This window comes from Novosphingobium anseongense, from assembly GCF_037482895.1.
Taxonomy (GTDB): domain Bacteria; phylum Pseudomonadota; class Alphaproteobacteria; order Sphingomonadales; family Sphingomonadaceae; genus Novosphingobium; species Novosphingobium anseongense.
The window spans coordinates 56,046-113,716 of record NZ_JBBHJZ010000006.1; the positions used below are offsets into that span (position 1 = coordinate 56,046).

The following is a 57,671-nucleotide window of genomic DNA, read 5'->3' on the forward strand; positions in this document are numbered from 1 at the left end:
CCGGACGATATCGGCGAGAGCCTCACCCACTTTGGTCCAGCCCGCTTCGGTCGCCGTCAGCATCGCGGCGCCGCCGCGCCGGCCAGCCGCGATCATCTGGCACAAGGGCTGAGCCACGGCCGCCGAATTCGGATCGCCGCCGCACGATCCGGCAATCAGGCCGCCGATGTAACCGATGTCGTTGCCGCCGATGGTGATCGTCACCAGCGCCGTGTCCGCCGTCAGGGCCTCGACCTGTGGCGGGAGTTCGTTCCAGGCCCCCAGGATATGCGCGGTGGTCGCGCCGCCGCAGGTCACGTCGACCAAGGCGAGGTTTCGCTTGGCGGCTAGCTGATGCGCGTAGTTCTGCGTCGAGCGCTGACAGCGGGCTGGCGCGGCGGGGTCGTATGGCGCGACGCCCGATCCCGAAGCGAAAGAGCTGCCCATCGCCACATAGCGCGCGCCTTGCCCGAAAGTCGCCTTGTCGCGCGCTGCCGCGGGCGACGCGGCCAGTGCCGTCAGGCCCAGGGCCATGATCGTGCCTCTCGCCAGGCTTTTCATCCCATCTCTCCTCGCTGGCGTTTTGCGACCGAAACGCGGCGCGACACTTTCGAACCGCGAATTGCGATTGCACCCGGACAGCTTCGTCCATTCCTGCACGAAAACAGGGTACCCTCGCAATTCGCTTCAAGGGGTCAGATGTACATGCCGCCGTTCACCGCCAGGACCTGGCCGGTGATATAGGCCGCCTCTTCCGATGCCAGGAAAGCGCAGGCCGAGGCGATTTCGTCGGGCGTTCCGGCGCGGGGGATCGGGATCATCGGCAGGATCGCCTCGATCGGGAACATGCCCGCCTCGATCGCGCGGGTCATCTGCGGGGTTTCGCAGACCGACGGCGCGATCGTGTTCACCGTCGTGCCCAGGGGCGCGAGCTCGCGCGCGAGCCCTTTCGTGAAGCTGATCACGCCGCCTTTCGAGGCCGAGTAATGGGCCATGTTGAAGCCGCCCGACTGGCCGGCATGCGACGAGATCGAAACGATCCGCCCCCACTTCGCCGCGATCAGGTCGGACACGCCGGCCTGGATGGTGTGAAACACACCGGTCAGGTTGATGTCGATGACCTGCTGCCACTGCGCAGTCGTCATGTCGACGAAAGGCACCATCGGGGCGATACCCGCGTTCGGGACGATGATCGCGATCGGCCCGAGTTCGCGGCGGATGTCCGCATAGGCCGCGTCGACCTGCGCGCGGTCGGCCACGTCAGCCTTGCGCGTGAAGACCGTCGCGCCGGCGCTGCGCAGCGCCGCGGCTTCCTGTTCGAGGAGGTCTTCCTGAACGTCGAGCATGGCCGTGGGGTGACCGTCGCGGGCAAAGCGCTGGGCGATGCCGAGGCCGATTCCGCCGGCGGCGCCGGTCACGACGACTACGCGATCCTTACTCATCTCATGTCTCCGTACGCCAAGTCTTGTTCGAAGGTCTGGTGGACCGACTGCGGCCCTGCCCGCACCCTGCTTGCTCGCAGGACGCTTATGCGACGGGGAGTCGCGTAATTTCCCGCCGCGCTCACGTCAACATTTATGGGACATTTAGTCTCGTAAATCCCGCTATGGGCTGGAGCTGCCCCTCGCGCACCAGCCGGGCAATCCTCCCTCTATCGAAAACGATCCTGGGCGATGGAAAGAAGGCAGTCGGATCTCGAGCGAAGACTTCCGCGCGGCGACCCGCAGGCCCTGCCCTTGATCTGCAAGCAACGCGCTGTGGCCGATCGCCTTCAACTTCGGGATCGGCTCGGGAGGTCAGCCTCGTTTCCGAGCCCACTCAGCCGAGGGGATCACTCCGGCGCGTTCGGCAGGCCGTCGCGGACAGGCTCGGTGCCGTCCCATGTCGAGGCGATCTGCTTGATCGCGTCGCGCGCTGTGTCCTTGAACGGATCGCAGTCGCTGACCTCGATGCACACTTCGGGGGCGTCGGGATGGATCATGAAGACCGAGCGCCCCGGTGGAGCCAAGGTCTCGAAAACCGAGCGCCAGCCCTTTTCGCGAGCGCCCGCCTCTACCGCTGCCGGATCCTCGGCCCAGACGGCAACATGCTGCACATGAAGGTCCGGCGTCCGGGCGAGGGAATCGCGGTAGAGCGAAGGCGCATCGTTGTGCTGCATGACGATTTCGAGCTGCAGATCGCCGCAATTGGCCATGGCGATCGAGACCACGAGATCTGTCTGCTCGCCCTTGTACCGCATGGGTATGGGCAGGTTGCGCAGCACATACCAGGGACCGACGCCCCAGGTGTCCACGAAATGCCGCATGGAGCGATCGATATCGCGCGACATGAAGCCGATCTGCCTGATCGGTCCGAAGACTGATGACATCAGAAAACTCCTCTTCGAGATCGATCAGCGATGGGCGAGGCCCAGGTTGCCGTCGCCGAGCGGCACCCGAAGCGAGTTGAGAAGGAACGCGGTGGTGAGGTACTGGCCAACCATCATCGGCAGCTCGATGAGTTGCTGTTCGTCCCAGGACTTCGCGATCACCGCCCAGGTCTCGTCCGTGACCCGGAAATCTGTCAGGAGCTCGTCCACCGCGCGCAGGATGGCGGCGTCGTGCGCGCTCCAGGCCGGATCCGTCCAGCCCTGGGTGATCCGCTCGATCTCCTCGACTGCCAGACCGCAACGCTTGCCAATCTCGACATGCTCGCCCCACTCGACGGCGGCGCCGGCGAGCCAGGAGATACGAAGCACCGCGATCTCTCGCTCTCTGGCGGGGATCCGGCCATTGAACAGGACGTTGCCCATTTCCATTTGCCGCTGGAAAATCGGCGGATGCTTGGCCATCAGGCGCAGGAATCCCGGCATTTCGTCGGTGGGAGGCGCCCCCGCCGACGCGCGCAGGGTGTTCACGAGCCTCCAGGAGGCGTCGTCGATCTCGGCATTCGTGAGCGCTGGGATCCGGGCGCCTTCCCCCAGGACCTCGGCGTGGCGTTCGGCGACGTCGTAGCCCGATCCCTTTGCCGGGCGTTCGGTCTGATCTGACATTCGTGATACCCCTTCTTTGTTTGGGTCTGCGCGCCCTAACGGTAAGCGCGGTCTGACCGCGTCGACGCGGCTGCGATGCATTCCGCAAGGCCGTTCCCGTAAGAGCGCTGGCGCAAAAGCGCGCCGGAGCGGCTAAGCCTTCAATGGCGACATTTCGGTCAGCGGCGTGGAGAGTGCGCCGTCGAGCCGGATCGTCTGACCGTTGAGAAACGGCGTGCGCACGATGGCTTCGACGAGCGTGGCATATTCTTCGGGATGGCCGAAGCGCTTGGGGAAGGCGACGTTCCTTACCAGTTCGGCCTTCAGCTCGGGCGGGGCGCTGGCCAGTCTCGGCGTCAGGATCGGGCCCGGCGCGATGGCGCAGGCCCTGACCCCGATCGGCGCAAGATCGCGCGCCATCGCTAAGGTCATCCCGGAAATCGCGGCCTTCGCCGCGGCATAGGCCACCTGCCTCGCCTGACCATCGAGCGCGGCTGTTGACGAGGTGTTGATGATCAAGCCCCGCTGGCCGTCCGCGTCCGGCTCGTTCGCGGCGAAGGCAGCCGCCGAGAGGCGCGAGACGTTGAAGGGGCCGTTAAGATGCATGTCGATCATCGTGCGGAAAATGCCCATGTCATGCGGCTCGCCATCCGGGCTGGCGGTCGGGGGTGTCGGTATCGCGACGGCGACGGCATTGACGTTGATCCGGAAGCTCCCGAGGCAGCGCGCCTCCTCGATGGCGGCAAGCAGCGCCGCATCGTCGTTATGATCTCCTTGGCAGGCCACGGCGCGCGGACCGAGCTCGTCCGCGAGGGCGCGCGCGCGTTCGCCATCATGCTCGAAGACGACGACTGCGGCTCCCAGTTCGACGAGGCGGCGGCAGGTCGCGCCGCCCAGCCCGCCGGCGCCGCCGCTGACGAGCGCCGAAGTGTTGCTCCAGTCCATTGTATTGCCTCCAATTGGCCGTGCTGCGAACACGACAACTTCAATGTGCGGTGCCTACGCGACAGAAACGACCGGCCGCGCCCTCGCCATCCATGATGAGGGACCCGTCAATTCGTCATCGACAACCCCATGGTCGGCGCGGTTCTCGGTCACGGTCGTTTCCGCCTAGAGGCCGGCGTAGACTGCCTTGGTCTTCATGTAGGCCTCGACGCCCTCGATCGCGTACTCCTGGCCCCAGCCCGACTGCTTGTAGCCGCCGAAGGGCATGGCCGGATCCCAGGCGAACTGCGCGTTGAGCCAGACCGTCCCGACCTCGAGACGCTTGGCGAGCCGGTGCGAGCGCGCGAGGTCGTTGGTCCAGACCGCCGCGGCGAGGCCATAGATCGAATCATTGGCCATCGCGACGACCTCGTCCTCGTCGTCAAAGGGCATGACGGCGACGACGGGGCCGAATATCTCTTCGCGGTAGAGGCGCATGTCGGGCCGCACGCCGGTGAGGACCGTCGGCTCGACGAAATAGCCGGGCCGGTCGAGGCGGCGCCCGCCGGTGACGATCTCGACGCCGTCGGCGCGGCCCTCGTCGATGAAGCCCATGACCCGGCCGAGCTGCTTTGCGCTGATCAGGGGGCCGATGTCGACGGGCCTACCGGCGGCCGCGTCGGCCGGCCCGCCGAGGCGCAGCGCCTGGGCAGCCTTGGTCATGCCCTCGACGACCTGATCGTAGACCTTGCGATGGGCGAAGACGCGGCTGCCGCAGACACAGCCCTGACCCGAGTTGATGAAGATGCCGAGCGCCGCGCCGGGGATCGCCTGCGACAGGTCGGCGTCGTCGAAGATCAGCACCGGGGACTTGCCGCCGAGCTCGAGCATCACCTTCTTGAGATTGCCGGCCGCCGCCCCGACGATCAGCTTGCCGACTTCGGTCGACCCCGTGAAGGCAATCTTGTCGACATCGTCATGCGCGGCCAGGGCCGCGCCGACGGTGTGGCCATGGCCGTTGACCAGGTTGACGACGCCTTCGGGCACGCCGGCCTCGACGAGCAGGTCCGCCAGGAGATCGGCCGAGAGCGGCGTCTCCTCGGCCGGTTTCAGCACGACGCTGGCTCCGGCCGTCAAAGCGGGAGCGAGCTTGATCACGGCGTTGAGCGCGGGGCCGTTCCACGGCACGATGCAACCCGCGACGCCCACCGGCTCCTTGATCGTATAGGCGTGATATCGTGCCGGCTGTCCGGTAATGCCGCCCGGCGAACTCAGATCCGCCGACTTGCCATAGATCTTGGTACACCACCCTGAGTAGTAGCGGACCTGCTCGGCCGCGGCGAACATCAGGTTGCGCGCATGGCCGTGCGACATGCCGACATTGCGCGCATCGATCGCCGCGAGATCGTCGGCCCGCGCCTCGATAAGGTCTGCGAAACGCCAGAGGATCTTCGCCCGCTCCGATGGCGGCTTTCCGGTCCAGAGGCCGGCACGGAAGCTCTCGCGCGCCTGGGAGACCGCCGCATCGACCGCCGCGGCGCCGCCGTCGCGGATTTCTCCGATCTGCTTCTCGGTCGATGGATCGTAGATCGCGATGATGGCCGGCTGATTGGCGCCGGTAACGCTGCTGTCGGTACCCATGACATAAATCTCCCGAAGCGACCGGCCATGCTGACCAATTCGTTAGCACGGTTGTTACGGGACGATCACGGCTCTGCCAAGGTCTGTTTGTCCGAAACGAAGCGACCTGGCGCCCCAAGCGATTTGGCCGAACGCTGACCGAAAATTGGTCAGACGGATTCTGGTTGACGCTCAGACCAATTGCATTTTACGTTACAGACTAGAACGCAAAAGAACAAATTCCGCTGCACTCGGACAATCTCTGCAGCGAAGCTTGAAGCCGCAAACGCCGCAGCGACGGCGCGGAGCGCAACATGGGAAGGGGGACATAATGATAGCACGACACCACAGGTCTATCTTGCTTGCCGGCGTGACTTTCTTCGCCTGCGCGGGCTCCGCGTTCGCGCAAGATGCGAGCGGGACGCGCGCCACCGGCGGCCTCTCGGACGAAGGCAACACGATCATCGTTACCGCGCGCCGCCGCGACGAGACGCTGCAGGACGTACCGCAGACGGTCAACGCCGTCTCCAGCGAGGTCATCCAGAAGCTGCGCATCAACAACGCCTCGGACATCGCCACGATCGTTCCAGGCCTGTCGATCGAAGGCTCGTCCTCGGGCAGCGGCGGCTTCGGCTCGAGCACGGGCATACGCGGCGTGCCGACCTTCCTCAACTCGAACGCCAGCCCGATCGTCCAGTTCTATCTGAACGACGCGACCACCGGCAACAGCCCCGAGGTCACCCAAGCGCTGTTCGACATCGGCCAGATTGAAGTGCTCAAGGGCCCGCAGGGCACGCTGCGCGGCCGGTCGGCGCCAAGCGGCGCAATCACGATCACGACCAAGCGCCCCGATCTCGATGAAGTCGGCGGTTTCCTCAACATGAGCGGCACCGACAAGAGCAACATCAACGTCCAGGGCGCAGTCGGCGTGCCGCTGATCCCGGGCGTGCTGGCCCTGCGCGTCGCCGGCGCGATCGACCACAACGACGGCAATGGCGTGACCAGCGCCAACGCCAGCCTCGAACCCTATGTGCGCAGCGAGGCCGTCCGCGGGACCCTGCTGTTCCAGCCCAGCTCCGATTTCACCGCGACCGTCATGTACCAGCGCCTGTGGCGCAAGACGCGGTCGTTCACGCAGCTCGTCGGTCCCGGCAACGGGATCAACGGCCCCGTGATCGCGGCGGGCGATCGCCGCGGCATCACCACCGGCGCGAACGAGGGCAGCGCCAAGACTGATTTCGTGGTCGGCCAGATCGACTGGCACTTCGCCGGCCAGAAGCTCACCTATGTCGGCTCCTACCGCAAGGGCGAAGCGAGCGGCCGCTCGCCCCAGGACGTCGCCAACGTGCTGCCGGGCATCGAATACTATCAGTTCACCGACACGCCCACCGAGGCTTTCTCGCACGAACTGCGGTTGAGCTCGGAAGAGCGCATCGCCGGCATCTTCGACTATACGGTCGGCGGGTTCTACAACAAGGAAACCGCGCAGCCGACCGTTTCAGGCGTGGCACAGTTCTTGACCGGCGCCTTCGGCCGGCCGGGCGCGCCCGTGGTCCAGCAGCCGCTCGATCGCTATACGCTGCGTACCTCGATCACGATCGATCCGGTTTCGATCGAGAAATCGGCTTTCGGTACGATCACCGCGCACATCACGGACAGCACCGAGTTCTCGGCCGGCGGCCGCTTCATCGAGTTCAAGCGCCGCGATCGCTACACGCTAGGATTGGTCGGAGGGTTCAACGCGCTGAACAATCCGACGGGCGGCTTCATCCCGTGCGCCGGCCTCGGCGCGATAAGCCCGCAGCTTGCCGGCACGGTGGCGAGCCCGGTCTACACCGGCGTATGCGACCTCCCAATCGCCTCGCAAACACTGCAGAACGTCGATAGGCGCAGCAAGTTCACGCCTTTCGTCTACAACGTGTCGCTGTCGCAGAAGATTACGCCGGACTTCATGGTCTACGGCACGATCGGCTCGGCCTTCCGTTCGGCCGGCCCGCAGATCGGCATCACCAGCCTGACCACCTGCTGCACCCAGCTCGGCGGGCCCAATCTCGGCACGATCGACGACCTGATCTTTCACGGCCAGGAGAAGTCGAAGACCTACGAGCTCGGCTTCAAGTCGACCTTCTTCGACCGACGCGTCCGCCTGAACGTCGCGATCTTCAAGCAGGACTTCGACAACTACTTCTTCCTGACGCAGTCGACCCGCTACCTCTCGGTGACGACCAGCCTCGCCGCCGCCAACGTATCGTCCTCGGAATTCACCGCCGATGCCGATGCCAAGGTCAAGGGCATCGACGTCGAGGCCGGCTTCCAGATCACCAAGAACTGGAGCCTCGACCTCGGCTTCAGCTGGTCGAAGGCGCGGCTCGACAACGCGCTTATCCCCTGCAACGACGGCAATTTCGACGGCGTGGTCGACAATATCGTCCCGACCACACAGGCCTTCATCAATGCTGGCGTGCTTGTGGCCCGCTGCCGTTCGAGCGAGTCGATCGCACGCACGCCGCAGTGGAACCTGACCGCGCAGTCGGAATACAGCGCGCCAATATCGGAGAAGACCGACGCCTTCATCCGCGGCAACTTCGTCTACTATCCCGACAATCCGAACTCGAGCCAGGGCTTTGTCATCGACAAGTACAGCCTGCTCAACCTGTTCGCCGGCGTGCGTTCGGCCGACGGTGCCTGGGAAGCTTCGATCTTCGCCAACAACGTGCTGAACACGCAGCAGGTCCTGTCGATCAACCCGGTCGCGCCGGTCTCGTCGGGCAACGTCGCTACAACCTTCGGCCGCCCGGCCTCGGGCTACCAGCAGATCGGCTACACGCCGCGGCGTGAATTCGGCCTGCTCGTCCGTTACGCCTTCGGCTCGCGCTGAGTTCGGCCATTCCCAGTCGTCGGTGCGGCCCCGGCCGCACCGACGCGTTCGTTTGAAGAAGTGGACGAACGATGAGCGGATGGAATGTCAGGGCCAGCGCCTCAGCCGTATTTCGCGAGTGCCGCTTCGGAATCTTCCATAGCTTCGGTCAGCAATGTTTTGGTGACGGATTTCGCCTGATCGGCGTCCTGCGCGACGACGGCGGAGAAAAGCTCGCGGTGGAGTTGCAGCGCGCTCCTGGGCCGCTTGCTCGCGGTCCACTTGAGGAACGTCGTCCAGCGGACGGAAGTGGTGATCGACTGGGTGAGAGCCATGAGGAACTCGTTGCCCGATGCCTGCAAGATGGCCGCGTGGAATTGCCCGTCGGCGATTTGCCCGCGGCTCGTATTGAAGCCGTGCTCGGCCATCTCCTCGAGGGCATGACCCATCTGCGAGAGTTGCTCGGTCGTGCGCCTCTCGGCGGCGAGCGCCGCCGCTTCCGGCTCGACGATCATGCGCAGCTCGAAGAGGGCTTTCACGGCCTGCACCGAGGGTTCGCCGGCGAACATCCAGGCGAGAACCTCCGGGTCGAGAAGCGCCCACGAGCGGCGCGGGCTGACCCGGGTCCCGCTGTTGGGGCGGCTCGAAACCAGCCCCTTGCCCACGAGTTTTCGGATGGCCTCGCGGTAGGGCGTGCGCGAGACCTTCAATCCGTCGATGGCCTCCTTTTCCGTCGGCAAGAGCGCGCCTTCGGGAATGGCCCCGGAGACGATCCTGATCCCGAGCGAGTTCGCGATCTGGTCGTGAAGCTTGAGACCGCCCCCCTTTTCCGAGGGTAAAGGGGCAGCCCTTGCGCGTTTCATTCCCTCACTCGCCTCCCTTGCCCGGCCGCGGCCATCGAGCGGCTGGCCCGCCCCACGGCGCCGTCAGATCGGGCCTTGCCCGAACTGCGACCAAATGAAACCAGAAATCGCCAGATCCACCCCCTCCGCCAACCGTGACGCGCCCCTCGCTTCGGCTCGAGCCGGCACGCGTGCCTGGGCTCAGCAGCACCTCGCAGGCGGCCCCGCGGCATGCCTGACCGGCAGTGCCCCCATGTCGCGAAACCGAGGGCATAGCGGCGCCATCGCGCAAAATGTATGATTTATTTGTCGGAGCATATTGACCGATAAATCGCGTAACCTATGGGAAACCTCAGCAGCTCTAGATAATCCCGCGAAGGGATAGTCATACAAGCTGTGCCCATTCTCAGAGACGGGAGCAGACGATGATCCGGGGTAAGTGCGCGCGCGGCGTCATGGCGGGCATCGCCCTGGTATGGCTTGCGAGTGCCGGCACGCTTGGCGCGAGGGAGCTCCCGGCTTTCAAGCGCAACGGCGAGACGACGCAGTTGCACCTCGACGGTCGGCCCGTCGTGCTGATCTCCGGCGAACTGCACAATTCGAGCGCCTCCAGTCCCGCCTACATGGCGCCCATCTGGGACAAGCTGGCGCGTAACGGCGTCAGGACCGTCATCGGCACCGCAAGCTGGGAACTCGTCGAACCCGAGGAGGGGCGCTTCAACTTCGCGGAAGTCGACGACCAGATCCGCCAGGCCAGGCAGCGCAACCAGCGCCTCGTGATGATCTGGTTCGGCGCCTACAAGAACGCGGAATCGACCTACGCCCCGTCCTGGGTGCGGCGCGATGAGCAGCGCTTTCCCCGTGCCGTCCGCGATCCGGCCTTCAAGGCGATGGGCATGGCGGCCTTTCTCAAGTTCAATCCGGCCCTGAGCGCCTTCGGGAAAAACCTCGCAAGCGCAGACGCCCGCGCCTTCGCGGCCTTGATGCGGCACATCAGGCAGGTGGACCGCGAGCAGACGGTCATCATGGTCCAGGTCGAGAACGAGGTCGGCCTGCTGGCGGACAGCCGTGACCGCTCCGCTCCGGCGACGGCCGCCTGGGAGGCCCCGGTTCCCGCAGAATTGACCGCCTATCTCGAGCGGCGGCGCGACGCGCTGAAACCGCATCTCCTGCAATTGTGGGGGCGCGGCGGTTTCCGCACGAGCGGGACTTGGCGCGAGGTCTTCGGCGACGACCGCGCCGCCCACGAGGTGTTCATGGCCTGGGGCTTCTCGCGCTACGTGGACGAGGTCGCGAAGGCCGGTGCGCGCGAATATCCGCTGCCGATGTTCGCCAATGCCTGGCTGGGACCGCAAGCCCGCGCACCCGAGCCCGGCGACTATCCCAGCGGCGGCCCGGTTGCCCGCATGATGGACGTGTGGAAGGCCGGCGCCCCTTCGCTCGCGCTGCTCGCGCCCGACATCTACATCGACGACTTCGCGGGAACGCTCGCCGACTTCCAGCGCGACGACAATCCCGTGTTCATTCCCGAGGCCAAGCCCGAGGCGGGAAACCTGTTCCTCGCGCTAGGTCAGTACCGCGCGGTCGGGTTTTCACCCTTCGGTATCGAGGACGTGCCCGAGGGCTCGGAACTCTTCCAGGCCTATCGTGCCCTCAACACGATGGTGCCCGAGATAGTCGCCGCCCAGGCAAGCGGGACCATTCGCGCGATCCGGCTGACCGCGGACGGCAGCCAGCGCGTCGACCTCGGCGGCTACACCATCGCATTCCAGGCAGCGCCGCCCACAGCCGGCGCATTCGGACCCGGCACAGGCAGCGCCGCCCAGGCGCCGTCGCCGGGCTATGCCTTGATCCTGCAGGTCGCCGCCGACGAATTCGTGATCGTCGGGCGCAACGTGGCGCCCCGCTTCGAACTTCCGGGACAACAGGTCGAACTCGATACCACGGTCGAGGGCAGCTTCGCCGAAGGTCGCTGGGTTCCGGGCCGCACACTCAACGGGGACGAGCGCTGGAGCCTGTTTCCTACCGATAGCCTGCGCACGGTCCGCTTCCGCCTTCTGAGAAGGCCGGCTCCCTAGGGCATCAAGCGGCCGCGGGTCAGATGACAGGCGAAACCGTAACTTGCACGGACATGACACGAAGAAGGCAATGGACATACAGCCCCGCCTCGCCTGGCCCCTACGAGCCGAACTCGCCGAAGGTCCCGTCTGGTGCCCCGAAGAAAGCGCCTTTCGCTTCGTCGACATCAAGCGCGGCACGCTTCATCGTTTCGAACCAGCGACCGGATCGAGAGAAACCATCGAGATCGGCGGCGCGCCGAGCTTCATACTGCCGGCGCGCGATGGCCAATTCGTCGTCGGCACAGGCCATGCGATCCGCAGCTTCGACGGACACAGGCTCGGGGAGCCACTGGCCGTGATCGAGATGCCGGCACACAATCGGACCAACGATGCCACCGTCGACGCCGCCGGACGCCTGTGGTTCGGCACCATGGACGACGATGAGCGCACATGTACCGGCGGGCTTCACAGCTTTGCGAATGACCAGATGGAAAATCACGGGTGGCGCGCCACCGTCACCAACGGCCCGGCGTTCAACCGCGCGGGCGATGCGCTCTATCACGTCGATTCCGGGCGCCGGATCGTATGGCGGATCGAGGTCCGCGACGGTAGACCGGCGCCGACCGGCGAGATCTTCCTGCGGCTCGACGAGAGCGAGGGCTATCCCGACGGTGTCACGGTCGACAGCGAGGACTGCCTCTGGGTCGCCCTGTGGGACGGCTGGGGCCTGCGGCGTTACGCTCCCGACGGTTCGCTGATGATGGAAGTCGGCTTTCCTTGCGCGCGCGTGACGAAAGTCGCGTTCGGCGGCCCCGAGCTCACCACGGCTTTCGTGACGACCGCCCGTGTGGGGCTCGGCCCGCAAGCGCTGGAAGATCAGCCCGAAGCCGGCGGGCTCTTCATTTTCGAGGCTCCCGCCCCCGGCCGCCTCATGCCGGCGGTGCACGCATGACGGCCTGGCAGATCCATGGCGACTGGGGCACGACGCGAATGCGCCTCTGGCTTGTCGAAGACGGCGTGGTCCGCGAGCGCTGCGAGGGTCCGGGCATAGGGCAACTGACGGTGTCACCCGCCGAGGCGCTGCGTCACGCAATCGCGCCCTGGCGCCGCGAGACGCCTCCCGCCAGGATCGTCCTTTGCGGGATGGCCGGCGCTCGCAGCGGCCTGCGCGAAGCTCCCTACGTGTCGTGTCCCGCCGATGAAGCCGCCTGGCGGCGATCTGCCCTTGCCGCCGATCTCGATGGCATTCCCGTCGTGATCGGCGCCGGGCTCGCGAGCGAGGACGAATTCGCGCGCCCGGACGTCATGCGCGGCGAGGAGGCACAGGTGTTCGGCGCGATAGCCCTCAACCCCGAGCTGGGAACTGGAACGCACTTCATGGTGCTGCCCGGCACTCACAGCAAATGGGTCATGGTCGAGCATGGACGCGTCGTCTGGTTTCGGACGTTCCTGACCGGGGAACTCTTCGACCTGCTGTCGCGCTCGAGCCTGCTTGCGGCGGGAGGAGAACCATCGGCCCGGGACTTCGAGCCAGGTTTCGAGGCAGGTCTCGCGCGCAGTAGCGCCGGGCCGGCTCTGATCGGTCAGCTCTTCGAGGCACGCGCCGCCCAGCTGCGCGAAGGAAGAAGTGGCGCCTGGGCGAGCGGTTTCTTGTCCGGTCTTCTGATCGGGAACGAGATAGCGGAAATGCGCGGATCTGCCCCCTTGCCGCGCAAGATGACGGTGGTCGGCGGAGCCGGTCTGGGCGAACGCTACGTTCGCGCTCTAGCCCGGTTCGACAGCCACGCGATTACTATGGCGGGCGACGCTTGCGCCCTTGCCGGATTGGAGCTCCTCGATGCTGACGATTGACGACATTCTCGAAACCGGCGCCCCTCCGGTGATAGCGATCCTGCGGGGTATCCGCCCCGAAGAGGCCGTATCGGTGACGGCGGCCCTCGTGGAAGCGGGCATACGCATGATCGAGGTGCCGTTGAATTCACCCGATCCGTTTGCCAGCATCGCCGCGATGCAGGCGCAGTTCGGCGATACCGCGCTAATCGGCGCGGGAACGGTCCTGGATGTCGCCTCGGTCAGGAAGCTCGCCGACACGGGCGCCAAGCTGCTCGTGACTCCCAACACGAACCGCGATGTGATCGCACGCGGCATCGGCCTCGGCCTCGAAGTGATGCCGGGCTGCCTGACCCCGACCGAGGCTTTTGCGGCGATCGGCTCCGGCGCAAGGCGCCTCAAGGTCTTTCCGGCGGGAGTTCTCTGCACGGCCTATCTCAAGGCACTGCTCGACGTCGTTCCAAGGCATTTCGGGCTATGGGCGGTCGGCGGGGTCGATGCCGGGAATGCTCGCGATTGGCTCGCGGCAGGCGCTGAGGGTGTAGGGGTCGGGGGCAGTCTCTACAGAGCCGGCGACACCGCCCAGATCGTGGCCGAGAAAGCCCAAGCCCTTCTCGCAGCGATCGCTCGGCCCAGCTAAAGCCCGGACCTCGCCCCTGCCGAGCCCAGAATCGGGCGGGGGCGAGGCCACTCGGGAGTGCAAGTCTGGTCGGCGTGAGCGGCAGGCCGACCAGGCGCTGCCCCCTTTCCGCCAAGGAAATCACCGATCGACCCGATCCGGGTCGACTGCCACCCTGGTGGCCGAGCCGGATCCTGCGCGCGGTCGCTCACGGATGCGAGAGCCATCCCGGCGCCAGCGGCCGGGCGGCTGGCACGGACGTGAAGCTCGGTCCTCGCCGGAGCTCAGGCGGCGATGCCGCCATCGACGGGTAGCACACAGCCCGTCATGAACATGGCGAGGTCCGAGGCGCAGAACAGGATCACGCGAGCGACGTCGTCCGCCGAGCCGACCCGGCCGAGGCGGCTGGTGTCGATACCGGGAATACCGATCGCCTTGAGCTGTTCGGGCGGCATGTCGGCCAGGAAGGCCGTCTTCTCGGTCAGGCAGACGCCGGGTGCGACGGCTATGACGCGAATGTCGTGCGCGCCGAGCTCGATCGCCATCTGCTTGGTCAGACCCACGACCCCGTGCTTCGCGCCGACATAGGCCGCCTGCCCGCGCGAGATCCCGAGCAGGCCGGCCAGCGAGGCGACATTGACTATCGTGCCGCCCTTGCCCGCTTCGACCATGCGGCGGGCGGCTTCGCGCGCGCCCACGAAGGTGCCCTTGAGAGTGATCGAGACGACCTTGTCGAACTCTTCCTCGGTGAGGTCGAACACCGGCACCGAGGACGGCAGGCCGGCGTTGTTCACCCAGATGTCGATGCCGCCGAAGACACGCACGGCCTCGTCGACCAGTGCGACGACCGAACCGCTGTCGCCGGCGTCCGAATAGACGGAGAGCACCCTAGCGCCCGTCGCTTCGGAGATCTCTGCTGCCGTGGCGGCCGCCTTCTCGGCGTCGATGTCGCCGATGAGCACGGATGCGCCGGCCTCGGCCAGCCGGAAGGCGGTCGCCCGTCCGAGGCCCCAGGCCGCGCCGGTCACCACGGCGCTACGGCCCTTGAGCGAGATGAGATCGGTCAGGGTCCGTGTGGAAACGTCGCGAACAGCCATGGTCAGGCTCCCTGTCGAGGCGCAGCGAAACTTTCGGACGGCGTCAGCTTGATGTGCATCCTCTCGAGACCGCGGATGATGAAGCTGGGCTCGTAGTTGAGGTCGGAAACGCCGTTCGGATGCTTCTCGAGGTCGAGTTCGATCTTCGAGGTCATCGCCAGGAACTTCTCCATGATCACGCGGACCTCGACGCGCGCGAGCGGCGCGCCGGCGCAGACGTGCTTGCCACGGCCGAAACCGACGTGCTCGGCCACCTTCTTGCGGCCGATGACCAGCTCGTTGGGATCGTCCCAGCGCCGCGGATCGCGATTGGCGGCCGACAGCGCAACGAGGATCTTGGTCCCGGCCGGGATCTCGACGTCGCCGATCCTGGCGTCCTTGCGCGCGAGGCGCGCCGTCTGCTTGGTCGAGCCCTCGATCCGCAGGACCTCCTCGAGGAAGGCGCCGATGAGCTTGGGTTCGGCGCGCAGGCGGCTCTGGAGTTCCTGATCCTCGACCAGGTACTTCATAGAATTGCCGAGCAGCTTGGCCGAGGTATCCTGGCCGGCGCCGAACATGAACATGCCGAGCTGGACGAGGTCGTAGATCTCGGGCGTCGTGCCATCGTTGTATTTGGCATGGGCGAATTCGGTCAGGATGTCGTCCTGGGGATTGGCGCGGCGATCGGCGAGATAGCCGTAGAAGTACTTGCCCATGATCGCGAAGGGATGCTCGGCGCCGCCCGACATCGGATCGGTCCCGTCTAGTGCGCCGGGAATGGGACCGCTGGCGATCGCATCCATGAACAGCTGGCGGTCTTCCTTTGGCACGCCCAGCAGATCGGCGACGACCTGGGTGACGAAAGGCGTCGCGATCTTGCCGATCAGCTCGACGCCGCCATCCGCCACGGCCTTGCCGACCATCTCGTTGCAATAGTCCTCGATGAAGGCCTCGCTGGCCTTGAGCCGGGACGGCACGAACAGGGTGTTGATGAAGGCACGCAGCTTGGTGTGCGGCTCGTCGTCGAGATTGACGACCTGATCGCCGCCGGCGAAGTCGGTGCGGTGCGCCTCGATCTGGGCGGTGATGTCCGAGCCATGCGGCGTAAACGGAAGCGGCGCCGATGCGCCCTGGAGGCCAATGATCGCGGAAAAGGCGTCGTGATCACGCAGAACCTCGAGCGCCTCCTGGAAGCCGGTCACGATGTAATAATCCTTGCCCGGCGGCCGATAGATCGGACCCTGCTCGCGGATCGCGTTGAAGAAGGCGTAGGGGTCCCGCAGGACCTCGTGGTCGGAAAAATAGTCCCGCTCGATCAACTGCGTCACGATTTGCTCTCCTCTCCGGTCGCCGAGCCGAATGTCCGGAAAGCCGCTCGAAACGCGAGGGTGGACAGTCGGTCGAATCTGCGACTATGCGATACATAGTCGCATAGTTAGGAGCCAAGGGTGGCGTCAAGCGCTAAACATGCACGTGCCGTGCGATCGGGCTCAGCCCTAGAGAATGCGCTACTACGGCTGCTGGAAACGAAGCATTTCGAGGAGATTTCGGCGCGAGACATCTGCGCCGAATCCGGCGTGCACTATGCGACGTTCTTTCGCCATCATGCCGGAAAGGAGACGCTTCTCGATGATATCGCCGCGAACGAAATCCGCGCGGCCGCGGATCTCGCCCCGCCCTATCCGAGGCATGCCGACGAAGCGGCCAGTCTTGCCGCGCTATGCCGACACGTCGAACGGCGGCGGGATCTTTGGCGCGTCCTCCTCAATGGAGGGGCGGGCTCCTACACGCGCCAGGCCTGGCTCAAGCGCGTCCGGACCTTGTCCGATGCAAAACGGCATGCAGCCAGGTCGCTTCCCGGGGGCCTGGCAGCGACATGCGCGGCCGGTTCCGTGATAGAGGCTCTGTCTTGGTGGCTCGGGCAGCCCTCGGGCACCTGTGGGACCCGGGATTTCGTGCCGATGCTGGAGAGGATTTGCGCGCCCGTCCTGAGGCCCTGACGCGCTTCGACCGACCGCAGCCGGCATCGCCACGATGCCGGCGCCGATACTATCTCACCGCCGCGGCGCGGGCGTATCGCGGGCGGCAAGGCCGATCCGGGCCAGGCCATGGCCAAGAGCATATTTCATGTCGTCGCCCCTGATCAGCATGTCGGTCTCGATCATCGCGACAAGAATCGCGTGACAGGTCGCCCGCTTCAGCCCCGTCTCGCGCACGATATCGGCGAAAGAAAGCCGCCGCGGCGGGCCGGATGCGAAGACGTCGACGATCTTCGCGACGCGATATACCCCCGGTGATGCGGGCATGACGGGTTCCAGGAACTGACGGATCGGCGCGACAGCCCATGACGACCGCACGCCCAGATAAGCGACGACCACTTAGGGATTGACGCGGCCCCTAGCCTTGCCGTCTCACTGTCCAGCATGGATGAACCAGCATCGTGACCGCGACGAAGGCAGGCCCCGCAGCAAAGCGAGGTACAACCCAATCGAATCTAAGCGATACCAAGTCGCATAGTCGCGGCCGCCCCGCACCGTCAAGGGCAAGCGATCCGCGTCACGTGCGCAGCGCCGCGGCTCTGCGCGACGCGCTCTTGCGGCTGCTCGAGCTCAAGCCCTTCGACGAGATCACGGTTCGTGAAATCTCCACCGAGGCGGGGATCAACAATGCGACTTTCTTTCGGCACTACGCGGACAAGAAATCGTTCTTCGACCGAATCGCGACCGAGGAAATCGATCGCCTCGTCGCCGTTTCCCTGCCGTTCGGTCACAGTCTCGACGGCTACATCGTGCTTTGCGAATACGTCGCCCGGAACAGGACGCTCTGGGCCGCTCTGCTGACGGGGGGCGCTGGCGCTGCAATGCGCGAGCGCTACATCCGCGTGTCCCGGGAGGTCGCCGCGAAGTACGAAGGCGTCAAGAGCTGGCTGCCGCACGACCTTTCGATCATTTGCAGCACCGCACTCATCGTCGAAACCCTGTCCTGGTGGCTTTCGGTTCCGGCGGACGATCATTCGCCGAAGGAAATCGCCAAAATCCTCGACGGCCTGGTCAACGGCTCGGTCACCCGGCCAGCTACCGCAACCCGCCCTAGGACACGGAAACCGCACCGCAACGACTGAACGTTGCCGCGGCGTGGCCGCCTCGATGTCGATCCGAGAAAGCGCCCGCGGGCGCACCACACACCCGAATCTTGCCGTTACGCAAATCTATGCGATCATGAATCGCTTTGTTGGGCCAACCCTGCCATAACCAACCGACGGACCGCACGCAGGCTGCGTGCCGAGGAAGCGCAGCGCCATTCGTGGCCGACACTAGCCTTCGGGTCTTGCCCCAGGTCCTTGACAGATGATGCCATCAGCCGAATCAATTGGTCTGACCAATATAAGCCTGGGAAGATGATGATGGATCGCAATGCACGCGGCTTGATTTCCGCCGGAATGGGCACCTTGATGCTCTTGGGCGCGGCGCAGATCGCCGACGCGCAGACGGCGCCAGCGTCGCAGCCTCGCCCTTGGATGACGAGGTCGTTGGTCGCCGAGCAGCGAGCGGCCCGCGATGCGGATAAGGGCGAGGCCGTCGCTCGCCGCCGCGCCAAGCTCCTCGTCGCGGCCCTCAGCCACGAGCAGAAGCTCCAGCAGCTCACCGGCAACCGCCCCGAGATCGTTCCCGAATTGCCCCACTGCTTCGGCGCGCGGCACGTGCGCGGCATCCCCGAGCTTGGCCTCCCCACCTTGAGGATCACCAATGGTCCCGTCGGGGTCGGGCAGAACGATTGCGTTTCACCGAGCGTGATCGACGCGAAGACGGCGGGAATCTTCGGCGCGGCGATGGCGGTTGCCTATACCCATCCGACTTCGGCAAAGGCCACCGCCCTTCCTTCCGCGATCGGCGTCGCCGCTTCCTTCGATCCGGCTCTCGCCAACCTCTATGGCGGGGTCATCGCCAACGAGATGAACGCACTCGCGCTGCACGTGTTCGAGGCACCGGGGCTCAACCTCGCGCGTCTGCCGATCCTGGGGCGCAACTTCGAGTATTTCGGTGAGGATCCCTATCTGGCGGGCATCATGGGGACGACCGAAACGCGCGCGATCCAGGAGAAGGGCCTGATCGTCATGCCCAAGCATTTCGTCGCCAACGAACAGGAGACGAACCGGCAGACGATCGGCACGACGGTCGATCGCCAGACGCTGCGCGAGCTCTATTTCCTGCCGTTCGAGATGGTCGTGAAAGACGCGCGTCCCGGGTCGATGATGTGCGCGTACAACTACGTGAACGGCGCGTCCTCCTGCGAGAGCCGTGAAATCCTGACGGACGTCCTACGCGGCGACTGGGGATTCACGGGCTACGTCCAGCCGGACTTCTTCGCGATGAAGAGCACTGTCGCCACCATGAAGGCGGGGGTGGACAACGAGATGCCGCAGCCGATCCAGTGGTCGCCGGCCCGCCTCGAGGCCGCCCTCGCCAAAGGCGATCTCACAACCACGGACTTCGACCAGGCGCTCGAGCGCCGATACACGCAGATGTTCCGGGCCGGTATTTTCGATCGCCCGCTCACGCAGACACCGCTCGACGTAAGAGGCCACGGCGCCACGGCACGCGACATCGGCGCGCGCTCGGCCGTGCTGCTCCAGAACAACGGCGCCTTACCCCTGCGCCGCGACCTCGGCTCGATCGTGGTCATCGGCAAGGCGAGCCAGGTCTATGCCCAACAGGCGGTTGCAGGCGGCGCGCTTGCCGGCAAGCCGATGGGTTCGGGCGGCGGCAGTTCCGACGTCGCGCCGCACTATTCGGTAACACCGATCGAGGGGATCCGAAACGCGCTCGCGGGCCATCGCGGAGGCAACGCCGCCATCAAGCTGATCCTCGTCGACGACGCCAATCGCACGGCCACCATCGACGGCGTCACGACCGACTTCGCAGCCGTGCTGGCCGAAGCGGCCCGCGCCGAAGCAGTCGTCATGATGGCCGGAACCATCTCGGAAGAAGGCGCCGATCGCGCGACCTTCACGCGCCCGGACGGCAAGGCTCTCGCCGGCGCCGCGGCCGAGGGCCACGGTCTGGACTGGTACGCCGATCGCTCGGACGTGATCGCCGTACTCGATCTCGCTAAGAACCCGCGAGCAGCCCTCGCCCACAACAGCCAGACGCTGGCCATGATAAAGGCGGTTCTTGCGGCGCGCTCGACGTCGGGCACCGACCTGGCGCGAAAGGCCGTGCTGGTACTCAAGGACAATGCGAGCCTGGCCATGGACGCCGCGCTCGTCGGACCGCAGGGCCCCGCGATACTCGAGGTGTGGTTCCCGGGCCAGGAAGACGGCAACATCGTCGCCGACCTCCTGTTTGGCGCGAAAGATCCAGCGGGCAAGTTGCCGGTCACCTTCCCCTATGCGGGCAAGGGCTTCCTCGACGTCATCAAGCCTAGCCAGTTTCCCGGCACCGCCGACGCCGACGGCAAGGGATCAACCGTCGAATATTCGGAGAAACTGGCAATCGGCTATCGCTGGTACGACGCGAACGTCAGCGGCGCTTGCACGCCGGTCGAAGGGCGCAATCCCTGCGTCGCCTTCCCCTTCGGGCACGGGCTTTCCTACACGAGCTTCGCGGTAGGCAAGCGGGCGCTGTCTTTCGACCGTTCGCAAAAGGTCTGGCGCGTCTCGGCGCGGGTCACCAACACCGGCAAGCGCAAGGGCGGCGAGGTCCTGCAAGCCTACCTGTCGCTGCCCGCATCCGCGAGCGTCATCGGAGCGCCTCAGCCCCCCAAGCGACTAGTCGGTTTCCAGCGCGTTGAACTCGCGCCGGGCTCGTCGAAGACAGTGACGATCACGATCGATCCCGAAGCCAGTAACCATCCGCTCGGCGTGTGGAGCGAAGCCGATGGCAAGTGGGTCGCGCCAACGGGCGAATACACCGTCTGGCTCGGCACATCCTCGTCGCCAGCAGACCTCGCGGCCGCAGGAAGGTTCACGCGGTGACCGGGCCGGGCCGCGAGGATCAACTCGGAATGGGAGCCGACCGTTGACGACTTTCGTCAAGCTGACCCGTGCCGCCCTTATTTGCGCGACGACCATGCTAGCAGTGCCGGTCCCGGCGGCCGGTGAGCCTACCGGCGAACAGCGAGCCGCATCGCTCGACGAGGCTTTCCACGATCCGCCAGCGAGCGCCCGTCCCCGGGTATGGTGGCATTGGATGAACGGGAACGTCTCGAAGGACGGTATCGCCAAGGACCTCGCCTGGATGAAGCGCGTGGGCATCGCCGGCGCTCAGAATTTCGATGCCGCCATGGCGACGCCCCAGATCGTCGACAAACGCCTCGTCTACATGTCGCAGGAGTGGCGGGATACCTTCCGCTTCGCCGCAACCGAGGCCGATCGCCTTGGCCTCGAACTTGCCATCGCCTCGTCACCCGGCTTCACCGAAACGGGCGGCCCCTGGGTCAAGCCCGAGGACGGCATGAAGAAGCTGGTCTGGAGCGAAACCGAACTCGCGGCGGGCAAAGCCTTCTCGGCAAGGCTCCCGTCACCGCCCACGGTTACAGGCCCCTTTCAGTCGATTCCAGCCGATCCCGGTGGCGGTCTCGGACTGGTGGGAGGCGAGCGCCCCGCCATCGCAGCACCGTTCTATCGCGACATCGCCGTCCTCGCCTGGCCGATCCCCGCCCATCCTGCTCCTCCGTCCGTCGCCTACCGCGACGGAGCGGGCACGCGCATCGATCCACTGCCGCTGGGCGACGAGGACCTGACCTCCGCCATATCGCTCGCCCCCGTCGAACAGAGCCCGCCCAGCCTCGTCGCCGACTACGCCGTCCCGCGGACCGTAAGCGCCCTGCGGCTATACGCCATCGGCGCCGCCGGCCGCGCGTTCGGCGCAGCTTTCGCCCCGGCCCTCGAAGCGAGCGACGATGATCGATCCTGGCGCGAAATCGCAAAGATTCCGCTCGCGGCCGTCCCCACGACGCTCAGTTTTGCACCGGTCACGGCACGGCATTTCCGCGTAGTCTTCAAGCGAAGTTCGGGAAGCGGAATTCCGGCCGAATACGCGGGCATCATGTCTCGCGGCCTCGACATGGGCAGCGGATTGGGCGCGGGCGCGGCGGCCATGATGGGCGGTTCTGCCGGCGCGGTGAAACTCGCGGACTTCAGGCTCTACGACGAGGCGCGAGTGGACCAGGCGGAGACCAAGGCCGCCTTTGCCATCGCGCGCGACTATTACGCGCTCGGCTCTCCTCCGGAGGTCCGGGGCGTGCCCGTCGACCGCGTGATCGATCTCACCGCACGGATGCGCGCCGATGGCACGCTCGCCTGGACGCCTCCCCGCTTGCCGAAGGATGAGCGCTGGCGCGTGCTTCGGATCGGCCATTCGCTGCTCGGCACGATGAACCACCCGGCGCCGGTCGAGGCGACCGGTCTTGAAGTCGATAAGTTCGATGGCGCGGCCGTACGTCGCTACATGGAGCACTATCTGGGCCTGTACCGCGACACGGTGGGTTCCGACCTGATCGGCAAGCACGGTGTCCGAGCCTTTCTCACCGATTCGATCGAAGCCGGCGCCGCGAACTGGACGCCGCGCATGATCGACCAGTTCAAGGCCCGCCGCGGCTACGATCCCCTGCCCTGGCTCCCTGCGCTCACTGGCACGATCGTCGAAAGCCGGGCGCGCACCGACGCCTTTCTCTACGACTATCGGCGCACGCTTTCAGAGCTCATGGCAAGCGAGCACTACGGGACCGTGGCGGCAGTCGCCCATGAGCACGGCCTGACCGTCTACGGCGAAGCGCAGGAGGATCTGCGGCCCAATCTCGGCGACGACATGGCCATGCGCCGATATGCCGATGTTCCCATGGCAGCACTCTGGACCTTCGACCGCAAGTCCGGGCCCAAGCCGACCTACCTCGCCGACATGCGCGGCGCCGCCTCGGTCGCGAACATTTACGGCAAGCCCTTCGTCGCCGCGGAATCGCTGACGTCCCTGATGGCCCCCTGGGCCTTCGGACCACGAGACCTCAAGCGCGTGGTCGATCTCGAGTTTGCAACCGGGATCAATCGCCCGATCATCCACACCTCGGTGCACGTTCCGACCGATGACAGGAAACCGGGTCTCACGCTCAGCATGTTCGGCCAATACTTCAACCGCAACGAGAGCTGGGCCGAGCTCGCCACCCCCTGGGTGGACTACATCGCGCGCAATTCGCTGCTGCTTCAGCAAGGCAGAACCGTGGCCGACGTCGGTTATTTCTATGGCGAGGAAGCACCGCTGACGGCGCTTTTCGGGGAGAAGCCGGTTGCGGACGCGCCCAAACGCCACGCCTATGATTTCGTCAACGCCGATGCCTTGCTCGAGGTGCTGCGCAACGACGGCGCCGAGATCGCGACGCCGGGCGGCGCACGCTACCGCGCGCTCTATCTCGGGGGAGCGTCGCATCGCATGACCCTGGCGGTGCTGCGCAAGCTCGCCGCTCTGGTCGAGGGCGGTGCGACCGTCGTGGGGGCGAAACCGATGGCCGATCCTGGCCTCGCCACCGACGTTGGCGAATTCGCGAGTCTGGTAGACCGCCTCTGGCCAGCGAGCGGCGAGGCCCGGCTCGGCAAGGGCCGCGTTGTCGCGGCGACCGACATCGACGCGGTCCTCGACCGAATGGGCGTCACACCCGATTTCAGCTTCGCCGGTAAGGCCGATAGCGAGATCCTCTATCTCCACCGCAAGTCGGACGCGGGCGACAGCTACTTTGTCAACAATCGCAAGGACAGGATCGAGACTGGCGAGGCGCGCTTTCGGGTTGCCGGGAAGGTGCCGGAGCTGTTCCAGCCCGAAACCGGTCTGGTCCGGCCGCTGAGCTACAGGATCGAGGGAGGCGAGACCGTCGTCCCGCTCACCCTCGGCGCCGACGAGGCCGTCCACATCGTCTTCCGCAAGCCCGCCACGGTACCCGCGCTGACGATCCCGGCAGTCGAGACCCGCGAACTCGCGGTGCTCAACGGACCATGGCAGGTCGCCTTCGAGGTCGGACGCGGAGCTCCGGCGACGACCGTTCTACCGTCGCTTGCATCGCTCGATACGCATTCGGCGCCGGGCATCCGGTATTTCTCGGGCATCGCGACCTACCGCCGGGATTTCACGGCGCCGCGAGCCTGGAGAAAAGGGCAGCCGCTGTTCCTTGATCTCGGAGAAGCCCGCGAGGTCGCCGAAGTGATCCTCAATGGTAAGCACGCAGGCTACGCTTGGAACGCGCCCTACCGGATCGACATCTCCGCGCAGATGCGTCCCGGACGCAACAAGCTCGAGATCCGCGTCGCCAACCTCTGGGTCAACCGTATGATCGGCGACAAGCAGCCCGGGGCCGAGAAGATCACCTGGGTTTCATCGGTATCCTATTCGGCGAAGGCCCCGACGCGTCGGTCGGGCCTGATCGGCCCGGTGACCCTGCGAAGCCACCGCTAGCAGCGCTCGACACCGTTCTCGTAGGCCATCGCGCGAGCGAAGGGGGGCAATGGATAGATCGCGTCGTGCGGATTGCGCTCGAGCCCGCTTCACCAATCCGAACGGCGCGCATGACGCCGAGTACACCAAGTCAATGGAGGCGGCGATCGCTCGCGGGTCGGCCCTGCGTGCGGCGATGGGCATCGACGAGCGCGCGACCAAGCGCCGCCTCGATCGCCTCGAGATCGCTGCCACCCAGCGTCGCCTCATGTTCGCATAAGGGGCAGGTGATCGGCGCCTGGATGCTATCGAACGAGATGTGGAAACGCTCGCCGCAATGGCAGTCGAGTTGGACGATGGCGCGCAGGTCCGATGCCATCGTCAGCCCGCCGAGATGAAGACCGGGATGACGTTCAGGAAAGCGGTCGGGTCGTCGCCCTTCCCGAACCGACGGCGAGATTTGGACCGGCCATCCATTTCCAGGCTCATCGGTTCGAAACGCGCCGCTGCGATGATGGCGAACTCAAAGCCATCAGCCCGTTCGTCATCAGCCTTCTCCCTGGTCAAAACTTGCGCGGCACGCTCGCAGCCCGACGATATGAGGCAAGTGTTTCGTAAAGATCAAGGTCGTGTCGCAGGCACGCCAAGAGACGACCGCGATGCGGGCCCACCTCGCATCGCGGTCCGCCCTTATCGATGTTCGACACCGTCCTCGTTAGCCATCCAGTGGACGAAGCGATGCAATGGGTACATCGCGTCGTGCGGATTGCCGATCGCGCTGGGTCCGGCTTCACCGAGCCGGACGACGCGCTGGGCGCCGCCGCTGGCGAGGTGGTCGCGCAGCGAGGCCATGCGGTCGAACGGATAGACGCCGACGGTCTGGGTCGCGACGTTGACGTATTTCATCGCTTCCATGAGGTCGGGCACACAGACGACGTTCGAGGTCTTGCGCAGCGGATGGAAATCGACCGGTTCCTCCGAGCGGATCGCGACGCCGCGGCCGTCAGTCTTGCCGAAGACGGCGTATTCGTCGTCCATCATCCGCAGGACGTCGATCTGCTCCTTGAGCTCCATGTCGAGCGGACGCGGCGTGCCCTCGCCCATGCGATCGATCCGGATCTGCTCGGCCAGGACCTCGCAGTAGCGATCGGCTTGCTCGGGGCTCGCCTCGATGAAGGTGAAGCGGCTCGACACGCAGGGTTCCTGCCCGCCCATGGCGACGTCGCCGGCGTTCAGCGTCGCCGCCTCGACCATCGCCTCATCGCTCGCGAAGGCCTCGCGGCCGACCATCGAGATCGAGGTCTTGGGATCGAACGAGACCAGTTGAAAGCCCGGGCCGACGTACTTCATGACGTTGTTGATCGCATCGCCGCCGCCCCAGGCGACGAGCTTGTCGAAATACTGCGGGCGATAGAGCACGCGCTCGACGCTCTCCTCGCCGCCGCGCCAGTAGATCGCCGACATCGACCGGACGACCGGGTGGTTCGGATCGACCTCGGCCATGGTGCGCAGGAATGCGACGGTCGAGAAGGGATCGGCCGAGGCCATCTTGAACAGCGAGACCGACTTCACGAGCGCGGACTGAGCGATCGACTGAATACCCTGGGTCGGAGCATTGCCCGGGAGGACATGGATCAGGCGCGGCGCATAGGCGCGGATGAAACTGCGGCGCCCCGTATGGTCGGTATGCGGTACCCATTCGTCGAGCGCCTTGGGATTGGGGAAGTTCTGCTCGACCAGTTCGCGCAGGACCTTCGGGTTGAGATAGCCGATTGCGTGTTTAAGCTGGAACTCGATCGATTTACGCGGCTGCAGGCTGACCTTGGCCATGCGGTCGATCGTGGTCTGGATGTGCGGGTTGTTCGGATCGGCCAGCCGCTGTCCGGCTTCGTGAAGAAAGTCGATAATTTCGGACACCGGCGTGTTGAGCAGCGGCGGCAGTTCCGAACGCGGGTGGACGAGACTGTCGAGATCGATCTTCGGCGTCGCGAAGTCGACCCCGAGGTCGCGCGAGCGGTGGATCTGCTCGGCGCCCTCGACGAGCTTGCCGCGAATGAAGAACGGTGCGGAATCCGCCTCGGTCGCGGCGGCGATATCAGTCACGGTGTTCATGGATTCTCTTTCGGAAGGACGCAGAGGGAAGCCGCAGTTCAAGATAGGCCCCAGTTCAGGAAAGGCCGCGGACATAGGCGTCGACCGTACCGGCACAGCCGATCTTGTCGTCGCCCTCGAGGTCTGCGTAGCGAGCGATATCGTCCTTGATCGAGGGCGAGGCATTGCCGCAGGCGCAAGGGGCAAAATCGATCTCGATGCGATCGCCCGAGATCACTCCGCCCCAGCGCCCGTCCATCGACAGGTCGAAGAAGGCCGCGCGTCCTTCGACCTTGCCCTCGAAACCCTTTGCTCCGAAACCCGGCGCGAGTTCGTCGCCTTCCTTGTTGAGGGGTAGAGCCACGAGCCAGGCCGGCAAGTGATAGCGCTGGCCTTCCTGGCAGCGCGGCATCGACGTGTTGATCTCCTGCATACCGTACATCTGGTAGATGAAGCGCGGCTGGAGATTGAAAGTCTCGTAGACGTATTCGCGGTAGTTGTCGGGCAACTTGGCGCGCTTGAGACCGCCGCCGAGGAACACGCCGTTCTCGGGATGGAAGTCCTTGGCGCTGTAGCCCTTCGCGCGCACGGCCTCGGCGAAGGGATAGAGCGATCCCCACATGCCGGTGACGTAAAGGCGCTGGTCGCGCTTGGCGATGATGTCGTCGACCGCCCCCTCGTGCGCGGCATCGAGTGCTTGCTAGCGGCCGGCGGATTCGGCCTCGAACTCGGCGATCTCGCCCGGCTTGGCCGTCCCGTCGGCGATCGCTTTCCTCAGCGTGATCATCTTGGTCATCGAGCCGATCGTGACCGGCGGAAGCCCGGAATTGAACCGCGGCGCCGCCGGATCGACGAAGGCGCCCATCATGGCCATGCCCATCGCGGTGTTGCGCGGCGTATAGGCGACGGCGCCCGCCGCACCGGCCGTGGTGCGCATGTCGCCTACACGGATGTCCGAACCCCACTGGACGGCAGCGACGCCATCCCTGGCCGCGAAATCGAGATCCGCTTGCGAGGCGACGAGCATCGCCGACTTGCCTGTGGTCCCCGACGAGCACGAGACGTGATGCCCGGCCTTGCCGCAGGCAGCGACCCAGCCGTCGATATCCTCGACCGCAGAAAGATCGACATTGTCGGTCGGATAGGCCGAGACGGTACCCAGCCACTTGGTCAGACGGTCCCACTTCTTCTCGGTGAGGAAGCTCTCGGGATAGGACTTGTAGGCCGTGTGCGGCAGCAGCAAGGGCACCACGTCGGCGAGGCTCGCGACCTCGGCGATGCCGGCGTCGGCCGCGCGCAACTTGACCAGCTTGATCCGCTCGCCCTGCTCGGCCAGCCGTTCGGCGATTGCCGCCACCTGGACCTCGCGCACCTCGTCATAGGACGCATAGGCCTGCGCGGTTCCAGCCGTGCTCAGCAGCTTGTCGCAATTGGTACCCAAGATCCTTCTCCCGTATCGAATCGATTTGCTTCGACGGAAACGATAATGTGTTATATGAAATAACACAACGGGCATGAGCGACAGGCCGTAGCGAGCCAAAGGAAGAGGACTTTTCAGAATGCAGACCTATCGGCCACCTTCGCAGACCGGCACATTGTCGGTCGTCACGGGCACCGGCGGCCTCGGCTACGAAGTCGCGCTGTCTCTCGCCAGGGCGGGCGGCCGCGTCATCCTTGCGGGACGCGATGCGGGAAAGGGCGCCGAAGCTGTCGCGAGGATCGCGGCGACCGTGCCAGGCGCCGACGTCGCCTACGGAGCGCTCGATCTCGCCAGCTTGCGATCGGTGCGCGAATTCGCATCGCGCCTCCGCAGGCAGGAAACGGTGGTCGATCGGCTGATCAACAATGCCGGTATCATGTCGCCGCCCGAACTCGAGCTGACCGAGGAGGGTCACGAACTGCAGTTCGGCGTCAACTACCTCGCCCATTTCGCGCTGACGGCCGAACTGCTGCCGCTGCTCCGCGCGGCATCGGACCCGCGCGTGGTCAGCGTGACGAGCCTCGCGCAACACTATGCCAAGTTCGACATCGATAACCTGCGCAGCGAAAAGGGCTATCATCCCGGCCGCGCCTATTGCGGGTCGAAGCTGCTCCAGGCGATGTTCGCGCGTGAGTTGCAGGAGCGCAGCAATGCGGCCGGCTGGGGCCTCAAGAGCCTCGCCGCCCATCCGGGCTTTGCCGGCACCAACCTGTTCGCGACGGGCGGCGGGGTCAGCCGGTTCGTCAGCACTCGCATCATCCTCCTACTGATCGGTCAGACCGCGGCGCAAGGCGCCCAGCCCATCCTCTATGCCGCGGGCTCACCCGTTGCTGCGGGCGGCAGTCTCTACGGCCCCACGGGCTTCATGCAGATGCGCGGTGCCCCCGGCCCCGGCAAATATGCCAAGATCGTCGACGACCAGGCCCTTCGCGACGAGGTTTGGCGCCGGTCCGAGGATCTGGCGGGCGTCCGCTACGGCTGATCCGGCTTCGTATCCCGGCTCAGCGCCGGCACGATGCGCGGCCGCGCGGCGACATCGACGATCAAGGCGTCGAACAGCGCGACGATATCGTCCAGCGGATAGTCCTCGGGCTGACGCAGCCACCAGGCCAGAATCTCGAAGATGCCGCTCGTGACGAAGGGCGCGGCGAGTTCGACGGGCAGCCAGGGATTGGCCCGGGGTCCGCTGTGCCCGAGTTCCTCGGCAATCCGCGCGAATTCCGCGCGCATGATGTGCGCGGCGCCCCCGTTGAGCAGGACGGTCCAGAGCTTGCGATGGGCATGAACGTAGCTGCACAGATCGAAGGCGCTGCCTTGCCCCTCCCCGTTCAGCGCCGCATGGCCGAGCGAGATGAGTGCGTGCACCTCGTCGGTCGCGATCTCCTCGAGAAGTTCGTTCTTGGTCGCGTATCGACGGAAGAACGTGGGATAGCTGAGACCGGCACCATCGGTGATCTCCTTGATCGAGATCTCTTCGAGCGGCTTGCGTTCGATCAGTTCGAGGAACGTCGCGCGCATGGCCTCGGCGGATCGCTGTGCCCGCGCGTCGCCGCTCTTCGACGGTGTCGTCGTCCTTGCTCGGGCCAAAACGGATCGTTCCCTGAATGCGCCGGCCAGCACGCGCTGGTTCTCCCGCTCTATCGCGAAAACGCCCGCGCTTGTCAGCCGCGAACTCGCGGCCACCTCATCGGGGCGGGGTCTCCCACGCCGGATAGGCTCCGAGCCGGAAGATCAGCGCCGCGCAGAGCAGGCTCGCGGCGATGCCCGTCCACAGCAGCGGGCCATAGCTGCCGAAGTGATCGAAGACCGCGCCGGCCGCAACCGAACCCAGGCCGCCGCCGATACCGACGAGACTGGTCATGACGCCGAAGATCTTGCCGAAGTGCGCCATCCCGGCATAGCGCCCGGTCAGATAGGCGCAGACCTGCAGCTTGGTGCCGGTCGTATAGCCGATGATCATCATCGCCGCGACGTACCACCAGGCCGCCTGCTGCGGCTGAAGCAGCATGAGGTAGGCAAGAGCCGGCGCGAGCAGCGTGACCGCACCGACGAGGCCCGCGTTCCAGCGATCGGTCATCCAGCCGGTCAGAAGCTTGCCGGCGATCGCCGCGGCACCCGACAGGCTCGCGAGCCAGGCCGCGTCGGCCCGCGAAACACCGGTCGAGGTCAGGAGCGGTACCTGGTGGATCAGGATCGCCGTCCCGATGAACATGGTGATCAGCGTGGACAGGCCGATCCGCAGCAACGGCAGGCTGCGCAGCGCCTCGCGCAGGGTCAGCCCGGGCGGCGCGATTTCGGGCTTCGCGGGCTCGGCGCCCATCGGAGCGGCCAGGCGATCGCGATCGCGCGGGTCGTAAAGGAAGAACAAGGCCAGCAGCACGCAGGGCGCGGCCCAACCCAGACCTATCCAGAGATAGGCCTGACGCCAGCCGAAGGTATCGGTCAACCACTGCGCCAGCGGCGGCGCGGCAATCTGCGATATGGCCGTGCCGCAGAGCACGACGCCGAGGGCGAACCCGCGGGCGGCGGTGAAGGCATTGGACACGGCAGTGGTCCAGACCGTGGCCTTGATGCCAAGGCTGACCAGTCCGTAGAACAGCCAGATCAGATACCATTGCGCCATCGAACCGTTGGCCAGGCTGACCAGGGCCAGGGCCACGCCGGTGAGCACGAGCGAGGGCAAGGCCATTCGCCGGCTGCCCCAACGGTCGATGAGGCCGCCGATCGAGGGCGAGAGCAGCACCATGATCAGTGATGGGATCACGCTGACCACCGAGATCTGCGCCCTGCTCCAGCCGAACTCGGCCTCGAGCGGTTCCATCACGAGGCCGATGACATAGGAGGAGACCGTGTGCAGCGAGAAGCCCGCTGCCGAAGCGAGTACCAGTGGCCAGTACTCGCGCCATTCGTCTCTAGCCTGCGTCGCGCTGTTCACGGCGTTCCTTCCTCGATCGCCGCCATGCCGGCACGAAATACCTGGGCCATGCCCCGCGGGTGCCCGGAGCGGAGGAGCTGGACACCCGCGAGACCTCTTTAGAACTCGATCGAGAGATCGACGCCGTAGGTGCGCGCCGGCACGTAGCTGGCCGAGGTCGCGAAAGGCGTGAACAAGGCCGTGGTCATGTCGCGGCGATTGGTCAGGTTCTTGCCCCAGAGCGCGAGCTCCGCATCCACGGGGCCGAGCGCGAGACGGCGCAGCGCGACGCGGCCGTTGATCGTCCAGTAGCCGTCGACCTTCTCGGCCCCGCGGTTCCAGTCGAAGATCTGGATCGCCGGGTTGCCCGCGAAGCTCATGCCGCCCTGATAGAAGGCGTCGGCGCGCAGGCTGAGCGTCGTTTCGCCGAACAGGGGCTGGGTTTCGTAGGAACCATAGACGCTCCCGGTCCAGGCAGGCCGTGCCGTCACGTCGAGCCTGCCGCCGTTGGCGGCGAGGACGCCGGGCTCGACGAAGGGGAACGAGATGTCGGTGTAGCTGAGGCTGCCGCCCATCGTCACGCCGCGCGTGGGCGCGGCGGTGACTTCGAGCTCGAATCCACGCGCGCGGACCTTGCCCTGGTCGCCGACGAAGACGCTGAGCTTGGGCAGCATTTCGCCCGCGATGGTGGCCCCGTAGAGCTGGGTCAGGATCGGCAGCGCGAGTGCCGCCGATGCCGTCGCCGAGGTCGATTGCGACTGCTGGAAGTGATTGTAGTCGACGTGGAACACCGCAAGGTTGGTGCGCAGCTTGTTGTCGAGGAAATCAGCCTTGATGCCCAGTTCCCAGGACTTCGCGGTCTCCGGCTCGTAGGGGATGCCGCCCGTCGAGCCGCCCGACACGAACGAGTTCGAGAACTTGCCGTAGATCAGCGTATCGTCGTTCGGCGTCCAGTTCAGGCCGACCAGGAAGTTGGGCTTGGTCTTCTTGAAGTCGGGCGGCGTGATGACCGTGTTGGGCGAGACGACGCCCGTGGGCCCACGCGTGTTATAGGTGAAAGTGCTGGACTTCTTGTCCCGCGTGATGCGCGCGCCTAGCACGACCTCGAACTGCGGCGTGAACTTGTACTCGAGCTGCGCATAGGCCGCGATCGAAGTCGCCTCGTTGTTGTAGACGCCCTCGTTGCCCAGCGGGATCTTGCCGTTCTGCGGCACGAAGGTCGGAAACGACAGCGTGTTCTGCAGGCCCTGTGGACCGCCGGCGACGTCCTTCGAGTGGAACCACAGCGCGCCGACCGTGGCGTTGAGATTGCCCGAGGTGAAGTTGACCTGGAGTTCGTCGCTCCACTGCTTCGAGACCGAGGCCGATTGCGCCGCGACGAGAATGAAGCGCTGGCCGACCAGAGGCGCGAGCTGCGCCGCGAAAGCGGGGATGGCGGCCTGGGCTGCCGCGGCGTTCGGGATGCCGGGCGTACCGATCGAGCTGAACGCGACGAGCGTCGCATAGGGCACCAGCGCGGGCTGGGTGAAGGTCAGGCTCGAGATGCCGTCGATCGGCGTGGGCCCGAGCACTTGCGACTTGCGATAGGCGAAGATGTTCTTGACCGTCAGGCTATCGCTGGCCTGCCAGGTCGCCGTCGCGCTGTGGCCCTGGACGGTCTGCGTGCGCGGCACGGCGAAGCCGTTGGTCGCCACGTCGGGACGCTTACCGTCGGCCCGGGCATAGAGGTTCTGGCTCGCATAGAGCGGTTTCAGGATATTCCCGACGAGCGCGGGCAATTGCGAGAAGTTGGGATCATAGCCGACGAAACCGGTGACGTCGGGCGTGCCGCTGTCCTCGTTGCGGTCGTACTTGTAGACGATCTTGAAGGTGTCGCTGGGCTCGAACTTGACCGAACCGAAGTACGAATTGGAATCGACCGTACCCAGGTATTCTGCCGAGCGCTGGACGCCGAAGGGCGAGCTCGAGCGATCCCAGATCAGGCCGGCGGCGGCGTTGCGCACCTCGCCGCGGCGGTAGTTGCGCACGAAGCTGCCGAAGGCGCTGAACGGCCCCATCTGCGGCAGATCCGCGGTCACGCGAAAGCGGTAGGCATCGCGGTTGCCGATCGAGCCTTCGGCCTTGATGTGCGCCTCGCCGCTCGGATCGCGCGTCGTGATGCTGATTGCGCCTGCGGTCGCGTTGCGACCGAACAGCGTACCCTGGGGACCGCGCAGAACCTCGAGCCGCTGGATGTCGGGCAGCTCGAAGATCGAGCCGCGCGGGCTGCTGACGTAGACGCCGTCGATGTAGATCGAGACCTGCTTGTCCGAGCCCGGCACCACGCCGAAGCTGCTCTGGCCGCGGATGGTGAAGACGGGCACCGAGCTACCGCCCGGCGATGGCTTGACCGTGACACCCGGGGCGATCGCCGAAAGGTCGTTGACCGTGAAGATCCGGTTGGCCTGCAGGCTGTCGGGCGTGATCGCGGTGACCGCGATCGGCACGTCCTGCAGGCTCTGCTCGCGCTTCTGCGCGGTGACGACGATTTCCTCTAGCCCGCCCTCGCCCGCGGCGTTCTGCGCCCAGGCCGGCGCCGCGGCCATCGCGCTGGCCGCCAGTATCGTCGAAGCCAGCCAGGCGCGCCGAAAATGAGCCTTCATGTTCTCTCTCCCCTTGAAGCCGGGCGAACATCGGTTCGCCGTTGGATCGTTTCCCGAACGGCAAAGGGGCTCGATCATTCCGTCAGGGACAAGTCCGCCATGCGCCGCGCATGCGGCATGCCTTCAGGCACGCCGGGTCTGGCGCCCCACGGGCCTAGCGAACTGCTCCATTGCCGGAATTCAACCTCACGGGCACAAGCCAAAGGCCGCGCACGCCGCTCCCTGTCCGCACTTGTCGTTCTATGATTCGCCGTATAAGTGTGTTATATATTATAACACAATACGAAAAATCCGTCCGGTTGGAAATTTTCGACCAGATGACTGGAGAGCAATGTCAGCGGCATTTTTCGCCTAGCCAACGACATGCTTGCCCAATCACGGAATTCAGGCGGCCTGCAATGGCACACCCCAATCCATTTCGGTATGGATGGCGCAGTTCTATTTCAAGATTTGAACTTATTCGGCAGATTTACCTTCGGACATCCACTGGATGCAGCCCGCGCCGATATTCTGCAGCGCTCCTCGCTCCCTGGCAGGACCCCGAAGCGCTAACGTAATGGTCAGCATCATGGCGGGACTGCTGCGATAGTCAAGTGCCGAGAAGATATCCGCAGCGAGATCGGTGCTGCCGCCGCGTCGGCTTGGCCCCAGCCCCTCCGGATCGCCCAGCGCGCAGCACAAGCTACAGCAGGTTGACGCCGTCTGGGCGGATGACCGACTTCACGATCAGCGCGTCGATGATCCGGACGACGTTTTCCATCGGATAGTCGGCGGGCTGGCCGAGCCACCAGGCGAGTATCTCGAAAAGCCCGCCGACGACGAAGGGGGCAGCGAGATCGACCGGAAGCCAGGAATCGCTTCGCTCGCCGATCTGCTTGGCGATCCGCAAGAATTCTCCGCGCATCGCAGGCGCCGCGCCGCAGGTCAGCAGCCGCGTCCAGAGCGCACGATGCTCGTCAACGTAGCGGCACAGAGCCCAGAGCGATTCCACCTGGGCCTCGGATTCGAACATCGGAAGGCTCAGAGACAGCAGTTGGCGCACCTCCTCGGTCGCCACATCCTCGAGGAGTTCCTCCTTGCTGGCATAACGTCGGAAAAAGACCGGATAGCTGACCCCGGCTTGGGCGGTGATGTCGCGGATCGCAATGTGATCGAAGGGACGGGTCCCGATCAGCTCCAGCAACGCGGCTCTCAGCGACTCGCGCGAGCGCATGGCGCGGGCATCGGTTGGACGCGACATCCGCTTTTTCACCGTGTGCGCATCGGCCATCGGTTCGGCGCAAGCCCCCTTTTTGGATCCGTCACGGCCGACAGGGCCGAGGCCCAGGCTTGTAGCGCGACCGCCCCTCCCCCCGTCAATCTCGCCCCGCACATTCAACCAGATTGACGAATTGGTCAGTCCCCTTTACGTAACACTATAGAACGTAAATCGAGATATCGGTCAGAGGCTGCCACCAGCGGCCCGCCGGATTGCACGTTCCCAGGGAAAAATCCGCGCGTCGGCGCGGCCATGAGGGGAAATCTAAAGATGAATTGGAAACAAGCGCTCCTGCTCGCGGGCGTCGGACTCTCCTCGCTCGCCGCGCCCGCCCAGGCGCAAGAGGCGGCGGACGGAGCCAGCGAACCCACGGCCGACATCATCGTCAGCGCCCGCCGTCGCGACGAAAGCCTCCAGGACGTGCCGCAGACCGTCAACGCGGTGTCGAGCGAGACGATCCAGAAGCTGCGCATCAACAATGCCAGCGACATCGCGCAGATCGTCCCGGGCCTCACCATCGAGGGCGGCTCTTCGGGCAGCGGCGGTTTCGGCGCCAGCTCGGGCATGCGCGGTGTGCCGACCTTCCTCAATTCGAACGCCAGTCCCGTCGTCCAGTTCTACCTCAACGACGCGCCGACCGGCCGCGGCCCCGAGGTGACCCAGTCGCTGTTCGACATCGGCCAGATCGAAGTCCTCAAGGGCCCGCAAGGCACCTTGCGCGGCCGCTCGGCACCGACGGGCGCGATCACCATCACGTCGCGGCGCCCCGACCTCGACGAGGTCGGCGGCTTCATGAATCTCAGCGGATCGAACCGCGGCAACATCAATGCTCAGGCGGCGATCAATGTGCCGCTGATCGCCGGCGTGCTCGCCCTGCGCGTGGCCGGCGCGGTCGATCACAACGAAGGTAACGGTGTCACCAGCGCGAATCTGCGCGCCGATCCCTACATTAAGAATGAGGCACTGCGCGCGACGCTACGCTTCGAGCCAAGCTCCACTTTCAATGCCACCGTCATGTACCAGCGTCTGTGGCGCGATACACGCTCGTTCAACCAGGTCGTCGGCAACGGCAACGGCATCAATGGGCCGGTCATCGCCGCCGACGATCGACTGGGCATCACCGATGGCCCGAGCGAGAACAGCAGCGCCGTCGATTTCGTGGTCGGCCAGGCCGAACTTCGGTTCGCTGGCCAGAAGCTGAGCTACGTCGGCTCCTACCGGAACGGTCGATCGACCGGCCGGACGCCGCAGGATGTCGCGAACGTGCTGCCCGGCATCGAGTACTATCAGACAACCAACACCCCGGCGCAGGAAGTCTCGCAAGAGCTTCGCCTGAGCTCGGAAGAACGCATCGCCGGCATCTTCGACTACACGCTTGGTGTGTTCTATGACCGGGAAACCTCGAAACCGACGGTCAACGGCGTCGCCTCGTTCCTGACTGGCGCTTTCGGTCGCCCAGGCGCGCCCGTCGTGCAAACACCGCTCGATCGCTACACCCTGAACACCGCGATCGCCATCTCGCCGATCGCGACCGAAAAGTCGGTCTTCGGCAGCGTGACCGCGCACCTCGGCGAGAACACCGAGCTGTCGGCCGGCGGTCGCTATATCGATTTCGAGCGGCGCGATCGCTACACGCTCGGACTGCAAGGGGGCTTCAACGCGCTCAACAATCCCACCGGCGGCTTGGTCCCCTGCGCCGGCCTCGGTGCCTTGAGCCCGCAGCTCGCTGGCGCGGTCGCAAGTCCCGTCTACAGCGGGGTCTGCGACCTGCCGATCCCGTCGCAGACGCTGCAGAACGTCGATCGGACGACGAAGTTCACACCGTTCCTCTACAACGTGTCGCTGTCGCACAAGTTCAGCAGGGACTTCATGGTCTATGCGAATGTCGGCTCCGCCTTCCGCTCGGCCGGCCCTCAGATCGGCCTCACCAGCCTCACGACCTGCTGCACCCAGATCGGCGGCCCCAGCCTTGCGGGGATCGACGACCTGATCTTCCACGGCCAGGAGGATTCGACGACTTACGAGCTCGGCTTCAAGTCGACTTTTTTCGATCGCCGCGCGCGTCTCAACGTCTCGGTGTTCAAGCAGACCTTCGACAACTTCTTCTTCCTGACCCAGGCGACGCGTTATCTCGCGGTCACCACGAGCCTCGCGGGCGCCAATGTCTCGTCGTCGGAATTCACCGCCGACGCCAAGGCCAAGGTCAAGGGCATCGACGTCGAGGCGGGCTTCCAGATCACGCCGCGCTGGAACCTGGATCTCGGTTTCAGCTGGTCGAAGGCGCAGCTCGACGATGCACTGATCCCCTGCAACGACGGCAACTTCGACGGGGTGGTCGACACCATCGTCCCGACGACCCAGGCCTTCGTCAACGCCGGCGTGATCGTCGCGCGCTGTCGCTCGAGCGAATCCATCTCGCGCACGCCGCGCTGGAACCTGACCGCCCAGTCCGAATACAGCGCGCCGATCTCGGGTGCGGTCGACGGCTTCCTGCGCGGCAACTTCGTCTACTATCCGGACAACCCGAACTCGAGCCAGGGCATCGTCATCGACAAGTACAGCCTGCTCAACCTCTTCGCGGGCGTGCGGTCGTCGGACAACGCATGGGAGATCTCGGTCTTCGCGAACAACGTCCTGAACACCCAGCAGGTGCTCTCGATCAATCCGGTCGCTCCGGTCTCCTCCGGCAACGTCGCCGCGACCTTCGGGCGACCAGCCTCCGGCTACCAGCAGATCGCCTACACGCCGCGACGCGAGTTCGGTCTCCTGGTGCGCTACGCGTTCGGCGCGCGCTGACGACGACTTGCCGGTACGGCCTTGGCCGTACCGGCAACAGGTTTGAGGGGAAGGACGATGATCGCAGGACTGTCGCTCGGCGCGCGGATAGTGCTCGCGGCGCTCGTATTGGTCGAAGCCTTACCGGCCGTAGCCCAGGCTCCGGCGGAGCAGGCCGTTCCTCTGCCAGCGCTGGTCTCCAAAGCCGATCTTTCGCCGCGGCTCAAGGAGTACACGCTCCGCACACCACTACTGGCGTTTCGAAGCCTCGGCCCCATCCCCGGCAATCCGCAGGGTGAGACCAAAGTGCGCGTGCTGCTTCCCGCAGGATACGATCCCAAGTCCGCCAGCCGCTATCCCGTGCTCTACCTCTTCCACGGCGGCGGCGGCAACCAGACCGAATGGACGACGCCCGCGAGCAAAGGCAAGGCAGAGGAACTGACCGAGGGCCTGCCTTTGATCGTCGTCATGCCCGAGGGCGGCCTCGCGGGGGGCTACGCCGACTGGTACAACGACGGTGCCTTTGGTCCACCGCGCTGGAAGTCCTATCACCTCGACCAGCTGATCCCTTGGATCGACGCGAATTTCCGCACCATCGCGACACGCACCGGCCGGGCAACCGCGGGCCTCTCGATGGGCGGCGGTGGCCTGCGCTATGCGGCGATGCGCCCCGAGCTGATCGGCGCCACGGCCGCGTTCTCAGGCGACATCGACATTCTCCAGCCGGCAAGCGACTGGAACGGTATGGGCGCACCGATCAGCCGGCTGATCTGGGGCGATCGCAAGATGCAGGAAGTGAGATGGCGCGGCGCCAACGGCCCCGATCTCGCCAAGAACCTGTCGAACACCGATGTCGCCATCTTCACCGGCGATACCGGCAGACCCGAGGGCGTCTACATCCTCCAGGGCTCGACCGCGATGCATCGCCGGCTGGACGAATTCGGCATAGCCCACGGCTTCACCGTCTATCCGGGCATGACCCACAGCTGGCCGACCTGGAACCGGGCGCTCGCCGCTTGGCTGCCCTCGCTGATGAAGCACTTTCGCACCGCAGCCGCGACGACGGCTCCGCCGCGGACGTTCACTTTCTCCACGATCGCCCCCGACTATTCGCTCTACGGATGGACCGTACGTATCGAACGCAAGGCCGACGAATTCAGCGCGCTCGAAGTCGCAGGCCCCCGTGCATTCAGCATCGTCGGCAGCGGCGAGGCCCTCGTGCAGACACCGCCGCTCGCTCGACCGGACACGCCGCTGCACGTCAGGATCGGCTCGCGAACGATCACGCTACGCACCGATTCCGAAGGACGGCTGTCTGTGCGCGCGCAGATCGGTCCGGCAAACCCTTCTCAGCAATACGCACCCGGCGGCCAAGCCATCAGGAATGGCGGAAAGACGGAGCGCGTCCCCTTTGAACGGGTCGACGACGGTTCAAATTTCGTCCGGGTGAGCGTGCGCGTCGGGGGCGAGACGCGATGATGCCTGCACCGGTGTCGGTTTGCGAACCGGATCGGGAAGGCAAGCTGATGGGGAGCGGCCTCGATGCGCTTTTGTGACGAATATCGCGGCTATCGGATCAGGTACCGTCGGCGACGCGGCTGGGTCGCGAACATCTGGCCGCCGCAGTCCTTGTTTCCGCTGCGCGAGATTCCCCACATCACCGACGCCGAGGGCAAGGCGCTGATCGAGCGGCGCGCGCGCGAGGTGATCGACGCCCATATCGACAGTCTCAAGGATCTAAGGCGGCTCTGAGGAACGAGTCCGAAGTCTAAAGCTGGTCCAGACATCATGGCAATCGAAAGAGATTGCATATCACCGGGAGAGAAACGTGACCAAGCACGCAGTGACGCAACGCTTAATAGGAGCTGTCATGCTGCTGGCCGCAAGCAGCGAGGCACCGGCTTCGTCACAAGAGACGGTCGTTCGCCTCGACCCTCGCGGAATGAACGCGGTTGCACGCGTCGATACCCGCTTCCAGTCCTACAATATCGAGATGGCCGAGATCGTCGGCGGGCGCTTCTGGGCACCTTACAAGGACCCGGGCATCCCGGCACCAGCCGAAGGACCACGCCCTGGGGGCAGCCTCGGCTTCGAAGCATCTTTGTTCCGTCAGCGACCGCCCGCGGAACTATCGAACGTCCGTCTGCGCAACATGGCAAGGGCGCTGGGCCCCGCCTACATTCGGGTCAGCGGTTCCTGGGCGAACAAGACGTTCTTCCAGGACGACGACGGTCCCCGTCTCGCCACGCCGCCCAAGGGTTTCGAGAACGTCCTGACCCGTCGGCAATGGGCGGGATTCCTGGATTTCGCCAAGGCCGTCGACGGGCGGATCACCACCTCTTTCGCGGTGAGCGTCGGCGCACGCGATGCCGCCGGTATCTGGTCGCCCGCCGAAGCGCGCAAGCTTCTACGCTACACACGCGAGCTAGGGGGCTCGATCCACAGCGCCGAACTGATCAACGAACCCAACCTCGGCGCCACGTCGGGTCTGCCGGCCGGTTACGACGCGAGCAATTTCGCGCGCGACATCGCCGCCTTCCGGACTTTCATCCAGAACGAAGCTCCCGAAATCCGGACCGTGGGTCCCGGATCGACCGGGGAAACGGGGGTTGCGCTATTCAACAGTCGCGGCCTTGCCAGCGAGCAGATGCTGAGCGCTGAGCCGCGCGCGAGCTTCGACTATTTCTCCTATCACTTCTACGGCGGTCGCTCGCAACGTTGCGCGCGGATGGCGCCCAGCAGCGCCATCTCGCCGCAGAACGCGCTCGATGAAGAATGGCTTGCTCGAACGGACCGGGCCCTGGCCTTCTACAAGGACCTGCGCAATCGCCACATGCCCGGCGTGCCGATCTGGCTCAACGAGACGGCTCAGGCTTCGTGCGGCGGTGACAATTGGGCCGCCAGCTTCCTCGATACGTTCCGCTACGTCGACCAAATGGGGCGGCTCGCAAAGCAGGGCGTCTCCGTCATCATGCACAACACCCTGGCCGCCAGCGACTATGGGCTGATCGAAGAGGAAACGCTCGCGCCGCGTCCCAATTACTGGGCGGCGGTGCTGTGGCGCCGCCTGATGGGCGAAGTGGTGCTCGACGCAGGCCCGTTGAGACCCGGTCTCCACGTCTACGCGCATTGCTTGCGAGGGCGCTCTGGCGGCGTCGCATTTGCCGTAATCAACCTCGACAGGACCGAGGAAGCCCATCTCACGCTGCCATTGCCGGCCCAGCGCTACGCGCTCTCGGCCGATGATCTGCAGAGCACGACGATCAAGCTGAACGGAAAGCCCCTCGCCTTGGCGGGAGACCGCCTGCCGACGCTTCCGGGGACCAAAGCGAGTGGACGCGATATAAGTCTGGCACCAGCCAGCATCACGTTCCTCGCGGCACCGTCGGCCGCCAACCGCGCGTGTCGGTAGCCCAGGATTGCGTCAGCCCCCGCTGGGCGACCCCACTAGAAACCTAGCCGGATGCGGCAGTAGCAGCACGTCGCTCCCTGCCGACCGGGCTCGGCCGAAGCCGGTGCTCGCCCAGCGCAAAAGCATTTGCATGTCCCCGGTAATATGCTCAGACTATTCTGAGCACATTACCGGGAGAGAATCGTGATCAGGCAAGCCGCCAGAGCCAAGCCGAAAACGAGCCACGCGAGGCACTTTCGAAATTGCCTGGTTGCGCTGGCATTGGCGGGCAGCACCCTGGGATCGGGGCCGGCGGCGGCCCAGTTCTACATCGGACCCAGCTATCTCTTGGTCCCCGGCGCGACCGGCGATGCGAAGGAGCCATCGCACAGGGACTGGATCCGCGCCGAGGCCCGTTACTGGACCGAGCGCCCGAAGCTCCCGGAGATCCGGGGCATCACCGCGCTCAAGAACGACCTCCTATTTTCCGGATCGACCGCACCCACGCAAGGTCCGAACGTGCTGACCCTGTCGATCGACAAACGCAGCCCGTCGCTCCCGGCGCTGATGGCGCGTTGCCGCAGCGGCGAACGTTTGGCCGAAGTCCGCTATGCCGAGGCTGCCGAGATCGCGCGTCATCCGCAGGAACATGGCCCCAAGCCCGCGGACGTACCCGACTTCTACGAGTACGTGCTTTCGGGCGTCACCCTGGACTGTCCGACTGTGGTGGACGCCCCCGAGCAGGCACTGCGATTGAAGTTCGAGGCGATCCGCTGGGTCAATCATCGCCCCCAGCCCGAACCGCGTGCCATCGCCGCCCGCCCCGCGATCCTGCAGCCGGCCAGCCTCTCCGGCTACAGACGCACCTTCGTGATCTCGTGGTTCGCTGCGGTCACCGATGCCGCCCCTGACCAATGTCCTCGGATGAACAGCAAGCCCTCGCCCGCGGACTATTTCGCGCTGATGCCAGAGGACAAGGCCGCGCGGCTACGCAAGGAGCTCGCCGACAAGGGCGTCGGCCCCGAGCGCATGCCCTATCGCGGCCCCGAGGAACTCGACGTCAATCTGCTACCGGGTATCGTCGCCGATCCGGGCCACCAGGCGCCGCACGCCGATATCGTGAAGGGCTTCGATCTCGACGGGGACGATGGCCGTGGTCCGCCGTCTGCCGGGGTGCGCGCCCATAAGAACTTTATCTCGCCCGACGGACGCCGCGGCATCGACAACCAGCTGTTCACGGTGGAGGGCTGCGTAGAGGGGCTCCGGCGCAAGGGCTTCCTGCCGATGATCTTCAACGAGGGGCGCGCGGCCGGCCAGCCGAGCGCGCTCGTCGAGATCAGCGGTATCGACGACGAGCGCAACGACGACGACGTGCGCGTGACCCTGTTCTACAGCGAGGACGGTCTTCGTCGCAGTCCGGCCAAGGTCGTGCTGCCCGACTACACGTTCCGTGTTTCCGCCAGCCCGGAATTCACCCAGGATTTCGTGCGTCTGCGCGGCAGGATCGTGGACGGCGTGATTGAGACCGATCCCGGCGACACGCTACACGTGCACGAAGTCACTGGGATCGAGACGACCTTCGTGAAGCCACGGATGCGGCTCGAGTTCACGCCCGAGGGCGGTATCAAGGGCGTGATTGGTGGCTATCTCGACTGGCGCAAGCGGCTCGTATTCCAGATCTACCGGGGCAGCGACTACGAGAACACGGTCGGCCTCCAGGCCCCGGCGATCTACAATGCCATGAAGCGCGCGGCCGACGGACTGCGCGATCCGGTGACCGGCGAATTCAACGGCATTTCCGCCGCCTTCGATATCGAGGGTGTGCCAGCCTTCGTTCCGCCGGACCGGGCGAGCAGGCTGGCCGCGGGCCGCTGAGCGGCGGCGCTCGCGCCGCCGCCAGAACGTCAGCCCTGGATGACCTCGACAGTATAGCCGTCGGGATCGGTCAGCATCATCAAGGTGACCGTGCCATGTGCGCCCTTGATCTCCCCTGCGGGGAAACCATTGGCGCGCAGACTGGCGTTGGCGGCCTGGAGGTCGGGGAGCCGCAGCACGACGCGCGCGAAGCCGAACCCGTGCTCGATTGGGCGCGTCCCGCTCGCGCTCCGATCGCTAAGCAGCATCAACATGGTATCGGCCGGGCCATTGCCGAAATTGAGCACCGTGTCGGGACGCGACTTGTCCGCCGCGCCTGGCGGGCTGAACTGCGCCATCACCCGCATGCCCAGAGCATCGCGGTAGAACTTCAGCGACCTTTGCAGGTCGGAGACATGGACCGCCGCGCCGATGACGGCGCCGCGCTTGGGCGCCGCGGCCGATGCCGCGGCAGGCGTCTGTGCCTGCGCCTCGACTGCGCCGCCCAGCCAGGCGGCGGCAGCCGCACCGCAAAGCGATGCGGCCAGGATATGATGCATTCGCACGATGTTTCTCCCCCAGCCTATTTCAGGCCATGACTTCGCTGATCGGCTTCGAGGTCTGCATGCCGCCCTCGCCCCAGGTTTCCACGGGCATTCCCATGACCTGCTGGATGGTCAGGCCGACCCGCGAGCTCGGATCGCCCTTGCCATCGATGTGCTGTCCCGACTTCCATTTGCCGCCGGCGCGGCCCGCGACGAGGATCGGCAGGTTATCGACCGAGTGGATCTTCGCGAAATTGCTCTCCGACGTCGCTAGCACGAGCGTGTTGTCGAGCAGGGTGCCGGCGCCTTCCTTGACCCCGTCGAGCATCTTCAGCATCGAGCCCAGCGTCTCCATCGACCGTTCGACGAAATAGGTCGCCTTCGGCTGGTAACCGAGCGTCTCGTCGACCGGCTCCTCGTGGGTCAGCTCGTGGTGCGAGACGGGATCGCCGGCCTTGCGCAGGTTCGAGCCCGCGTTCGACAGCGCGACGTTGAACACGCGCGTCTGGTTGCAGGCGAGCGCCATCACGAGAAGCTGGCCGAGCAGGTCGTGACTGGTCATAGCCATATCCCAGGTCGGCCCGAGTTCGTGCCGGGCGGGTTCCTTCGCCACGACGCAGGCTTCGGCTGGAGCAGGCTTCTCGAGCATCATCGACATCTGCTGCTCGACCTGGCGGACCGAGGTGAAATACTGGTCGACGCGCTGACGGTCCGAGGCCCCGAGCGTGCGCATCAGGTCGTCGCGATCCTCCTTCACCGCGCTGAGCACGGATTCGCGCAGCATGATCGCGGGATCGGGCGTGAATTCAGCCTTGTTCGGGTCCTTGAACTCGGGGCCGAACAGCCGGCGATAGAGCGCGACCGGATCGACCTCGCTGGGATTGACCGTCGCGCCGGTGCGCATCGAATAGGAGACGCTCGACTGCCCGGTGCAAGCGACCTCGAGCGAGGAGTAGCGCGTGCCCTTGCCGATGTGATCGGCGACCAGGCAGTCGATCGTCGGCAGGAGACTGGTGCCGCCCTGCTGGCCACCGACGAGCGGCGCCGCGCCCGAGAGCGTCGCCATGACGCCCGACCAGTGGACGAGGTTGGGCCGGCCCGCGAGATTGCAGTTGAGGTTGGAGAAGATCGTGACCTTGTCCTTGAACGGCGCGATTGGCCGTAGCTCCTCCTTGATGTCGTAGTCCTTGCCCACCTTGCTGGGGAACCAGCGCGCGGTATTGACCCCGCACCCCCAGAACCAGGTGCCGAAGCGGGTGGGTATCGGCTTGCCGGTAGCCGCCATCGCCTCGCCGTTGCCATCGAGAAACAGATCGAGGATCGGCAGCGCCATCGCCACGGCCGAGCCGCGGATTGCACCCCTCAGGATATTGCGGCGTGAAATATCAGCCATAGGGACCTCCCAGATGGACCGCGCTCATCGCGCGGCGACGACCTTGTTCGGGGCGAGCGGGGCATCGGCTGCGACGCTGGCGAACGATGGACTCGTGGCGATGCGACGCAGCAGCATAGGAAACTGGTACCGGTCGGCGGCGAAGCGCGTGACCGCGTGCTCGAGCCACTTTTCCTGGCTCGTGTTCAGAGTCCGGCCCACGCCATATTCGAAGGCGCGCTGGACCACGCAGGTAGACGCGCTCTCGCTGGCTCGCATGAGCTGCTGGAGGTCGAGCACATTCTTGTAGGGCTTGCCCTCGTAGACCCCGCTGGCGTCGATCAGGGCGCCGTTCTCGTGGGTGCGGAAGGCACCGCTCGCGTCGTAGTTCTCCATGGAGAGCCCGATCGGATCGGTGATCGCGTGGCAACCCGAACAGGCCGGGTTCTCCTGGTGGATAGAAAGGCGCTCGCGCGCGGTCCGGTGGACGAGATCGCCGGTATTCTGGACGGCGGCGAAGTTCACGTTCGGCGGGGGCGCCGGCACCGGCTCGCAAAGGAACAGCTCGCGCACGGTCTTGCCGCGGATCGTCGGGGAACTGCGACCTTCGTGCGTCGGATCCAGCATCAGGAAGCCGGCCAGAGTCAGAATGCCCGCACGCTTGTCCGATGGCGCGAAAGTGTGGGGGACCCAGCCCTCGACCCCGCCCTCCTCGACCGGCACCCGATAGAGCGCTGCGAGATTGCGGTTGAGGAAGGTCTTTCGCGTCGTGAAGAGGTCGCGATAGTCGCCCTTGTTCGTGACCAGCAGGTCGACGATCGTGCGCAGCAGCTGTTCCTGTGCGTCCTTGGCCATCGCCGCACTGTACTTGGGATAGATCGCCTGGTCCTTCGACAGCCCGTCGAACTGCTCGAACCCGAACATGTCGGAGAAGAATGCGCGCACGCCCTGTTCGAAGCGCGGTGAGGCCATCATCCTGTCGACCTGGAGAGACAGCTTCGCCGGGTCGCGCAGATCGCCGCGTGCGGCCGCGTCGAGGAGATCGGCGTCGGGCGGCAGGTCCCAGAGGAGGAAGGATATCCGCGAAGCCAGCGAGTAGTCGTCGAGACGCCGCGATGCGGGGCTGGCGGGGTCGACCTCGCTGGCCTCGACGCGGAAGATGAATTTCGGGGAAGAAAGCATCCGCGAGAGACCGATTTCCAGCCCCTTGTAGAAATCGTGGCTGGCCCGCGTGGCCCCTTCCGACAATCCGATCACACCATCGAGCTCGGCCCGCGTCAGCGGCCGCCGATAGAGCAGCCGGCCGTAGTGGCTCAGGAAGTCACTCGCGCAGGTCCGATCGAACGCGCCTGGCGACTGCGGCGCGCAGGACAGCACGCGTGCACGTCGTCCTTCGGCGAGAACCTGCGCGGCGATCTCGCGCGCCCGCAGTTCGTACTGCTCGACACCCGACGGCGAGACCGTGACCACCCCGTCGCCGACCGCCATCAGGCCTTGGCGAAGTGGCGGCTCGAAGCGCCCCGGCACGCGGATGCCTTCGCCGAAGATCTGCTCAATCGAACGGACGTACTGCGACTGGCTGAGACGGCGCAGACCGGGCAGGCCACCGATCGTGTCGGGCTCCGGCGACGCGATGACGGTCGCGGCATGGCCCGCGGCCACGGGCTCTGCGGGCGCGTTGGTGACGAGCGCGCCGAGCGCGATCGCCGCCAGGCCCGACAGACCGAGGAACCGCACTTTCGGTGGAATCCGCTTCACGTCCAGGCCCCTCATCCCTCAGATTTCTCGAATCGGCGCTCTCGCCGTATGCTCAGACATATCTGAGCTTTTGCCGCAAAGGGCGCAAGATGTTTTAGCTCAAGGCGAGTTCCGCGCTCATGTTCCCCTGAGTAACGAGATTGCCCTTGCCACCGCTTTCCCGATCGCCCTAGGCGCGACCGGCATTGCCCATCGGAAGGATCACCGACTTGGAAAGCCCCGCGAAGACCGCCGCCGCCAAATCGACGCGTCGCATCGGCGCGCAGAATTCGGCGGGCCGCGATGCGATCCTCAAGGCCGCGATCGGCGTACTGCAGGAAGAGGGCGCGGCCGGATTGACCGCCAGCAACGTCGCCAAGAAGGCCGACGTGAAGGCGCACATGGTCCACTACTATTTTCGCTCGATCGAGGATCTCGTCCTCGCCCTGATCCGCCAGCACGGCTCGCTGGGCCTGAAGAACACGGCCCGAGCCATCGCCTCCGACGAGCCCCTGCGCGCCCTGTGGGAGGTCGAGACCTCTTTCAAATGGATGTCGGTGGCGATGGAGCTCAGCAATATCGCCATCCGCCGCGAGGATATGCGCGCCGAGATGATGCGCTACATCGAGGACATGCGGAACCTGCAGGCCGAGGGGATCCAGCGCCATTTCCAGCTCCGCGGAATCGAATGCGCCGTCCCGCCAAAGGCGCTCACGATCATGGTGGCCGGCATCGCCCGACAGATCGTGCGCGAGAAGGAATTCGACGTCTCGCTCGGCCACGACGAGATGGCCGCGGTGGTCGAGACGTTCCTCGACAGCCTGAAGCCGGCGCCGCAATAGGGCGCCGGCTTCGGAGCACTCAGAACCGCTTGCTCACGCCGAGCTGGATCACGCGACCCACCGTGCTGCCGTTGGCGAAACCGTTGGTCGACAGCGTGATCTGCTGGGCGCGATAGACCGGCGGATCCTTGCTGAAGACGTTGTTCGCGGTCAGCGTGAAAGCCAGATTTTCGAGCATGCCCTCGCCCGGGACCTCATAGCGGAAGAACAGGTCGAAGACGTTGTAGTCGCCGACCCGATCCTGTGCCGGGAAGCCCCCCGCGGCCGGGACCACCGGATTGAGCTTGTATCCGTGCGAGTGGCTCCAGGTGACCTGGCTGCGCAGATTGCCGATCTCCACGCCGAGCATGGTGCGCACCTTGAGGCGGCTGTAGTTGGCGTTGAGGAAGTCGATCAAGGGCGCGGTGGCCGTCGCGCTCTGCTTGCGCGTGAGTTGATAGTTGCCGTTCACCGAGAAATCGACCGCGCCCCAATTCGTGGCGGTGGCATAGCTCGCCGAGAAGTCGATACCCGAATTGTTGAACCGGCCGAGGTTGTCCTTGCGATTGTCCTCGATGATGTAGAGGCAGGTGGGCTGCGGCGCGCAGGGCGTGCCGCTGATCGAAGCCGCGCCGGCGATGGCCGCATCGATCCGCGCCTGGCTCGGGTTGACGAAGAAGGACACCCCTCCGAAGCCCGCGAAATACTGCGGGAAGTTGGTGAACGGCGCCTGGGCGATCACGTCGCGATACTTGATGCTCCAGTAGGTGCCACTGAGCCGCAGCCCGGGCAGAGGCTCGAGATCGGCCCCCAGCGACAGCGTCGTCGCCTTTTCGGGACCAATACCCGGACGCGAGCCCAGGATGAACATGCCGTTCGAATTCGTGCCGGTCGGCGCTGGATAGCCATTCGCCACCAGAACCGAGGTGGGAACCAGGAACGCGAAGATCGAGCCGGTTTGCCACGAGAGCGCGGCCGGGTCGGTCTCGGGCTTGTCGAGCAGGCTCGGAGCCGCGAAGCTCTTGCCCCATGCGGCGCGCAAGCGAATGAAATCCGCCGGCTTCCAGGTGAGGCCGACCTTCGGATTGAAAGTATCGCCGAAATCGCTGTAGCGGTCGTAGCGTCCCGACAGCGACAGGGTCAGCTCCTCGAATCCGCCCGTCCGATTGTCGGCGCCGAACAGGGGCACGACCAGTTCGCCGAACAGCGACTTGACGTCGCGGCTGGCGGCCCCGAGCGGTAGCCCCGCCCGCGCCGGGATCACGAGGGCCCCGTTGATCGAGAGCCCCGGATAGCCCGACGTCTCGAAGCCCGGGATCACGTCGCCGCGCCGGGTCCGCACGTTTTCGTACAGATATTCCGCGCCGACGGCGAGCTTGACGGCGCCGCCCGGCAGGGAAACGAGATCGCCGTCGACGATCGCGCGCGCGTTGAACTGCTCCTGCCGCGTGTTGCCGTAGCTCTGGAAGTTGGTGACGGCTGCGAGCGCGGCGGGATTGCTCGAGCCGACGTCATAGGGATTGAACAGGCCGGCACGGATCGCGTTGACCAAGGCCGCGGAGCTGACGTTCGTCGTGCGCTGCTCGGTCTCGCTCTGCCCGTAGTTCAGCATCGTGCGCAGCTGCCAGTTGTCGCCGATGTCGAGCGTCGCGGTCGGCGTGATGCCCCAGGCGTCGAGCGCGATCCGCTGATTGAAGGCATTCTCCGCCCCCCAGCCGAAGCTGACCTGATGGACCTCGAAGGGACTGCCGGGGCTGGTGAAGTAGTTCGACTGCTGCGGAAACGGTGTCAGCGTCGCATTGACGAAGGTCGGACCCACGTTTGCGTTCGAATGGAAGATGCCCAGCGACTGATAGGTGTCGCGGTGGGTGTAGAAGCCGCGCAGCTCGAACTTCAAACTGTCGGTGAGCTGCTGATCGAGACCCGCGAAGACCGAATGCCGCTCGTTCTCAGGATAGACCGAGGCCGTATCGGACAGGTCGCACTGGTTGGCCGTTCCCGGCACGCCCGCGCCGCGCGCATAGGGAAGCGCATAGATGTTGCCGTTGATGCGGTTGATGACCGTACTGCCCGGGCATTCGATCTGCGAGTAAGGGATCGAGACCCCGGCGGCATTGGCCGGATAGATCCGCACGAAGTCGCGGTCGCGCCCGAGGAAGGTGCTGTTCTTGGCGTAGTTGTAGGAGAGGTAGACGCCGCCGCCGTCCCATCTGTGACCGGCGGTCAGGTTGGCATCGAAGGTCCAGTAGTTCTTTTCGCCAAAGCCATAGCGACCATCGGCTTCCACGCCCTTGATGTCCTTGCGCGTGATGAAGTTGATGACGCCTGCCACGGCATCCGAACCGTAGACCGCCGAACCGCCGTCGGGCACGATCTCCACGCGCTCGATGATGCCGGGCGGCACGATATCGACGTCGGGGCTCGTGACCGATACGCCCATCCCGACCACACGGTGGCCGTCGACGAGCATCAGCGTCGCCGAATTCGCCTTGGTGGTGAAGGCCGGCAGATCGCGCAGGTTCGGGCGATTGGTGGTGACGAAGTTGTTGCCGCCATTCTGCTTGAGCAGATCGTTGAACGAGCCGAGCTGCGGGATCGTCTGGAGCAGCTGCGCGGTCGTCGTCGCACCGCTCGACTGGACGACGTCCTGCGAGACCGAGACGACATTAGTCCCGGCCGGCGCGACGCCGCGGACGAGCGAGCCGGTCACGACGATTTCGGGATCCTCGCCCCTGCTCTGGGCAAGAGCCGGCGCCGACGCGACGAGGCAAGTGCTCGCCAGGGCAAACAAACGGACGTTCTTCATGCATTCCCCCTTTTTTGCTTCTCGGTAATTGGCAGTTTCGATCGATCTTTCGGTTTCACGGGACTGGCAGGAAGGCAGCCGCCATCGCACGGCCCCGGACAGGGCCCGCCGCGATCGGCGATCGCGCTTCAGGGCTGGAAAGTTTCTGGCCGGCCCGCCCCTCCGATCGGGAGCGGATCCGGGGCGTTCACCTACTTGCGGGCAGCGACGTTCGAGCGCCTGCCGAGCAATTCCCGGCTCTGCCCGGGCGGGATGAAGGCTGGCACGCCCTCCATCTCATAGGCCGCGGAAATGCCGTTGAAATCGCCGGTCACCGGATCCTTGAGGCCATCGGCGGCACGGCGGACGGCGGCATACATGGCCGGCGCCTGGAAGCCGATCGTGTTCTCGTAGTCCGACGACTGGAAGAAGGCCATCGCGAGGTATTCGCGCCAGTCGCGGTAGCCGCCAAGCGTCGCGCTCATCGTGCCGTCGGCCAAGAATTCCAACCGCATGCGCGCGTTCATCAAAGACCAGGTCGAAGCCGGGCCTTCGTGCATGAACAGCTTGTCGACCGGCTGGGTCATGATCACGCCGTCGACCATCTTGCCCCGGAAGCGGACGAAGTCTTGCGAGAACTCGGTCGCGCCGCTCACCCGATAGGTATAGTCGGGCAGGACGATCTTCGACGTGCCGTCGCGACGGATCGAGTCCGTGCTGTAGTAGATGCTGACCGCGACGTCGTCATCGTTGCGCGCGTCGTCGATCCCTGAGACTTCGACGAGGATCGACAGACCGCCCGCGCGTCTCAGCTCGTTGCCGATCATCGGCAGGAAGCCGTTGCGCCGCCAGCCGGCGATGCAGCCCTGGATCGTGAAGAGCTGGTTATCGATGCCGCCCCGGCCATCGGGCGACGTAAAATTCCGGTGCTTGCGCGTATGCGCCGGCGTCGGCCCCGTGCCGTCATCGCCGTCGAGGTCGAAGCCGCGGACCTGATCGACCCTGGGCGCGACGAAACCGGGATCGGGAACGATGCCGGGCAGCAGGATGACGTTGAGCTCGTCCGGCCCGCGATAGGGCAGGTACGTCGTGTTGGCGCCGCCCTTGTCCGCGAGGAAGGCGCGCTGACGCGCCGCCTTCTCCGGCGGCATCTGCGCGTAGTAGTCGTCCTGCGAGGGCTTGGTATTCACCTTTTCGCACTGATCAGGCTTGCTGTCGGCGATCGGCGCGAACCATGAGATCGCAAAGACCCTCGTCGAGCCCGAACGCGGTCCGGCCGCCAGTTTGGCGGGTTCGGCCGTGATCGGCATCGGCTTGGTCTGCGGCGCAGCGTTGAGCCATTCGATATCGTTGAAACGCAAGGTGAAAGCCTGCTCGGCCGCGCCTTCGGCGACCGGGCAGGTGAGGCCCACGTCCTTGAGCCGGTAGCGATAGAAATCGGGGACCGTCGCCGGTCGCGGCCCGTGCTCCTGTGGATGGCGTGCAAGGTCGGAAGATTCGGAAAAGACGATCTCGGGCACCGGGGCACCGCTGCGGCAGCGTTCCATCAGGCCGGGCACGGCCGGGTCGGACTTGCTGATGGATACCGTCAGAACCTCGGGGCCCTTGGCCGGCGCGCGCGAGCTGGTGAACTGCAGGCTCGTGGCCGCGCCGGTGATCCCGCGGATTTCGCGGCGGGGCGGCTTGGCGCGCCAGTAGTGCGCCTCGGACTTCACCCAGCCCTTATGTTCGCGACCCTTGCCGCCGCCCATGACGCCGGCCACCTGGATATAGCCAGGACCGATATAATACTGCGCATGAGCCGCGGCGCCGCCCATTATGGCAACGGCCGCGATCGTCGTCCTCGCTATCCACCGTGAAATCGGCATCGACGTGCCCCTCGCGCTGTCTTCCCCCTGCCCGAATGGCGCGTTCGCAGTGGCTATAAAACCGAGCGAATCTGGCCTTACCAATCCAGGCTCAGGCACTGTTGAGCATTTTACCGCACCTGGCAAGCAAATGCTCAAAGGGAACTGAGCTTTTCTGCCAAATCGGTGCGTCCGGTGCGCAGCCCTAGGGCAGCCTCAGCAGAAACACGCCGTTGCCGCCGCCGATGTCGGGGTCGTCGCGAATCGAACGTTGGAACGCCACCCATTTGCCGTCGGGACTGACCACGGGATTGCTGATGTCCTGCGCACGGCCCGGCTCCGCGCCGCGCACGATACGCGTCAGCACGCCACCACCACCGGCCTTGAGCTCAAGCCGGCAGATGTCGAGCGGGGGCAAGGCCGCCTTGTCCTGCACGCCGCACTCGACCGTGGACCAGATGCCGCCGGGCGCGATGCCCTCGACCTCGGCATATTCGCCCTCGCGGCGGAAATAGACCGTGTCCACGCCGCCGGCCAGCCGCGTGCCCATGACCGAGATCGACGGACGGCCACCATTCATCCTACCCATGCAGCTGTAGACGAGCTCGCGATCGTCATCGCGGAAGTCCTGCGGCTCGATGAACACGCATTCGTCCGGCAGCCTGGCCATGATCTCGTGTTGGTTGGCCAGAACGGGCACGCCGGCACGGTAGGCGATCTCCGCCGTGTAGCGTCGGGTCGGCCGCGCGAAACCCATCTGCCAGGGCTCGCCGGGCTTGAGCTCGGGCGCGATCACCGCCCAGGCGACGAGATTGCGCTTCCGGGAGACGGCGATCCCTTCGAACACTTGCGCGCCGAGCGGCTGCAGGCCCTTGGTCAGGCTGCGATCGAGCACCCACATCTCGAGATGGGCGCGGGCATTCGTGCCGGGGCTCGTGCGCGGCGCCGTGACCAGGAAATCGCCATTGGGCAGATACTGGATCCGCGTGATGCCATGGTGCGGAAGGTTGGCCGTGAGGTTGCGGACCCTGCGCGTGGCAAGATCCATCTCGAAGGCATCGCCATAGGTCTTGCCGACGAAGGCCAGGCGCTTGCCGTCGGGCGAAAAGGCCGGGCGCCCGCCAAATTCGGAGAGCACCGTCGCGTCGTCGATCCCCGGCAGCACGGTTTCGGCGTGCACGCCACCTGACAGCACCGCCGCGACCACCCCCGCACAGGCCAGCAGCGCCGCGCGCGTCTTACCCAGCGCCGCCATCAGCCGGCCTTCGCCGCGAAGGAATTGCATAGGCCCGCCGCCGTGACCGGCCCGCCGCTCAACAACTGGCAGGTCCCGCACTCACCCTGCTTGCGCTCGAAGAAGGCACAGAGCCCGCAGCGGCGCGCGGCATCAGGCGAGACCTCGACGAAGCCGAGAGACTTGCGCCGGTTACGCAAACTGAGCGGCAGGCTCGCGGGGTCGTCGCAGGCGACATCGCTGGCGAGCGCCGCGCCGCCTGCTACCAAAGCCAGCGGCGTGGTGGCCGCCAGCGCCAGGAAACTGCGCCTCGATCGATCCATGAAATCCCTCCCCCTTGTATTCGGATTCAGTCGCCCGCGACCTTGAACTGGTCATGGCAGGCCTTGCAGGTACCGCCGAGCTTGCGCGCTTCCGCACGGATCGCATTAACGTCGCTGCCTGCGGCGACACGCTGGAACGCCTGCACTTCGCGCGCGAACCCGTCCTGCGCGGCGCGAAACTGCGGCGCGCGCGTCCAGATCTCGGGTCTGGTCGCCGTCTTGACGCCAGGCTGCGGACCCGAGCCGCGCGGAAACCAGCCATAGAGCCCATGCGCGAGCCCGCCGAGTTGCCCAGCCGCCTGACGGACCTTGGTGAGGTCGCGGGCGCGCAGGCCATCGGTCACCTCTTTGTAAGCCGCGCCGATCTGGCGGAAGCCGGCGATCCGCGCACGGACCTGGTCGGCTGCGCCCGCGAAAGCGGGCGCAGCGACGAGTGCGCCGGCGGCGAGCACAAGCGCCCAGCGCGAGAGGATCCGCCCCCGGGTCACGAGCGCTTCTTTTCGCGATAGGTGTCGTGGCATTCCTTGCAGGGCAGGGCATCGACCATGAGGTTCAGCACGGTGCCCTTGTCCCCGGCCTCGGCGGCCTTGGCCATGGCTTCGGCGCTGGTTGCGAACTTTTCCATCTTCGCGGTGAAATCGGCGTTGTTGCTCCAGACCTCCGGCTTGGAGCGGCCCCCGGGCACATGCTGCTGGAAGGCCTCGACCGACTCGCGCGCGCCCTCGGCTACGGCCCGTGCCGCTGGCGCGAGCTGATCCGCCGGCAGCAGTCCGGCAACCACCTTGCCCAGTTTGTCGGCGTCCTGGTCCAGCTTGGTCATGATCTGCTGGCGCTCGAATATGATCCCTTCGGCCTCTGCCCCCGCCGCTGGTTCGGCCGCCTTTCCCGCCTGCCACGACAACAGGGCGAAACATCCGCAAAGCGCGAGCGCGACGCGACGTGCGCTCGCGGCCCGGCATGATCCTCCCAGTCCCATCCCCATCTCCTTGGCAAACGAAAGCCCGGCACATGCTCAGATTATTCTGAGCATGTGCCGGGCTTGTAGCGTGAAATCAAGCCGAAAGCTTTCGGACGGGATTAGGCGCTAGATGTCACTTCGGCAGCTTGGCGAGATCGGCCTGGACGGCGGCGAGCTTCTCGTCGGTCACGGCATCGCCCGCGAACTGCTGGAGCTGCCGGAGCGTCATGCCGCGCGCCATCTGGATCTGCTCGTTTCCGATGAGGCCGGGCATGTGCTTCGCCAGCACCGCTTTGGCACCGGGATTGTCGAGAAGGGTGCCCAGATCGGTGGTTTCGACGGAGAAACCACCCGCGGCCGGCGCTTCCGCGGCGGCCGGGACGGCCATGCCGACAACCGGCATGGCGATGGCGATCAGGGCGGCGCTGATTAGGGAACGCATCTATCACTCTCCTGCTTGGATCGGTCCGAAGGACTTGCGAGCAGGCATGAGAAAGCCTTCCAGGCGAGCTCCGGACCCCGAGAACCTGACCTCTTGCAAATCGGTCAGTCCAATTATCGACTAGCAGGCCCGTAAAGCACCAGCAAGTGCGATCAGGCAGCCTCGCCTGCGTCGACGAGCAGCGTCGAGCCCGTCATGAAGACCGCCATGTCCGATGCGCAGAAAAGCACGACGCGGGCGATGTCGTCAGGAACGCCGACCCGTCCAAGCCGACTCGTCAGCATGGCCGGGATGTCCTCGGCCGTGCTCGTGCGATCGGGATTTTGCGCAGCTGCCAGCTGATTGCCCTCGGTCACGCAATAGGTCGGCGCCACGCCGAGCACGCGGATACCATGAGGGGCGAGCTCGATCGCCATCTGCTTCGTCATGCCGCGCACCGCGTGCTTCGAGCTCACGTAGGCGGTGAGGCCCGGCGCGACGCCCTTGAAGCCCGCGGTGGAGACGATGTTGATGATCACTCCGCCGCGCTCCGACGCGATCATGCGCCGCGCGGCCTCGCGAGACCCCGCGAAAGCACCGCGCGCGTTGACCGAGAGAACCTGATCCCACAGCTCGTCGGTCATTTGGGCGACAGGCACCGCGGGAAAGATCCCGGCATTGTTCACCCAGATGTCGACGGCGCCGAAGGTCTCGACGGCGAGGGCACCGGCCGCCTCGATCGAGGGGGTCCGTGACACGTCCATGGCCGTGCCGATGACCCGGCCCGGAGTAGACGCGTCGAGATCGGCGGCGGCCTCGCGCGCCAGATCGGCATCGATATCCCCGATCAGGACGTTCGCGCCAGCTTCGGCCAGGCGCCGCGCGATCGCCTTGCCAAGGCCGCGGCCGCCGCCGGTCACGACGGCCGAACGGCCCGCGAGCGAGACCAATTGCGCGATCGAGCGATCGGAAACGTCCGTGATAGCCTTCATGATCTACTCTCCTCCCGCCGCCTGCTTGTCTGCGCACGCATGCTGACCACTTCGTTAGCAAAGCGCCGCCCAAGCCGTCAATCCACGACAAAGGCGCGCCAGGGGGTTGAGCTCGGACGCACCACGCTGCCAAGCAACCTACTGCCTCTGGAGAGCCGCGAATGGCATCGACGCGAAGACTGGGATCGGGGAATTCGGCTACCCGGAACGTGCTGATGGACGCGGTCGAGGCGGTCATGCGCGAGGACGGCTATGCCGCCTTGTCGGCGCGCACCGTCGCCGTGAAGGCCGAGCTCAAGCACCAGCTGGTCTATTACTATTTCGAGACGCTCGACGAGCTCCTGCTGGCGACCTACCGCCGGCACATCAGCCGTTACTGGAACAGGCTGCAGGACGCCTTTCTATCGGAGCGCCCGCTGCATGCGTTCTGGAAGGCTCATTCGGATCCCAACGATTCGGTGCTCAACATGGAATTCCTGGCCATGGCGAACCACAACGAGGTCATCCGCCGCGACACGGTCGAGTTCGGCGAACGCGTCCGCCGGCTGGGACTGGAGACGGTGAATGGGCTGATCAAGCGCCCCGACAGGAAGGGCAGCGAGGTCGTCGCGCCGTTCGCTGTCACCATGGTGCTGTCCTCGATCGGTATGATTCTCGGTCTAGAGACCTCGCTTGGCATAGCCGGAGGACACGCGGAAACGCGCGCTCTGATCGAGTGGTGCATCGACGAGCTCGAACCCGCCTAGGCGGAGGGTCAGCGGGCGAGCCATTCGGGGCGCGAGGCTCCGCGGGGGATGAGCACCGGATCGTAGGCGCCGGGCGTCAGCGACATCCGCACCTGGTCGGTGACGCCTTGATAGTCGCCCATCGGCGTGACCGCGCGGAAGACTTCCGGATCGCGATAGCGGTGCTCTTCGGACGCGTCGGCGGTGCGCTCGGCCCAGGCCTTGTCGAAAATCCCGAGCGAGAGGAGCCACAGGGCCGCCCGGGTCAGCGACACGTGCACGTGATAGGAGCCGCCCTCTTCGGCTCGGCGGCGAAGCGCGGCGACGACGCCGACTTGCGCGAGCCAGGCCGCGAGATAGTCGTTGACCACGCCGATCGGCGGAAGCGCGGGCTCGTCCTCGCTGCCCTGAAGGCTCATGACGCCGGTCACGCATCCCGCGGTCTGGTCGAAGCCCGCACGCTCCGCCCAGGGGCCCTTCATCCCATGAAGCGAGATCGACACATAGACGATGCCCGGACGCTCGCGCGCGACGTCTTCGGGCAGGAGGCCGAGGTCGCGCAGCTGCGCCAGGCGGCGGTTCTGGAAGAAGATGTCCGCGCCCTGCAGCAGGTCCACGAGCAGTTTCCGCTCGTGGCGCGCGAAAAGCCAAGTCGAGCGCATGCCGACATTGGCGCTCGCGTAGATCGGCTCGAGTTCGCCCTCGCCGGGCCGCCAGAGGTTGAGGACATCGGCGCCGTGGAGCGCCATCGACCTCCCGAAGCCCGCGCCAGCGATGACGTGCCCCATGCCGAGCGTGCGGTAGCCCGAGAACGGCTGTGCTCCCAACGGACGGAGCGGCTCACGCGCGGAATCGCCTATGCGCGTGATCTCGATCAGCGGCATGTCGGCCAGAACCTCGCGATAGTGGGGTTCTTCCAGGAATTCGGGCAAGTTGCGGACCATCGGCATGACGATGCCCGCCTCCTCCCCGGCCTTCTCGAGCGCAAGAGCATCCCACCGGCCGATCGCCTCGGCCACCGGCTCGTAGGTCAGCGGCACGCCGAGCAGCTGTTGCGCGCGCAGCCGCAGATTTGGGTAAAGCGCCTGCGGCAACACCCATCGCCCGTCGCGCGTGCGAAAGAAGGTCGCGCCCATGACATTGCCCACCTCGAGCGACGGCACGGCCGGATAGCGCCCCACGAGTTCCCACTTGCCGTCGTAGAACGGGCAGAGCCGGTGCGGCGTCGGCCCTAGATCGATGGCGAGGTCCTGCCCCGGCCCACCGCGCCAGC

At 65.7% G+C, this 57,671-nt stretch carries 48 protein-coding genes (2 of these 48 cut by a window edge); 17 read left to right on the top strand and 31 right to left on the bottom strand.

Annotation, left to right across the window (positions count from 1 at the left end; translation table 11 throughout):
• From WG901_RS21500 to WG901_RS21525, 6 genes are all read right to left on the bottom strand, one after another.
• Nucleotides 1-540, bottom strand: partial view of an SGNH/GDSL hydrolase family protein gene (locus WG901_RS21500; protein ID WP_339589182.1) — the 5' portion only. Its footprint begins 351 nt before the window's first position; 540 of the gene's 891 nt are visible here — the first part of the coding sequence; it begins with the start codon at nt 538-540; its stop codon lies off the left edge, out of view.
• 134 nt (nt 541-674) lie between these two features.
• The gene (locus WG901_RS21505) at nt 675-1,421 is read right to left on the bottom strand and encodes an SDR family oxidoreductase (RefSeq protein ID WP_339589183.1); all 747 of its coding nucleotides are present in this window, start codon (nt 1,419-1,421) and stop codon (nt 675-677) included.
• 389 nt (nt 1,422-1,810) lie between these two features.
• On the bottom strand, nt 1,811-2,347 hold the full coding sequence (locus tag WG901_RS21510) for a VOC family protein (protein WP_339589184.1): 537 nt from the start codon (nt 2,345-2,347) through the stop codon (nt 1,811-1,813).
• A gap of 24 nt (nt 2,348-2,371) precedes the next feature.
• Nucleotides 2,372-3,010 (bottom strand): carboxymuconolactone decarboxylase family protein, encoded by a 639-nt coding sequence (locus WG901_RS21515; protein WP_339589185.1) that lies wholly within the window; start codon nt 3,008-3,010, stop codon nt 2,372-2,374.
• A gap of 132 nt (nt 3,011-3,142) precedes the next feature.
• Nucleotides 3,143-3,934, bottom strand: a complete 792-nt coding sequence (locus WG901_RS21520) for an SDR family NAD(P)-dependent oxidoreductase (RefSeq protein ID WP_339589186.1) — start codon at nt 3,932-3,934, stop codon at nt 3,143-3,145.
• Nucleotides 3,935-4,099: 165 nt separating this feature from the next.
• Nucleotides 4,100-5,554, bottom strand: coding sequence for an aldehyde dehydrogenase family protein (locus WG901_RS21525; protein WP_339589187.1), 1,455 nt, complete (start codon nt 5,552-5,554; stop codon nt 4,100-4,102).
• Nucleotides 5,555-5,903: 349 nt separating this feature from the next.
• Between WG901_RS21525 and WG901_RS21530 the strand changes: the two genes are divergently transcribed.
• Nucleotides 5,904-8,411 (top strand): TonB-dependent receptor, encoded by a 2,508-nt coding sequence (locus tag WG901_RS21530; RefSeq protein WP_339589188.1) that lies wholly within the window; start codon nt 5,904-5,906, stop codon nt 8,409-8,411.
• A gap of 101 nt (nt 8,412-8,512) precedes the next feature.
• Here WG901_RS21530 and WG901_RS21535 read toward each other — a convergent pair whose 3' ends face one another.
• Nucleotides 8,513-9,253: a FadR/GntR family transcriptional regulator gene (locus WG901_RS21535; protein ID WP_339589189.1), complete on the bottom strand. Its 741-nt coding sequence runs from the start codon at nt 9,251-9,253 to the stop codon at nt 8,513-8,515.
• Between the two features lie 404 nt (nt 9,254-9,657).
• Here WG901_RS21535 and WG901_RS21540 point away from each other — a divergent pair, with 404 nt between their 5' ends.
• The 4 genes from WG901_RS21540 to WG901_RS21555 all read left to right on the top strand — a co-directional run bounded on the left by WG901_RS21540 (nt 9,658) and on the right by WG901_RS21555 (nt 13,762).
• Nucleotides 9,658-11,310 (top strand): GH35 family beta-galactosidase, encoded by a 1,653-nt coding sequence (locus tag WG901_RS21540; protein ID WP_339589190.1) that lies wholly within the window; start codon nt 9,658-9,660, stop codon nt 11,308-11,310.
• 70 nt (nt 11,311-11,380) lie between these two features.
• On the top strand, nt 11,381-12,244 hold the full coding sequence (locus tag WG901_RS21545) for an SMP-30/gluconolactonase/LRE family protein (protein WP_339589191.1): 864 nt from the start codon (nt 11,381-11,383) through the stop codon (nt 12,242-12,244).
• Nucleotides 12,241-13,143, top strand: coding sequence for a 2-dehydro-3-deoxygalactonokinase (locus WG901_RS21550; protein ID WP_339589192.1), 903 nt, complete (start codon nt 12,241-12,243; stop codon nt 13,141-13,143). Before WG901_RS21545 ends, WG901_RS21550 begins: the two co-directional genes overlap by 4 nt.
• Nucleotides 13,133-13,762 (top strand): 2-dehydro-3-deoxy-6-phosphogalactonate aldolase, encoded by a 630-nt coding sequence (locus WG901_RS21555; protein ID WP_339589239.1) that lies wholly within the window; start codon nt 13,133-13,135, stop codon nt 13,760-13,762. Before WG901_RS21550 ends, WG901_RS21555 begins: the two co-directional genes overlap by 11 nt.
• Nucleotides 13,763-14,025: 263 nt before the next feature.
• Here WG901_RS21555 and WG901_RS21560 read toward each other — a convergent pair whose 3' ends face one another.
• Nucleotides 14,026-14,838, bottom strand: a complete 813-nt coding sequence (locus WG901_RS21560; protein WP_339589193.1) for an SDR family NAD(P)-dependent oxidoreductase — start codon at nt 14,836-14,838, stop codon at nt 14,026-14,028.
• Between the two features lie 2 nt (nt 14,839-14,840).
• Nucleotides 14,841-16,145 (bottom strand): cytochrome P450, encoded by a 1,305-nt coding sequence (locus WG901_RS21565; RefSeq protein WP_339589194.1) that lies wholly within the window; start codon nt 16,143-16,145, stop codon nt 14,841-14,843.
• Nucleotides 16,146-16,295: 150 nt separating this feature from the next.
• Here WG901_RS21565 and WG901_RS23795 point away from each other — a divergent pair, with 150 nt between their 5' ends.
• A complete protein-coding gene (locus WG901_RS23795; protein WP_417603888.1) occupies nt 16,296-16,817 on the top strand; it encodes a TetR/AcrR family transcriptional regulator in 522 nt (173 codons plus the stop codon).
• A 54-nt stretch (nt 16,818-16,871) separates the two neighbouring features.
• Here the strand turns inward: WG901_RS23795 and WG901_RS21570 are convergent, their stop codons facing one another.
• Nucleotides 16,872-17,195 (bottom strand): helix-turn-helix domain-containing protein, encoded by a 324-nt coding sequence (locus WG901_RS21570; protein WP_339589195.1) that lies wholly within the window; start codon nt 17,193-17,195, stop codon nt 16,872-16,874.
• Nucleotides 17,196-17,257: 62 nt separating this feature from the next.
• On the opposite strand from WG901_RS21570, the gene WG901_RS21575 reads away from it, so the two are divergent.
• The 3 genes from WG901_RS21575 to WG901_RS21585 all read left to right on the top strand — a co-directional run bounded on the left by WG901_RS21575 (nt 17,258) and on the right by WG901_RS21585 (nt 24,254).
• Entirely contained in the window at nt 17,258-17,938 is a 681-nt protein-coding gene (locus tag WG901_RS21575) for a TetR/AcrR family transcriptional regulator (protein WP_339589196.1), read from the top strand.
• Nucleotides 17,939-18,334: 396 nt separating this feature from the next.
• Nucleotides 18,335-20,791, top strand: coding sequence for a beta-glucosidase (locus WG901_RS21580; protein ID WP_339589197.1), 2,457 nt, complete (start codon nt 18,335-18,337; stop codon nt 20,789-20,791).
• 94 nt (nt 20,792-20,885) lie between these two features.
• Nucleotides 20,886-24,254: a glycosyl hydrolase gene (locus WG901_RS21585; protein ID WP_339589240.1), complete on the top strand. Its 3,369-nt coding sequence runs from the start codon at nt 20,886-20,888 to the stop codon at nt 24,252-24,254.
• Nucleotides 24,255-24,384: 130 nt separating this feature from the next.
• Here WG901_RS21585 and WG901_RS21590 read toward each other — a convergent pair whose 3' ends face one another.
• From WG901_RS21590 to WG901_RS21610, 5 genes are all read right to left on the bottom strand, one after another.
• Nucleotides 24,385-24,612, bottom strand: coding sequence for a hypothetical protein (locus WG901_RS21590; RefSeq protein WP_339589198.1), 228 nt, complete (start codon nt 24,610-24,612; stop codon nt 24,385-24,387).
• A 2-nt stretch (nt 24,613-24,614) separates the two neighbouring features.
• Nucleotides 24,615-24,800 (bottom strand): hypothetical protein, encoded by a 186-nt coding sequence (locus WG901_RS21595; RefSeq protein WP_339589199.1) that lies wholly within the window; start codon nt 24,798-24,800, stop codon nt 24,615-24,617.
• Between the two features lie 123 nt (nt 24,801-24,923).
• Nucleotides 24,924-26,345 (bottom strand): acyl-CoA reductase, encoded by a 1,422-nt coding sequence (locus WG901_RS21600; protein ID WP_339589200.1) that lies wholly within the window; start codon nt 26,343-26,345, stop codon nt 24,924-24,926.
• Nucleotides 26,346-26,400: 55 nt separating this feature from the next.
• Nucleotides 26,401-26,946: a hypothetical protein gene (locus WG901_RS21605; protein ID WP_339589201.1), complete on the bottom strand. Its 546-nt coding sequence runs from the start codon at nt 26,944-26,946 to the stop codon at nt 26,401-26,403.
• Between the two features lie 78 nt (nt 26,947-27,024).
• Nucleotides 27,025-27,765, bottom strand: coding sequence for a hypothetical protein (locus WG901_RS21610; protein ID WP_339589202.1), 741 nt, complete (start codon nt 27,763-27,765; stop codon nt 27,025-27,027).
• A gap of 118 nt (nt 27,766-27,883) precedes the next feature.
• Between WG901_RS21610 and WG901_RS21615 the strand changes: the two genes are divergently transcribed.
• Nucleotides 27,884-28,786, top strand: a complete 903-nt coding sequence (locus tag WG901_RS21615; protein WP_339589203.1) for an SDR family oxidoreductase — start codon at nt 27,884-27,886, stop codon at nt 28,784-28,786.
• Here the strand turns inward: WG901_RS21615 and WG901_RS21620 are convergent.
• The 4 genes from WG901_RS21620 to WG901_RS21635 all read right to left on the bottom strand — a co-directional run bounded on the left by WG901_RS21620 (nt 28,777) and on the right by WG901_RS21635 (nt 34,630).
• Nucleotides 28,777-29,322, bottom strand: coding sequence for a TetR/AcrR family transcriptional regulator (locus WG901_RS21620; protein WP_339589204.1), 546 nt, complete (start codon nt 29,320-29,322; stop codon nt 28,777-28,779). The two genes, WG901_RS21615 and WG901_RS21620, sit on opposite strands and share 10 nt — an antisense overlap.
• Before the next feature lie 166 nt (nt 29,323-29,488).
• Nucleotides 29,489-30,739 (bottom strand): MFS transporter, encoded by a 1,251-nt coding sequence (locus tag WG901_RS21625; protein WP_339589205.1) that lies wholly within the window; start codon nt 30,737-30,739, stop codon nt 29,489-29,491.
• Between the two features lie 98 nt (nt 30,740-30,837).
• Nucleotides 30,838-33,360 carry a TonB-dependent receptor gene (locus tag WG901_RS21630; RefSeq protein WP_339589206.1) on the bottom strand — a complete coding sequence of 841 codons (2,523 nt, stop codon included), beginning with the start codon at nt 33,358-33,360 and terminating at the stop codon, nt 30,838-30,840.
• Between the two features lie 682 nt (nt 33,361-34,042).
• Nucleotides 34,043-34,630, bottom strand: coding sequence for a TetR/AcrR family transcriptional regulator (locus WG901_RS21635; RefSeq protein WP_339589207.1), 588 nt, complete (start codon nt 34,628-34,630; stop codon nt 34,043-34,045).
• 258 nt (nt 34,631-34,888) lie between these two features.
• Between WG901_RS21635 and WG901_RS21640 the strand changes: the two genes are divergently transcribed.
• The 5 genes from WG901_RS21640 to WG901_RS21660 all read left to right on the top strand — a co-directional run bounded on the left by WG901_RS21640 (nt 34,889) and on the right by WG901_RS21660 (nt 42,659).
• A complete protein-coding gene (locus WG901_RS21640) occupies nt 34,889-37,414 on the top strand; it encodes a TonB-dependent receptor (protein ID WP_339589208.1) in 2,526 nt (841 codons plus the stop codon).
• Between the two features lie 57 nt (nt 37,415-37,471).
• Nucleotides 37,472-38,872: an alpha/beta hydrolase gene (locus WG901_RS21645; protein WP_339589209.1), complete on the top strand. Its 1,401-nt coding sequence runs from the start codon at nt 37,472-37,474 to the stop codon at nt 38,870-38,872.
• A 63-nt stretch (nt 38,873-38,935) separates the two neighbouring features.
• Nucleotides 38,936-39,145 carry a hypothetical protein gene (locus WG901_RS21650; RefSeq protein WP_339589210.1) on the top strand — a complete coding sequence of 70 codons (210 nt, stop codon included), beginning with the start codon at nt 38,936-38,938 and terminating at the stop codon, nt 39,143-39,145.
• A gap of 118 nt (nt 39,146-39,263) precedes the next feature.
• Nucleotides 39,264-40,805, top strand: a complete 1,542-nt coding sequence (locus WG901_RS21655; protein WP_339589211.1) for a glycosyl hydrolase family 79 N-terminal domain-containing protein — start codon at nt 39,264-39,266, stop codon at nt 40,803-40,805.
• Nucleotides 40,806-41,066: 261 nt separating this feature from the next.
• Nucleotides 41,067-42,659, top strand: coding sequence for an Hcp family type VI secretion system effector (locus tag WG901_RS21660; protein WP_339589212.1), 1,593 nt, complete (start codon nt 41,067-41,069; stop codon nt 42,657-42,659).
• A 29-nt stretch (nt 42,660-42,688) separates the two neighbouring features.
• Here WG901_RS21660 and WG901_RS21665 read toward each other — a convergent pair whose 3' ends face one another.
• Genes WG901_RS21665 through WG901_RS21675 form a run of 3 tightly spaced genes read right to left on the bottom strand, consistent with a single transcriptional unit; the run spans nt 42,689 to nt 46,313 of the window.
• Entirely contained in the window at nt 42,689-43,198 is a 510-nt protein-coding gene (locus tag WG901_RS21665) for a VOC family protein (protein WP_339589241.1), read from the bottom strand.
• Nucleotides 43,199-43,226: 28 nt separating this feature from the next.
• The gene (locus tag WG901_RS21670) at nt 43,227-44,576 is read right to left on the bottom strand and encodes a DUF1552 domain-containing protein (RefSeq protein ID WP_339589213.1); all 1,350 of its coding nucleotides are present in this window, start codon (nt 44,574-44,576) and stop codon (nt 43,227-43,229) included.
• A gap of 24 nt (nt 44,577-44,600) precedes the next feature.
• Entirely contained in the window at nt 44,601-46,313 is a 1,713-nt protein-coding gene (locus tag WG901_RS21675) for a DUF1592 domain-containing protein (protein ID WP_339589214.1), read from the bottom strand.
• A gap of 209 nt (nt 46,314-46,522) precedes the next feature.
• Between WG901_RS21675 and WG901_RS21680 the strand changes: the two genes are divergently transcribed.
• Complete coding sequence (locus WG901_RS21680; RefSeq protein ID WP_339589215.1) at nt 46,523-47,134, top strand: TetR/AcrR family transcriptional regulator; 612 nt, start codon at nt 46,523-46,525, stop codon at nt 47,132-47,134.
• Nucleotides 47,135-47,153: 19 nt separating this feature from the next.
• On the opposite strand, the gene WG901_RS21685 is transcribed toward WG901_RS21680, so the two are convergent.
• The 8 genes from WG901_RS21685 to WG901_RS21720 form a co-directional block, all read right to left on the bottom strand.
• Nucleotides 47,154-49,919, bottom strand: coding sequence for a TonB-dependent receptor domain-containing protein (locus WG901_RS21685; protein WP_339589216.1), 2,766 nt, complete (start codon nt 49,917-49,919; stop codon nt 47,154-47,156).
• A gap of 191 nt (nt 49,920-50,110) precedes the next feature.
• Complete coding sequence (locus WG901_RS21690; RefSeq protein WP_339589217.1) at nt 50,111-51,715, bottom strand: hypothetical protein; 1,605 nt, start codon at nt 51,713-51,715, stop codon at nt 50,111-50,113.
• A 235-nt stretch (nt 51,716-51,950) separates the two neighbouring features.
• Nucleotides 51,951-53,030, bottom strand: coding sequence for a TolB-like translocation protein (locus tag WG901_RS21695; protein WP_339589218.1), 1,080 nt, complete (start codon nt 53,028-53,030; stop codon nt 51,951-51,953).
• The gene (locus tag WG901_RS21700) at nt 53,000-53,302 is read right to left on the bottom strand and encodes a high-potential iron-sulfur protein (RefSeq protein WP_339589219.1); all 303 of its coding nucleotides are present in this window, start codon (nt 53,300-53,302) and stop codon (nt 53,000-53,002) included. Before WG901_RS21700 ends, WG901_RS21695 begins: the two co-directional genes overlap by 31 nt.
• A 26-nt stretch (nt 53,303-53,328) precedes the next feature.
• Nucleotides 53,329-53,790, bottom strand: a complete 462-nt coding sequence (locus WG901_RS21705) for a c-type cytochrome (protein ID WP_339589220.1) — start codon at nt 53,788-53,790, stop codon at nt 53,329-53,331.
• Nucleotides 53,787-54,278: a cytochrome c gene (locus WG901_RS21710; RefSeq protein ID WP_339589221.1), complete on the bottom strand. Its 492-nt coding sequence runs from the start codon at nt 54,276-54,278 to the stop codon at nt 53,787-53,789. Before WG901_RS21710 ends, WG901_RS21705 begins: the two co-directional genes overlap by 4 nt.
• Nucleotides 54,279-54,393: 115 nt before the next feature.
• Nucleotides 54,394-54,702, bottom strand: a complete 309-nt coding sequence (locus WG901_RS21715; RefSeq protein ID WP_339589222.1) for a hypothetical protein — start codon at nt 54,700-54,702, stop codon at nt 54,394-54,396.
• A 152-nt stretch (nt 54,703-54,854) separates the two neighbouring features.
• Nucleotides 54,855-55,673 carry an SDR family NAD(P)-dependent oxidoreductase gene (locus WG901_RS21720; RefSeq protein ID WP_339589223.1) on the bottom strand — a complete coding sequence of 273 codons (819 nt, stop codon included), beginning with the start codon at nt 55,671-55,673 and terminating at the stop codon, nt 54,855-54,857.
• A 161-nt stretch (nt 55,674-55,834) separates the two neighbouring features.
• Between WG901_RS21720 and WG901_RS21725 the strand changes: the two genes are divergently transcribed.
• Nucleotides 55,835-56,419 (top strand): TetR/AcrR family transcriptional regulator, encoded by a 585-nt coding sequence (locus WG901_RS21725; protein ID WP_339589224.1) that lies wholly within the window; start codon nt 55,835-55,837, stop codon nt 56,417-56,419.
• A gap of 8 nt (nt 56,420-56,427) precedes the next feature.
• Here WG901_RS21725 and WG901_RS21730 read toward each other — a convergent pair whose 3' ends face one another.
• Nucleotides 56,428-57,671, bottom strand: partial view of a CoA transferase gene (locus tag WG901_RS21730; RefSeq protein ID WP_339589225.1) — the 3' portion only. 259 nt of this gene lie beyond the right edge of the window; only the last 1,244 of its 1,503 coding nucleotides appear in the window; its start codon lies off the right edge, out of view; it ends in the stop codon at nt 56,428-56,430.

Bases quoted from the DNA above. Each gene is read 5' to 3' on its own strand.
- WG901_RS21505 (WP_339589183.1), bottom strand. From the start codon at position 1,421: ATGAGTAAGGATCGCGTAGTCGTCGTGACCGGCGCCGCCGGCGGAATC.
- WG901_RS21510 (WP_339589184.1), bottom strand. From the start codon at position 2,347: ATGTCATCAGTCTTCGGACCGATCAGGCAGATCGGCTTCATGTCGCGC.
- WG901_RS21515 (WP_339589185.1), bottom strand. From the start codon at position 3,010: ATGTCAGATCAGACCGAACGCCCGGCAAAGGGATCGGGCTACGACGTC.
- WG901_RS21520 (WP_339589186.1), bottom strand. From the start codon at position 3,934: ATGGACTGGAGCAACACTTCGGCGCTCGTCAGCGGCGGCGCCGGCGGG.
- WG901_RS21525 (WP_339589187.1), bottom strand. From the start codon at position 5,554: ATGGGTACCGACAGCAGCGTTACCGGCGCCAATCAGCCGGCCATCATC.
- WG901_RS21535 (WP_339589189.1), bottom strand. From the start codon at position 9,253: ATGAAACGCGCAAGGGCTGCCCCTTTACCCTCGGAAAAGGGGGGCGGT.
- WG901_RS21540 (WP_339589190.1), top strand. From the start codon at position 9,658: ATGATCCGGGGTAAGTGCGCGCGCGGCGTCATGGCGGGCATCGCCCTG.
- WG901_RS21545 (WP_339589191.1), top strand. From the start codon at position 11,381: ATGGACATACAGCCCCGCCTCGCCTGGCCCCTACGAGCCGAACTCGCC.
- WG901_RS21550 (WP_339589192.1), top strand. From the start codon at position 12,241: ATGACGGCCTGGCAGATCCATGGCGACTGGGGCACGACGCGAATGCGC.
- WG901_RS21560 (WP_339589193.1), bottom strand. From the start codon at position 14,838: ATGGCTGTTCGCGACGTTTCCACACGGACCCTGACCGATCTCATCTCG.
- WG901_RS21580 (WP_339589197.1), top strand. From the start codon at position 18,335: ATGACGAGGTCGTTGGTCGCCGAGCAGCGAGCGGCCCGCGATGCGGAT.
- WG901_RS21585 (WP_339589240.1), top strand. From the start codon at position 20,886: ATGCTAGCAGTGCCGGTCCCGGCGGCCGGTGAGCCTACCGGCGAACAG.
- WG901_RS21590 (WP_339589198.1), bottom strand. From the start codon at position 24,612: ATGGCATCGGACCTGCGCGCCATCGTCCAACTCGACTGCCATTGCGGC.
- WG901_RS21600 (WP_339589200.1), bottom strand. From the start codon at position 26,345: ATGAACACCGTGACTGATATCGCCGCCGCGACCGAGGCGGATTCCGCA.
- WG901_RS21605 (WP_339589201.1), bottom strand. From the start codon at position 26,946: ATGTGGGGATCGCTCTATCCCTTCGCCGAGGCCGTGCGCGCGAAGGGC.
- WG901_RS21615 (WP_339589203.1), top strand. From the start codon at position 27,884: ATGCAGACCTATCGGCCACCTTCGCAGACCGGCACATTGTCGGTCGTC.
- WG901_RS21620 (WP_339589204.1), bottom strand. From the start codon at position 29,322: ATGCGCGCGACGTTCCTCGAACTGATCGAACGCAAGCCGCTCGAAGAG.
- WG901_RS21630 (WP_339589206.1), bottom strand. From the start codon at position 33,360: ATGAAGGCTCATTTTCGGCGCGCCTGGCTGGCTTCGACGATACTGGCG.
- WG901_RS21635 (WP_339589207.1), bottom strand. From the start codon at position 34,630: ATGGCCGATGCGCACACGGTGAAAAAGCGGATGTCGCGTCCAACCGAT.
- WG901_RS21640 (WP_339589208.1), top strand. From the start codon at position 34,889: ATGAATTGGAAACAAGCGCTCCTGCTCGCGGGCGTCGGACTCTCCTCG.
- WG901_RS21645 (WP_339589209.1), top strand. From the start codon at position 37,472: ATGATCGCAGGACTGTCGCTCGGCGCGCGGATAGTGCTCGCGGCGCTC.
- WG901_RS21650 (WP_339589210.1), top strand. From the start codon at position 38,936: ATGCGCTTTTGTGACGAATATCGCGGCTATCGGATCAGGTACCGTCGG.
- WG901_RS21655 (WP_339589211.1), top strand. From the start codon at position 39,264: ATGCTGCTGGCCGCAAGCAGCGAGGCACCGGCTTCGTCACAAGAGACG.
- WG901_RS21665 (WP_339589241.1), bottom strand. From the start codon at position 43,198: ATGCATCATATCCTGGCCGCATCGCTTTGCGGTGCGGCTGCCGCCGCC.
- WG901_RS21670 (WP_339589213.1), bottom strand. From the start codon at position 44,576: ATGGCTGATATTTCACGCCGCAATATCCTGAGGGGTGCAATCCGCGGC.
- WG901_RS21685 (WP_339589216.1), bottom strand. From the start codon at position 49,919: ATGAAGAACGTCCGTTTGTTTGCCCTGGCGAGCACTTGCCTCGTCGCG.
- WG901_RS21690 (WP_339589217.1), bottom strand. From the start codon at position 51,715: ATGGGCGGCGCCGCGGCTCATGCGCAGTATTATATCGGTCCTGGCTAT.
- WG901_RS21695 (WP_339589218.1), bottom strand. From the start codon at position 53,030: ATGCAATTCCTTCGCGGCGAAGGCCGGCTGATGGCGGCGCTGGGTAAG.
- WG901_RS21700 (WP_339589219.1), bottom strand. From the start codon at position 53,302: ATGGATCGATCGAGGCGCAGTTTCCTGGCGCTGGCGGCCACCACGCCG.
- WG901_RS21710 (WP_339589221.1), bottom strand. From the start codon at position 54,278: ATGGGACTGGGAGGATCATGCCGGGCCGCGAGCGCACGTCGCGTCGCG.
- WG901_RS21715 (WP_339589222.1), bottom strand. From the start codon at position 54,702: ATGCGTTCCCTAATCAGCGCCGCCCTGATCGCCATCGCCATGCCGGTT.
- WG901_RS21720 (WP_339589223.1), bottom strand. From the start codon at position 55,673: ATGAAGGCTATCACGGACGTTTCCGATCGCTCGATCGCGCAATTGGTC.
- WG901_RS21725 (WP_339589224.1), top strand. From the start codon at position 55,835: ATGGCATCGACGCGAAGACTGGGATCGGGGAATTCGGCTACCCGGAAC.